This is a genomic window from Thermomonospora echinospora, assembly GCF_900108175.1.
GTDB lineage: Bacteria > Actinomycetota > Actinomycetes > Streptosporangiales > Streptosporangiaceae > Thermomonospora > Thermomonospora echinospora.
On record NZ_FNVO01000007.1, the window covers coordinates 214302 to 270874 of the forward strand.

At 73.0% G+C, this 56573-nt stretch carries 57 protein-coding genes (2 of these 57 cut by a window edge); 23 read left to right on the forward strand and 34 right to left on the reverse strand.

The window, feature by feature from the left end; all coding sequences use genetic code 11:
• The 6 genes from C4U03_RS18465 to C4U03_RS18490 all read left to right on the forward strand — a co-directional run.
• A protein-coding gene (locus tag C4U03_RS18465) for a carbohydrate ABC transporter permease (RefSeq protein WP_103939031.1) crosses the window boundary here: on the forward strand, positions 1–685 show its 3' portion. 287 nt of this gene lie to the left of the window's left edge; the window shows 685 of its 972 coding nt (coding positions 288–972); the start codon falls outside the window, past its left edge; its stop codon occupies positions 683–685.
• Positions 682–1524, forward strand: a complete 843-nt coding sequence (locus tag C4U03_RS18470) for a carbohydrate ABC transporter permease (protein WP_103939032.1) — start codon at positions 682–684, stop codon at positions 1522–1524. The genes C4U03_RS18465 and C4U03_RS18470 overlap by 4 nt, the downstream gene beginning before the upstream one ends.
• Positions 1521–2981: a glycoside hydrolase family 3 protein gene (locus tag C4U03_RS18475; RefSeq protein ID WP_200827309.1), complete on the forward strand. Its 1461-nt coding sequence runs from the start codon at positions 1521–1523 to the stop codon at positions 2979–2981. Before C4U03_RS18470 ends, C4U03_RS18475 begins: the two co-directional genes overlap by 4 nt.
• 94 nt (positions 2982–3075) lie before the next feature.
• Positions 3076–3540, forward strand: coding sequence for an RrF2 family transcriptional regulator (locus C4U03_RS18480; protein WP_103939033.1), 465 nt, complete (start codon positions 3076–3078; stop codon positions 3538–3540).
• Positions 3541–3550: 10 nt separating this feature from the next.
• On the forward strand, positions 3551–4330 hold the full coding sequence (locus C4U03_RS18485) for a DNA-formamidopyrimidine glycosylase family protein (protein WP_103939034.1): 780 nt from the start codon (positions 3551–3553) through the stop codon (positions 4328–4330).
• A gap of 177 nt (positions 4331–4507) precedes the next feature.
• Positions 4508–5392: a LysR family transcriptional regulator gene (locus C4U03_RS18490; RefSeq protein ID WP_103939035.1), complete on the forward strand. Its 885-nt coding sequence runs from the start codon at positions 4508–4510 to the stop codon at positions 5390–5392.
• A 236-nt stretch (positions 5393–5628) separates the two neighbouring features.
• Here the strand turns inward: C4U03_RS18490 and C4U03_RS18495 are convergent, their stop codons facing one another.
• The 12 genes from C4U03_RS18495 to C4U03_RS18550 form a co-directional block, all read right to left on the reverse strand.
• On the reverse strand, positions 5629–6102 hold the full coding sequence (locus tag C4U03_RS18495; RefSeq protein WP_103939036.1) for a Dps family protein: 474 nt from the start codon (positions 6100–6102) through the stop codon (positions 5629–5631).
• Between the two features lie 113 nt (positions 6103–6215).
• Positions 6216–6599, reverse strand: a complete 384-nt coding sequence (locus C4U03_RS18500) for a helix-turn-helix domain-containing protein (protein WP_103939037.1) — start codon at positions 6597–6599, stop codon at positions 6216–6218.
• A gap of 110 nt (positions 6600–6709) precedes the next feature.
• Positions 6710–8005, reverse strand: coding sequence for a CinA family nicotinamide mononucleotide deamidase-related protein (locus tag C4U03_RS18505; protein WP_103939038.1), 1296 nt, complete (start codon positions 8003–8005; stop codon positions 6710–6712).
• Positions 8006–8038: 33 nt separating this feature from the next.
• Positions 8039–8632: a CDP-diacylglycerol--glycerol-3-phosphate 3-phosphatidyltransferase gene (gene pgsA / locus C4U03_RS18510; protein WP_103939039.1), complete on the reverse strand. Its 594-nt coding sequence runs from the start codon at positions 8630–8632 to the stop codon at positions 8039–8041.
• Positions 8629–10089 carry a 30S ribosomal protein S12 methylthiotransferase RimO gene (gene rimO, locus C4U03_RS18515; protein ID WP_103939040.1) on the reverse strand — a complete coding sequence of 487 codons (1461 nt, stop codon included), beginning with the start codon at positions 10087–10089 and terminating at the stop codon, positions 8629–8631. Before rimO ends, pgsA begins: the two co-directional genes overlap by 4 nt.
• Before the next feature lie 197 nt (positions 10090–10286).
• Positions 10287–11039, reverse strand: coding sequence for a helix-turn-helix domain-containing protein (locus tag C4U03_RS18520; RefSeq protein WP_103939041.1), 753 nt, complete (start codon positions 11037–11039; stop codon positions 10287–10289).
• Between the two features lie 212 nt (positions 11040–11251).
• Entirely contained in the window at positions 11252–13906 is a 2655-nt protein-coding gene (locus C4U03_RS18525; protein ID WP_103939042.1) for a DNA translocase FtsK, read from the reverse strand.
• Positions 13907–14053: 147 nt separating this feature from the next.
• Positions 14054–15739, reverse strand: coding sequence for a ribonuclease J (locus C4U03_RS18530; RefSeq protein WP_103939043.1), 1686 nt, complete (start codon positions 15737–15739; stop codon positions 14054–14056).
• Positions 15736–16656, reverse strand: coding sequence for a 4-hydroxy-tetrahydrodipicolinate synthase (gene dapA, locus C4U03_RS18535; protein ID WP_103939044.1), 921 nt, complete (start codon positions 16654–16656; stop codon positions 15736–15738). The genes C4U03_RS18530 and dapA overlap by 4 nt, the downstream gene beginning before the upstream one ends.
• 301 nt (positions 16657–16957) lie before the next feature.
• The gene (locus C4U03_RS18540; RefSeq protein ID WP_103939045.1) at positions 16958–17155 is read right to left on the reverse strand and encodes a hypothetical protein; all 198 of its coding nucleotides are present in this window, start codon (positions 17153–17155) and stop codon (positions 16958–16960) included.
• A 182-nt stretch (positions 17156–17337) separates the two neighbouring features.
• Positions 17338–18363, reverse strand: a complete 1026-nt coding sequence (locus C4U03_RS18545; RefSeq protein ID WP_235017951.1) for a glycoside hydrolase family 18 protein — start codon at positions 18361–18363, stop codon at positions 17338–17340.
• A 71-nt stretch (positions 18364–18434) separates the two neighbouring features.
• The gene (locus tag C4U03_RS18550) at positions 18435–19388 is read right to left on the reverse strand and encodes a DMT family transporter (RefSeq protein WP_103939046.1); all 954 of its coding nucleotides are present in this window, start codon (positions 19386–19388) and stop codon (positions 18435–18437) included.
• Here C4U03_RS18550 and C4U03_RS18555 point away from each other — a divergent pair.
• The 5 genes from C4U03_RS18555 to C4U03_RS18575 all read left to right on the forward strand — a co-directional run bounded on the left by C4U03_RS18555 (position 19387) and on the right by C4U03_RS18575 (position 24741).
• Positions 19387–20790, forward strand: a complete 1404-nt coding sequence (locus tag C4U03_RS18555) for an aminotransferase-like domain-containing protein (RefSeq protein ID WP_200827310.1) — start codon at positions 19387–19389, stop codon at positions 20788–20790. The genes C4U03_RS18550 and C4U03_RS18555 overlap by 2 nt on opposite strands.
• A gap of 53 nt (positions 20791–20843) precedes the next feature.
• Positions 20844–21386 (forward strand): CGNR zinc finger domain-containing protein, encoded by a 543-nt coding sequence (locus C4U03_RS18560; RefSeq protein ID WP_235017952.1) that lies wholly within the window; start codon positions 20844–20846, stop codon positions 21384–21386.
• A 68-nt stretch (positions 21387–21454) separates the two neighbouring features.
• Complete coding sequence (locus C4U03_RS18565; protein WP_103939048.1) at positions 21455–22009, forward strand: GNAT family N-acetyltransferase; 555 nt, start codon at positions 21455–21457, stop codon at positions 22007–22009.
• A 200-nt stretch (positions 22010–22209) separates the two neighbouring features.
• Positions 22210–23871 carry an MFS transporter gene (locus tag C4U03_RS18570; protein WP_103939049.1) on the forward strand — a complete coding sequence of 554 codons (1662 nt, stop codon included), beginning with the start codon at positions 22210–22212 and terminating at the stop codon, positions 23869–23871.
• A 3-nt stretch (positions 23872–23874) separates the two neighbouring features.
• Positions 23875–24741: a 1,4-dihydroxy-2-naphthoate polyprenyltransferase gene (locus C4U03_RS18575; protein WP_103939050.1), complete on the forward strand. Its 867-nt coding sequence runs from the start codon at positions 23875–23877 to the stop codon at positions 24739–24741.
• Here C4U03_RS18575 and C4U03_RS18580 read toward each other — a convergent pair.
• Positions 24738–25739, reverse strand: coding sequence for a hypothetical protein (locus tag C4U03_RS18580; RefSeq protein ID WP_103939051.1), 1002 nt, complete (start codon positions 25737–25739; stop codon positions 24738–24740). The two genes, C4U03_RS18575 and C4U03_RS18580, sit on opposite strands and share 4 nt — an antisense overlap.
• A gap of 90 nt (positions 25740–25829) precedes the next feature.
• Positions 25830–26513 carry a uracil-DNA glycosylase gene (locus C4U03_RS18585; RefSeq protein ID WP_103939052.1) on the reverse strand — a complete coding sequence of 228 codons (684 nt, stop codon included), beginning with the start codon at positions 26511–26513 and terminating at the stop codon, positions 25830–25832.
• A 100-nt stretch (positions 26514–26613) separates the two neighbouring features.
• On the opposite strand from C4U03_RS18585, the gene modA reads away from it, so the two are divergent.
• On the forward strand, positions 26614–27369 hold the full coding sequence (gene modA, locus C4U03_RS18590; protein ID WP_103939053.1) for a molybdate ABC transporter substrate-binding protein: 756 nt from the start codon (positions 26614–26616) through the stop codon (positions 27367–27369).
• Between the two features lie 95 nt (positions 27370–27464).
• On the opposite strand, the gene C4U03_RS18600 is transcribed toward modA, so the two are convergent.
• From C4U03_RS18600 to rimP, 17 genes are all read right to left on the reverse strand, one after another.
• A complete protein-coding gene (locus C4U03_RS18600) occupies positions 27465–28307 on the reverse strand; it encodes an SCO6745 family protein (RefSeq protein WP_103939054.1) in 843 nt (280 codons plus the stop codon).
• 13 nt (positions 28308–28320) lie between these two features.
• Entirely contained in the window at positions 28321–28473 is a 153-nt protein-coding gene (locus C4U03_RS41910) for a hypothetical protein (protein WP_235017953.1), read from the reverse strand.
• Between the two features lie 11 nt (positions 28474–28484).
• Positions 28485–29081, reverse strand: coding sequence for a transglutaminase-like domain-containing protein (locus tag C4U03_RS18605; protein ID WP_103939055.1), 597 nt, complete (start codon positions 29079–29081; stop codon positions 28485–28487).
• Entirely contained in the window at positions 29078–29818 is a 741-nt protein-coding gene (gene dapB, locus C4U03_RS18610; protein WP_103939056.1) for a 4-hydroxy-tetrahydrodipicolinate reductase, read from the reverse strand. Before dapB ends, C4U03_RS18605 begins: the two co-directional genes overlap by 4 nt.
• Before the next feature lie 93 nt (positions 29819–29911).
• Positions 29912–30283 carry a phage holin family protein gene (locus C4U03_RS18615; protein ID WP_103939057.1) on the reverse strand — a complete coding sequence of 124 codons (372 nt, stop codon included), beginning with the start codon at positions 30281–30283 and terminating at the stop codon, positions 29912–29914.
• Between the two features lie 49 nt (positions 30284–30332).
• A complete protein-coding gene (locus tag C4U03_RS18620; protein ID WP_200827311.1) occupies positions 30333–31658 on the reverse strand; it encodes a M16 family metallopeptidase in 1326 nt (441 codons plus the stop codon).
• Between the two features lie 134 nt (positions 31659–31792).
• On the reverse strand, positions 31793–34123 hold the full coding sequence (locus C4U03_RS18625) for a polyribonucleotide nucleotidyltransferase (protein ID WP_407701437.1): 2331 nt from the start codon (positions 34121–34123) through the stop codon (positions 31793–31795).
• Between the two features lie 245 nt (positions 34124–34368).
• Positions 34369–34638: a 30S ribosomal protein S15 gene (rpsO, locus tag C4U03_RS18630; protein WP_103939059.1), complete on the reverse strand. Its 270-nt coding sequence runs from the start codon at positions 34636–34638 to the stop codon at positions 34369–34371.
• 228 nt (positions 34639–34866) lie between these two features.
• Complete coding sequence (locus C4U03_RS18635) at positions 34867–35808, reverse strand: bifunctional riboflavin kinase/FAD synthetase (RefSeq protein WP_103939164.1); 942 nt, start codon at positions 35806–35808, stop codon at positions 34867–34869.
• 194 nt (positions 35809–36002) lie between these two features.
• Entirely contained in the window at positions 36003–36872 is an 870-nt protein-coding gene (truB, locus tag C4U03_RS18640) for a tRNA pseudouridine(55) synthase TruB (RefSeq protein ID WP_103939060.1), read from the reverse strand.
• Positions 36869–37948 carry a DHH family phosphoesterase gene (locus C4U03_RS18645; protein WP_327373088.1) on the reverse strand — a complete coding sequence of 360 codons (1080 nt, stop codon included), beginning with the start codon at positions 37946–37948 and terminating at the stop codon, positions 36869–36871. Before C4U03_RS18645 ends, truB begins: the two co-directional genes overlap by 4 nt.
• A 127-nt stretch (positions 37949–38075) precedes the next feature.
• On the reverse strand, positions 38076–38549 hold the full coding sequence (gene rbfA, locus C4U03_RS18650) for a 30S ribosome-binding factor RbfA (protein ID WP_103939062.1): 474 nt from the start codon (positions 38547–38549) through the stop codon (positions 38076–38078).
• A gap of 59 nt (positions 38550–38608) precedes the next feature.
• Positions 38609–38905 carry a DUF503 domain-containing protein gene (locus C4U03_RS18655; protein WP_103939063.1) on the reverse strand — a complete coding sequence of 99 codons (297 nt, stop codon included), beginning with the start codon at positions 38903–38905 and terminating at the stop codon, positions 38609–38611.
• A gap of 213 nt (positions 38906–39118) precedes the next feature.
• On the reverse strand, positions 39119–42175 hold the full coding sequence (gene infB / locus C4U03_RS18660) for a translation initiation factor IF-2 (protein WP_103939064.1): 3057 nt from the start codon (positions 42173–42175) through the stop codon (positions 39119–39121).
• A gap of 110 nt (positions 42176–42285) precedes the next feature.
• Complete coding sequence (locus C4U03_RS18665) at positions 42286–42639, reverse strand: YlxR family protein (RefSeq protein ID WP_327373091.1); 354 nt, start codon at positions 42637–42639, stop codon at positions 42286–42288.
• Entirely contained in the window at positions 42605–43669 is a 1065-nt protein-coding gene (gene nusA, locus C4U03_RS18670) for a transcription termination factor NusA (RefSeq protein ID WP_103939165.1), read from the reverse strand. The genes C4U03_RS18665 and nusA overlap by 35 nt, the downstream gene beginning before the upstream one ends.
• A 24-nt stretch (positions 43670–43693) precedes the next feature.
• On the reverse strand, positions 43694–44221 hold the full coding sequence (gene rimP, locus C4U03_RS18675; protein WP_407701438.1) for a ribosome maturation factor RimP: 528 nt from the start codon (positions 44219–44221) through the stop codon (positions 43694–43696).
• Between the two features lie 330 nt (positions 44222–44551).
• Here rimP and C4U03_RS18680 point away from each other — a divergent pair, with 330 nt between their 5' ends.
• Positions 44552–45058, forward strand: coding sequence for a ferritin-like domain-containing protein (locus tag C4U03_RS18680; protein ID WP_103939067.1), 507 nt, complete (start codon positions 44552–44554; stop codon positions 45056–45058).
• Entirely contained in the window at positions 45055–45513 is a 459-nt protein-coding gene (locus tag C4U03_RS18685) for a ferritin-like domain-containing protein (RefSeq protein ID WP_103939068.1), read from the forward strand. Before C4U03_RS18680 ends, C4U03_RS18685 begins: the two co-directional genes overlap by 4 nt.
• Positions 45514–45529: 16 nt before the next feature.
• On the opposite strand, the gene add is transcribed toward C4U03_RS18685, so the two are convergent.
• Both add and C4U03_RS42535 read right to left on the reverse strand, forming a co-directional pair.
• Positions 45530–46546 carry an adenosine deaminase gene (add, locus tag C4U03_RS18690; RefSeq protein ID WP_103939069.1) on the reverse strand — a complete coding sequence of 339 codons (1017 nt, stop codon included), beginning with the start codon at positions 46544–46546 and terminating at the stop codon, positions 45530–45532.
• 70 nt (positions 46547–46616) lie between these two features.
• Positions 46617–46748: a hypothetical protein gene (locus C4U03_RS42535; RefSeq protein ID WP_268817516.1), complete on the reverse strand. Its 132-nt coding sequence runs from the start codon at positions 46746–46748 to the stop codon at positions 46617–46619.
• 107 nt (positions 46749–46855) lie between these two features.
• Between C4U03_RS42535 and C4U03_RS18695 the strand changes: the two genes are divergently transcribed.
• The 8 genes from C4U03_RS18695 (at position 46856) to C4U03_RS18730 (ending at position 55389) form a co-directional block, all read left to right on the forward strand.
• On the forward strand, positions 46856–47476 hold the full coding sequence (locus tag C4U03_RS18695) for a pentapeptide repeat-containing protein (protein ID WP_103939070.1): 621 nt from the start codon (positions 46856–46858) through the stop codon (positions 47474–47476).
• A gap of 131 nt (positions 47477–47607) precedes the next feature.
• The gene (locus C4U03_RS18700; protein WP_103939071.1) at positions 47608–48939 is read left to right on the forward strand and encodes a lysylphosphatidylglycerol synthase transmembrane domain-containing protein; all 1332 of its coding nucleotides are present in this window, start codon (positions 47608–47610) and stop codon (positions 48937–48939) included.
• A gap of 392 nt (positions 48940–49331) precedes the next feature.
• Entirely contained in the window at positions 49332–51815 is a 2484-nt protein-coding gene (locus C4U03_RS18705; RefSeq protein ID WP_103939072.1) for a nitrate- and nitrite sensing domain-containing protein, read from the forward strand.
• A complete protein-coding gene (locus tag C4U03_RS18710; RefSeq protein WP_103939073.1) occupies positions 51812–52216 on the forward strand; it encodes a roadblock/LC7 domain-containing protein in 405 nt (134 codons plus the stop codon). Before C4U03_RS18705 ends, C4U03_RS18710 begins: the two co-directional genes overlap by 4 nt.
• A gap of 6 nt (positions 52217–52222) precedes the next feature.
• Positions 52223–52609, forward strand: a complete 387-nt coding sequence (locus C4U03_RS18715; protein ID WP_103939074.1) for a DUF742 domain-containing protein — start codon at positions 52223–52225, stop codon at positions 52607–52609.
• Entirely contained in the window at positions 52590–53171 is a 582-nt protein-coding gene (locus C4U03_RS18720) for a GTP-binding protein (RefSeq protein WP_103939075.1), read from the forward strand. The genes C4U03_RS18715 and C4U03_RS18720 overlap by 20 nt, the downstream gene beginning before the upstream one ends.
• Positions 53172–53714: 543 nt before the next feature.
• Entirely contained in the window at positions 53715–54203 is a 489-nt protein-coding gene (locus C4U03_RS18725) for a flavin reductase family protein (protein ID WP_103939076.1), read from the forward strand.
• On the forward strand, positions 54196–55389 hold the full coding sequence (locus C4U03_RS18730; protein ID WP_103939077.1) for an acyl-CoA dehydrogenase family protein: 1194 nt from the start codon (positions 54196–54198) through the stop codon (positions 55387–55389). The genes C4U03_RS18725 and C4U03_RS18730 overlap by 8 nt, the downstream gene beginning before the upstream one ends.
• Before the next feature lie 87 nt (positions 55390–55476).
• Here C4U03_RS18730 and C4U03_RS18735 read toward each other — a convergent pair whose 3' ends face one another.
• Positions 55477–55773, reverse strand: coding sequence for a hypothetical protein (locus tag C4U03_RS18735; RefSeq protein WP_103939078.1), 297 nt, complete (start codon positions 55771–55773; stop codon positions 55477–55479).
• Positions 55774–56037: 264 nt separating this feature from the next.
• Between C4U03_RS18735 and C4U03_RS18740 the strand changes: the two genes are divergently transcribed.
• A protein-coding gene (locus C4U03_RS18740) for a hypothetical protein (RefSeq protein WP_103939079.1) crosses the window boundary here: on the forward strand, positions 56038–56573 show its beginning. It continues 682 nt past the right edge of the window; the window shows 536 of its 1218 coding nt (coding positions 1–536); the start codon lies at positions 56038–56040; its stop codon lies beyond the right edge, outside the window.

The following is a 56573-nucleotide window of genomic DNA, read 5'->3' on the forward strand; positions in this document are numbered from 1 at the left end:
GTTCGCGGTCGTGGCGGTCTCGCTGACCCTGCTGCTGGGCACCCTGGTCGGGCTGCTGCTGCACCGGCTGGGCCGGCGGATGTCGGCGTTCGTGGCGGCCGGGGTGATGGTCGCCTGGGCCACTCCGCCGATCACCGCGGCGATCATCTTCTACTGGCTGTTCGGCAGCACCGGCGGGGTCGTCAACTGGTTCCTGGACCTGCTGCCGGACGTCCTGGTGGGCGGGGACTGGATCGACCACAACTGGTTCGCCACCCCGTTGCGCACCTACACGGTGCTGACCGTGTGCGTGGTGTGGCAGTCGTTCCCGTTCGTGGCGGTCAGCGTGCTGGCCGGGCTCAAGAGCCTGCCCGGCGAGCTGCTGGAGGCGGCGCGGGTGGACGGGGCCTCGGCCTGGCGCTCGTTCTGGCAGATCACCTTCCCGCTGCTGCGGCCGATCTTCCTGGTGCTGCTGGTGCTGTCGATCATCTGGGACTTCAAGGTCTTCACCCAGCTGTTCATCATGTCCGGGATGGCCAACCGGGACGCCTTCAACCTGTCGCTGTACGCCTACTCCGAGGCGTTCGGCGGGATGAACGCCAAGCTCGGGATGGGCTCGGCGATCGCGACGGTGCTCACGCTGCTGCTGCTGGCGGTCACCGCCGTGTACGTGCGGATCATGGTGCGGCAGGGGGAGACCTCATGAACGGCCGGACGGTGCGGCGGTACGGGCTCAACGCGCTGGGGCTGGCGGTGTTCGCCGTGGCGGTGTTCCCGGTGGCCTGGATGATCTCCACCGCGTTCAAGCCCAACGAGGAGATCTTCAGCACCACCCCGCGCCCGCTGCCGGCCGAGCCGACCCTGGAGCACTTCGACTACGTGCTGGGCAACGGGATCGCCGAGGTCTCCTTCTGGACGTACCTGCGCAACAGCGCACTGCTGGCCCTGGCGACGGTGCTGGTGTCGGGGCTGCTGGCGGTGCTGGCCGCCACCGCGGTCGCCCGGTTCCGGTTCCGCTTCCGGACCACCTTCCTGATCATGCTGCTGGTGGTGCAGATGGTGCCGCTGGAGGCGCTGGTGATCCCACTGTTCCTGGATCTCAAACAGCTCGGCATGATCAACAGCCTGGCCGGGCTGGCGGTCGTCTACATCGGGTTCGCGCTGCCGTTCTCCATCTGGATGCTGCGCGGCTTCGTGGCCGCAGTGCCCCGCGAACTGGAGGAGGCGGCGGCCATCGACGGGGCCGGCCCGGTGCGGACCTTCCTGCGGGTGCTGCTGCCGCTGATCGCACCGGGGCTGGTGGCCACCAGCATCTTCTCCTTCATCACCGCCTGGAACGAGTTCATCTTCGCCTTCACGTTCCTCGACGACCAGGACAAGTACACCCTGCCGGTGATGATGCAGTACTTCTTCGGCAACGCCAGCAACGAGTGGGGCCCGATCATGGCCGCCTCCACCCTGCTGACCCTGCCGGTGATCGCCTTCTTCCTGATCGTGCAGCGCCGGATGGTCTCCGGCCTGACCACCGGAGCCGTCAAAGGATGATCGACAACACTCTCGCCCGGCTGGCCCGGGCGGCACTGCTGCCCGGCTTCACCGGGGCCACCGCACCGCACTGGCTGCTGACCGAGCTGGAGCGGGGGCTGGGCGGCGTCACGCTGTTCGCCCTGAACGGCAACGTGCCCGAGACCGGGGCGCTGGCCCGGCTGACCGCCGCGCTGCGCGAGGCCGGGGACCCGATCGTCACCATCGACGAGGAGGGCGGCGACGTCACCCGGCTCGGCGGCCACCGCACCGCCAGCCCCTATCCGGGCAACGCCGCGCTGGGCGTCGTCGACGACGTGGAGCTGACCCGCCGGGTCTACCGCTCGCTGGCCGCCGAGCTGGCCGCGGTGGGGGTGAATCTCAACTTCGCCCCCTCGGTGGACGTCAACACCGCCGACGACAACCCGATCATCGGCGTCCGGGCGTTCGGCTCGGACCCGGAGCTGGTGGCGCGGCACGCCGCCGCCTCGGTCACCGGGACACAGGAGGCCGGGGTGGCGGCCTGCGCCAAGCACTTCCCCGGCCACGGCGCCACGGTCGAGGACTCCCATCTGGGGGTGCCGCTGGTGGAGGCCGACCTGGACCTGCTGGAGCGCCGGGAGCTGGTGCCGTTCCGGGCGGCGCTCAAGGCCGACGTGCGGGCGGTGATGACCGGGCACCTCAACCTGCCGACGATCACCGGCGGCGAGCCGGCCACGCTGTCGCAGGCCGCGATCACCGGGCTGCTGCGCGGCCGGCTGGGGTTCGAGGGCGCCATCGTCACCGACGCCCTCGACATGGACGGCGCCAGCGGCGCCATCGGCGTCCCCGAGGCCGCGGTGCGGGCCCTGTACGCGGGCGCGGACCTGCTGTGCCTGGGCCACCGGGAGCACGGCGACAGCGTGCAGGCGATTGTGACGGCCATCGCCACCGCCGTCCGGGAGGGACGGCTCTCCGGCGAGCGCCTGGAGGACGCGGCCGAACGCGGCCGTGCCCTCCGAGCGTGGCTGACGGGCGCGGGGACCGCCTCGGTGGACCGGACGGCCGCCATGGAGGCGGCCCGCCGCGCGCTGGCGTTCTCCGGCGAGCTGCCCGACCTGGGCGTCCCGCTGGTGGTGGAGCTGGAGGCGCCCGGCAACATCGCGGTCGGCCCGACCCCTTGGGGGCTGGGGCCGTGGGCGTCCGATCTGGTGCGGGTGGAGGGGGCGACGGCTGAGGCCGGTCCGCTGCTGGAGCGCGCCGCGGGCCGGGGACTGGTCGTCGTGCTGCGCGATGCGCACCGGCACGCCGGGCAGCGCTCCCTGGCGACCGCGCTGCTGGCCGCACGGCCGGACGCGGTGGTGGTGGAGATGGGCCTGCCGGTGTGGCGGCCAGGCTGCGGAGCGTATCTGGCCACGTTCGGGGCGACCCGCGCCAACGGCCGGGCAGCGGCCGAGATGCTCGGGTTGACGGAACGGGATTCCACCGGTCAACACTGAGTTCCCGCAGGTGGGGCGGCCCTTGGCGGGAACCGGAGCGCAGCGGCGGGATCCGGCAACCCAACCACACAGATCGACAAGGGATACTAGAGTCATGCGATTGTCCGCCCGGGTCGACTACGCGCTGCGTGCCGCCGCGGAGCTGGCGGTGGCCGGGAGCAGCCCGGTGACCGCGGTTCAGCTCGCCGAGGCCCAGCAGATCCCCCCCAAGTTCCTGGAGAACATCCTGGGGCAGCTCCGCCGTTCCGGGCTGGTGCGCAGCCAGCGCGGCCCCGACGGCGGCTACTGGCTGGCCAAGCCCGCCGGCGAGATCTCGCTGGCCGACATCATCCGGGCCATCGACGGCCCGCTGCTCGGCGTGCGGGGCGAGCGTCCCGAGCACGTCGGCTACCAGGGCCCGGCCCGCTCCCTGCAGGAGGTCTGGATCGCGCTGCGGGCCAGCGAGCGCGGCATCCTGGAGTCGGTCACCCTCGGGCACATCGCGGCCGGCGAGCTGCCCGAGCCGGTGGCCGAGCTCACCAAGGACCCGGCGGCCTGGCAGAGCCCCTCGCTGATCTGAGGCGGCCACCGTGCCGGAGGGCGACACCGTCTGGCTGGCCGCCGCCCGGCTGCACGAGGCGCTGGCGGGGCGGGTGCTGACCGTCAGCGACTTCCGCGTCCCCCGGCTGGCCACGGCCGACCTGCGCGGCCGCACCGTGCACGAGGCGGCCGCCCGCGGCAAGCACCTGCTGATCAGGGTGGACGGCGGGCTGACCGTGCACACCCACCTGATGATGGACGGCGCCTGGCGGATCCGCCCCGCCGGCCACCCGCCCCGCGACCACCGCATCCGGCTGGCACTGGGCAACGAGCGGTGGCTGGCGTTGGGCTACTCGCTCGGCGTGGTGGAACTGCTGCGCACGGACGAGGAGGACCGCGCCGTCGGCCGGCTGGGCCCGGACCTGCTGGGCGCCGACTGGGATCCGGAAGAGGCCGTACGCCGCCTGTGCGAGTGGCCCGAACGCGCCGTCGGCGAGGCCGTGATGGACCAGAGCCGGCTGGCGGGCATCGGCAACGTCTACAAGAGCGAGCTGTGCTTCCTGCGCGGCGTGCACCCGTGGCGGCCCGTCGGCGACGCCGGGGACCTGCGGGCACTGGTCGACCTGGCGCAACGCCTGCTGGAGGCCAACAAGCGACGGCACGGCCACATCACCACCGGCGACCTGCGCCCCGGGCGGGAGCACTGGGTGTACGGGCGGGCGGGCCGTCCCTGCCGCCGCTGCGGCACGCGGATCGAACGCGCCGACCAGGGGCCCGAGGCGCGGGAGCGTGTCACGTTCTGGTGTCCCCGCTGCCAGCCCGCCCCCTGACTTCGGGTCCGTGGTCGGCACCCGCCCCGGGGCCGACCGGCCTGCGCCGTCCCGGAGGCGGGTTGCCGCCGTGGCGGGTCGCTGGATCCCGCGCCCGTACCGTGATCCTCCGGTGACGGCCGGCCCAAGTCAATTCTCGGATTTACTTGCCAAAGGCCAAGACCTAGCTTGGGTGTCATGACGCTGGACGATCTGCGGGTGTTCGTCGCCGTGTGCGAGGCCGGAAATCTCAGCGCGGTCGCGCGCGACCTGTCGTGCAGTCAGCCGGCGGTCAGCCAGCACGTCAAGCGCCTGGAACGGGAGACCGGCCTGGTGCTGCTGGAGCGGCGGCCGCGCGGCGTCGTCCCGACCCAGGCGGGCCGGATCCTCTACCGGGCCGCCGCCGAGGGCATCGCCGGGCTCGGCACCGCTCTGCGGGCGCTGGACGACCTGCGCCGGGGCACCAGCGGCACCGTGCGGATCAGCACCGGGGCGACCACCGTGCGGCACTTCATGAGCGCCGGGGTGGCCGCGTTCCGCGCCCGCCATCCGGACGTGACGCTGGAGTTCCAGACCGCGGGTTCCAGCCGCCGCTGCCTGGAGGCGGTGCAGTCGCACCAGGCGGATCTGGCCTGGGTCACCATCGGCCGCCCGGTGCGGGGGGTGGAGCAGCGGCCCTCCACGAGCCTGCCGTGGGCGCTGGCGGTGCGGGTGGACGACCCGCTGGCGCACCGCGGCTCACTGAGGCCCGGCGAGCTGGCCGGCATCCGGCACATCCGCCTGCCCGAGGAGTCGACCTCCGGCGCCCATCTAGCGGCCCACCTGGCCGGACACGGGATCCGGCTGGAGTCGACCACCAGCGTGGCCGACTGGGACACCGCGCTGCTGCTGGCCGAACTCGGCCTCGGCCATGCGATCCTGCCGTCGCTGCCCGGCTGGAGCCACGGCCCCGGCTCGGTCGTCCGGCTGGTCCCGATCCCGGACCTGCCCCCGCTCACCGCCGGCTGGGCGGCCCGCCGGTGGGACGCGCTCAGCCCACTGGCCCTGGAATTCGCCGACACCGTCGTGGCCAGCCTCGTTTGATCCGCTCCCCCGCAGTCGGCCTCGCCTGATCCACTCCCCGCAGTCGGCATCGCCTGGCCCGCCCCCACGGACGGCCTCGCCTGATCCGCTCTCCCGCGGCAGGCCTCCGGCCTCGCCTGGCCCGCTACCCGGAGACTCCGCGACCGCCGTCCCCGCGGCGGCGAGGTGGGCCCGGACGACGCGAAGCCCCGGTCCGGTGACCGGACCAGGGCCTTCGACGTCCGCGCCCGCGAGGGTTACTGGGTCTGCACCTCGAACATCCAGTGCTGCTTCTCCAGCCCCGCGGTGAGGGTGATGAACAGGTCCTGGGTGACCGGGTCGGTCTCCTCGGTGGCCTCGATCCGCTCCCGGAACCGGGCGATGATCTGCGCCAGCGTGTCCGTCAGCGTGGCGACGACCTTGTCGTCGGAGATGTAGCCGCTGTCCGGCTGGCGGATCTTGGTGTTGTCGGCGACCGTGCGCACGCGGCCGTCGGGGTTCACGCCGATGGCCACCGCCCGTTCGGCGATCTGGTCCATATACTCGCGGGCCAGCGCGACCACCTCGTCGAGCTGCAGGTGCACCGACCGGAAGCGGGGTCCGATCAGGTTCCAATGGGCCTGCTTGGCCACCAGGGAGAGGTCGATGAGATCCACCAGGCCGCCCTGCAGGGCGTCACCCGTGGTCCGCAGGGCGGACTCGTCCTTGATAGGGCTCTTGACCGCCGACATATCGGCTCCTTCCGCGTCGAACGCCGTCGTTACACCTTCGCCATCCCCGCAGAGAGGCAAGGTAATCGCGGCGTACGTCACGGCAATGCCGCAGCGGCCGGATCAGACGGCGGTCAGGCGGCCACCATGTCGGCGCGGAACTCGCCGGTGATCTCCTCCGGCGTGGCCGGAATGGCGTCGGCCGAGATCGCCTCCTGGTCGAGGCCCTCCCCGAGCCGCTCGTGCGCCGGCGGCGCGCCGGCCATCACCGGCTCCTGCTGGAGCTCGGCGAGCGCGAGCTGGTCGGCGACCTCGCGCAGCACGTGCGACAGCGGCACTCCCAGGGCCTTGCAGATCGACGAAAGCAGCTCGGAGGATGCCTCCTTCTGCCCTCGCTCGACCTCAGACAGATAACCCAGTGACACTCTTGCCGCCGCCGACACCTCGCGAAGGGTGCGACCCTGGCGCAGCCGCAGCCGCCGCAGTACGTCACCGAGCAGCTGGCGAAGCAGTACCATCGCTCGCTCCCTCCCCGAATTTCGGACCTTCGACGTCTCCACCGTACCTGTCTACCAGGCGACCATGGCAGACCGAGGATTTCGTGTTCGCTGGGAACGTAACGCTGTAATCAGCCCCGATCTTCCCGATCTTGCCTTCCGGTGTCCGTCCCGGCCTCGATCTCCACCCCTTGCAGTACGCGTCGCAGCAGGTCAAGAGCGTGCACCACGGTCATCCGGCGGATCGGCGCACGGACCCGCCCGCCCGTGCCGGGCACCGGAAGCCGCGGTGCCGTCACCACCGGGTCGCTGCCGGGTCCGGCCACCGCGACGAAAACCGTGCCCACCGGACGCCCGCCCTGGGGCTCCGGACCCGCCACCCCGGTCACCGCCAGGCCGTAGTCGGCGCCCAGCCGGTCCCGCACCCCGGCGGCCATCGCGGCGGCGACGCCGGGGTGCACGGCGCCCTCGGCCGCCAGCAGGTCCGCCGGGACGCCCAGCAGCTCGTGCTTCAGGCGGGTGGCGTAGGCGATCACACCGCCCGCGTAGGTGGCCGACGAGCCGGGCATCGCGGTCAGCTCCGCCCCCAGCAGCCCACCGGTCAGCGACTCGGCCACCGCCACCGTCGCCGCGCGCTCGGCCAGCAGCCGGTGGACGACCCGGTCCAGGCTCTCCTCGCCCTGCCCGTAGACCGCGGGGCCGAGCAGCTCACGGGCCAGCTCGCCGGCGTGCTCCAGCAGCGCCTCGGCGTCCGGGCCGGTCGCGGTGATGCGGACCCTCACCTCGGCCGGGTCGGGCAGGTACGCCAGCCGTACCCCCTCCAGCGCCTCGACCGGGGCCAGCCGTTCGGCCAGCACCGACTCCCAGATCCCGGCGGTGCGCAACGTCCGCCGCGCGGCCCGCACGCCCGTGCGGCCCGCGGCCAGCTCCGGCAGCACCGTATCGGTCATGATCGTGCGCATCTCGTGCGGCACCCCGGGCAGCGCGTACACCACACCGCCGGGCAGCTCCACGCGCAGCCCTGCCGCGCTGCCCGCCGGGTTGGGCAGCACGCCCGCGCCCTTGGGCACCTCGGCCATTCGCAGCGCCATCGGCACCAGCTCCCGCCCCGATCTGGCCGCCTGCGCCCGCAGCCGGTCCTCCAGCTCCGGGTCGCGGACCAGCGGGACGCCCGCCGCCTCGGCCAGCGCGTCACGGGTCAGGTCGTCGTAGGTGGGGCCGAGCCCGCCGGTGATGACCACCGCGTCGGCCCGCTCCAGCGCCGCCCGCACGGCCTCGATGATCACATCCAGCTCGTCGCCGACCACCACGCTGCGGGTGACCTCGGCTCCGATCTCGGCCAGCCGCTGTCCCAGCCAGGCGGCGTTCCCGTTGACGGTGTCACCGAGCAGCAGCTCGTCCCCCACCGTCACCAGCTCGACCCGCATGCCGTTCCTTCCTCCCGTCCCGGTGGCCCGGGCTCAGGCCAGTGCGGCGCGGCGCAGGCGCCAGGCCTGCACCACGTAGTCGACACCCGTGACGACGGTGACGGCCACGGCGGCCGCCATCGTCGCCCAGCGCAGCGGGTCCAGCGGGCCGGGCAGCAGGAACAGCCCGATCGCGACCACCTGCAGCAGGGTCTTGAGCTTGCCACCCTTGCTGGCCGGGATCACCCCATAGCGGATCACCACCAGGCGCAGCAGGGTGATGCCGATTTCCCGGGCCAGGATCACCGCGGTGACCCACCACCACAGCTCGCCCAGCACCGACAGGCCGATCAGCGCCGCCCCGGTCAGCGCCTTGTCGGCGATCGGGTCGGCGATCTTGCCGAAGTCGGTGACCAAGTCGTACTTGCGGGCCAGATCCCCGTCGATCTTGTCGGTGACGGAGGCGACCGCGAACACCACGAACGCCGCGACCCGCCAGCCGGTACCGTCCACGAACAGCAGCCACACGAAGACGGGGACCAGCAGGATGCGTACCAGCGTCAGCAGGTTGGCGACGTTGTAGACGCTGGGCGGGGCCGCGGGCTCCGGGCCCGGCACGGCGGCCGGCTCGGGCCCGACCGTGCTCACGGGGCGTCCGCCGGCACGTCCGCCGCCAGGCCCACCCCGACATCCGCCACGACATCCGCCACGAGGTCGACGCCGTCGCCGTCGACCACCGTCGCGGTGACGAACTCGCCCACGACCAGGCCCTCACCCCGTACCAGCACCGTGCCGTCCACCTCGGGCGCCTGGTGCGCGGCGCGGCCCTCGAAGACGCCCGGCTCCACCTGCTCCTCCAGTAGCACCTCCACGGCCGAGCCGATCCGCTCTTCGGCGCGCTGCGCGGTCAGCTCCTCGGCCAGCGCCGACACCTCGGCGACCCGCCGGGCGACCTCGTCGTCGTCCAGCTTGCCGTCCAGCGTCGCCGCCTCGGTGCCCTCCTCGTTGGAGTAGCCGAAGACGCCGATCGCGTCCAGCCGGGCCTCGCTCAGGAAGGCGACCAGCTCCGCCAGGTCGTCCTCGCTCTCGCCGGGGAAGCCCACGATGAAGTTGGAGCGCACGCCCGCCTCCGGAGCCTTGTCGCGGATGCGGGCCAGCAGCTCCAGGAACGCCTCCCGGTCGCCGAAGCGCCGCATCCGGCGCAGCACCGGTCCGCTGGCGTGCTGGAACGACAGGTCGAAGTACGGCGCCACGCCGGGCGTGCCGCACAACACGTCGATCAGTCCGGGCCGCAGCTCGGCGGGCTGCAGGTAGCTCAGTCGCACCCGCCCGACGCCCTCGACGGCCGCCAGCCGCGGCAGCAGCCCCTCCAGGGCCCGCAGATCGCCCAGGTCCTTGCCGTAGGAGGTGGAGTTCTCGCTGACCAGCACCAGCTCCCGCACCCCGTGCCCGGCCAGCCAGCCGGCCTCCGCCAGCACCTCGGCCGGGTCGCGCGAGACATAGGCGCCGCGGAAGGCGGGGATGGCGCAGAACGTGCAGCGCCGGTCGCAGCCGGAGGCCAGCTTGAGCGGCGCGACCGGGCCGCCGCCCAGCCGCCGCCGCAGCACGCGCGGGCCGGACGCGGGCGCCACGCCCTCGGGCAGTTCCTCGCCGTGCCCGGGGATGGCGACCTGCCGGGCCGACTCCTTGCGCTCGACCGGCGTGATCGGCAACAGGGCGCGCCGGTCCCGGGGAGTGTGCGCCGGGCGGCGGACCCCGGCCAGCACGTCGTCGAGCCGGTCGCCGATGTCGGCGTAGTCGTCGAAGCCCAGCACAGCGTCGGCCTCGGGCAACGAGGAGGCCAGCTCGGCTCCGTACCGCTCGGCCAGGCAGCCGGCCGCCACCACCTTGGCGCCGGAGTCGTGCGCGGCCAGCAGCGTGTCGATGGAGTCCTTCTTGGCCGCGTCGATGAAGCCGCAAGTGTTGACCACCACCACACCGGCCTGGTCGGCGTCGTCGACCAGATCCCAGCCGGCGCCCTCCAGCCGGGCGGCGAGTTCTTCGGAGTCGACCTCGTTGCGCGCGCAACCGAGGGTGACCAAAGAGACAGTGCGGCGAGCAGACATGCTCTAACCGTAGTGGGCACCGCGTGTCCGGCGGACCAGGTGGTCACCTTCCACACCGGTATGTGCCGTCACCAGATGCTCTTACGTCCGTGTGCCGTCACCAGGTGCTCTTACGCCCGCATCCCGTCACCAGGTGGTCCGGTGTCCCTGTCCCGTCACCAGGTGGTCCTGCGTTCCCGTCCCGACGGCGCAGGTGGTCAGGCGCCCTCGGGGTCGCCGGGGCCGAAGCTGAGCCGCAGCACCTGGCCGTCGGTGCCGGGCGAGCCCAGGTCCTTGCCGTTGACGGTGAGCTTGACCCCGCCGCCGTTGCCGATCAGCACCTCGATGCGCTTCTTGGCGGTCCACTCCATGGACCTGCCGGCCGCCAGCAGCCCGCTGAACAGCTGCCGGCCCTTCTCGTCGCGGACGTTGAGCCAGCTGGACCGTTCGGCTTTGACCTTCAGCTCGACGTTCTTGCGGGGCACCGCCGCCACCGCGTCCTCGCGGGGACGGACGGTCGGCGAGGCGGCCGCGGGCGGCTTGGACCGCCCCTCGGAGGGCTGGGCGACCGGCCGGGCGTTCTGCTGGTCGCCGATGCCGCCCACCACCCGGACGATCCCGTACACCAGCACCAACACCAGGGCCACCGCCATGGCGGCGCTCCAGTTGGGCGCACGGCGCTCGCCGATCTTCACCGGCATCTCCGGCTCGAAGGCCGCCACGGCCGACACCGGCTCCAGCGGCCCGTGCAGCCGGTCGTACTCCTGGATCAGCGGCTCGGGGTCGATCCCGACCGCCTTGGCGATGCTGCGGATATGGCCGCGGGCGTAGAAGTCGCCCCCGCAGGAGGCGAAGTCGTCGCCCTCGATGCCGCGCACCACGGTCGCCCGGATCCGGGTGCGCTCGCTCACCTGATCAACGGTGAGACCGGCTGTCTGACGGGCGGATGCCAAGGTCTCACCGATGCTCACGCCGAGCCTCCTGGAATTTGAAGATCGGCCCGACGGCGGCCGACCACGGCGAACAAGAGAGCTTCATCGCCTACCGCTCCCGCGAAGTCCAGTCTAGAAACCGGCATGCCCGTTGGGCGATGCGCAACGCGCTCGAAACAGGGCAAGATTTCGCATCATTCAGGGAACATCCAGGAAATCCTCAGATCGTCCCCAGAGCCGGTGAGCGAGTCTCACTCCCCGCCACGCAGCTTAGCCAGCACCTCCGCCAGATCATCGGGTTTGACCAGCACATCGCGTGCCTTGGAGCCCTCGCTGGGGCCGACGATGCCGCGGCTCTCCATCAGGTCCATCAGCCGGCCCGCCTTGGCGAATCCCACCCGCAGTTTGCGCTGCAGCATCGAGGTGGACCCGAACTGCGTGGTGACGACCAGTTCGATCGCCTGCACCAGCAGGTCCAGATCGTCGCCGATGTCCTCGTCGATCTCCTTCTTGGGCCCGGCGGACTCGGTGACGTCTTCGCGGTAGGCGGGCTGCATCTGGGTCTTGCAGTGCTCCACCACGCCCTGGATCTCCTTTTCGGAGACGTAGGCGTTCTGCAGCCGCATCGGCTTGCTGGCACCCATCGGCAGGAACAGCGCGTCGCCCTGCCCGACCAGCTTCTCGGCGCCCGGCTGGTCGAGAATGACCCGGCTGTCGGCCAGCGAGGAGGTGGCGAACGCCAGCCGGGACGGTACGTTCGCCTTGATCAGCCCGGTGACCACGTCCACGCTCGGCCGCTGGGTGGCCAGCACCAGGTGGATGCCGGCGGCGCGGGCCAGCTGGGTGATGCGGACGACGGAGTCCTCCACGTCGCGGGGGGCCACCATCATCAGGTCGGCCAGCTCGTCCACGATCACCAGCATGTACGGGTAGGGCTGGTAGACCCGCTCGCTGCCAGGCGGGGGCTGCAGGTGCCCGGCCCGCACCGCCTTGTTGAAGTCGTCGATGTGCCGGAACCCCGAGGCGGCCAGGTCGTCGTAGCGGCGGTCCATCTCCCCCACCACCCACTGCAGCGCCTCGGCGGCCTTCTTGGGGTTGGTGATGATCGGGGTGATCAGGTGCGGGATCCCCTGGTACATGGTCAGCTCGACCCGCTTGGGGTCCACCAGCACCATCCGCACCTCGTCGGGGGTGGCGCGCATCAGCACCGAGGTGATCAACCCGTTGATGCAGGTGGACTTGCCCGCCCCGGTGGCGCCGGCGATCAGGATGTGCGGCATCTTGGCCAGGTTGGCCACCACGGTGCGGCCCTCGACATCCTTGCCCAGCCCCACCACCATCGGATGCTGCTCCTTGGTGGCTGCCGGGGAGCGCAGCACGTCACCCAGGCTGACGATGTCCTTGTCGACGTTGGGGATCTCCACCCCGATCGCGGACTTGCCCGGGATCGGGGAGATGATCCGCACATCGGCGCTCTTGACCGCGTACGCGATGTTCTTGGTCAGCGCGGTGACCTTCTCGACCTTGACCGCCGGGCCCAGCTCGATCTCGTAGCGGGTGATCGTCGGGCCCCGGGTGAACCCGGTGACCTGCGCGTCGATGTCGAACTGCTCCAGCACCCCGGTCAGCGCGGCCACCACGACGTCGTTGGCCTTGGTGCGCGGCTTGGCCACGCTGCCCGGGCGCAGCACCGACGGGTCGGGCAGCTCGTAGATCTCCCCCGACGACGACAGCGGCAGTTGCTCGGCGCGGCGCGGCGCCGGGGTCGGGTCGGGCACCTGCGGCTCGGCGGGCGGCGGCGGCGCGGGCGGCTCCAGGAACGGCTCGGGCTCCGGCTCGAAGATGTCGTCGGCCAGGTCCCGCGCCGGCGGCTCGTCCTGCGGCCGGTCCTCCAGGACCGGGGTGTCGTACGGCTTGGTGTGCTCGCCGATCTCCAGGCCGTCCTCGGCGGCCTCCTCGTCCTTGGCGGCCGGCTTGCCGGACTTCTTCCTGCGCTTGGGCTTGGGGGCCTCCTCGGGCTCCCCCTCGTCGCTCTCCAGGAACTCGCGGACCGAGCCGCGCTCGCGCAGCGTCAGCACGTCCCACAGGTCGCCGAGCCGTTCCGGGACGCGGTGCACCGGGGTCGCCGTGACGACCAGTAGGCCGAAGCCGCCGAGCAGCAGCAGCAACGGCACCGCAACCCAGGCGCTGAGCGCCGCCTCCAGCGGGGCCGACACCAGCCAGCCGACGACGCCGCCCGCCCGGCGGACCGGGGCCATGCCCTCCCCCGGGTACGGGGTGCCCGCGCCGAGGTGGATCAGGCCCAGCACGGCGGCGGCCAGTGCACTGGCGCCGATGATCACCCGTCCGGTGTCCCCGTTGCGCTCTGGATGCCGCAGCGTCCGCCAGGCAAGGGCGGCGACCATGACCGGCAGCAGCATGGCGAGCTTGCCGAGGGCGCCCCGCACGACCTGCTCCAGGGCGACGGTGACAGCGCCCTCGGGCCGGAACCAGGTGACCGAGGCCAGCACGATCGAGGCGCCGAGCAGCGCCAGCCCGAGCCCGTCGCGGCGGTGCTCGGCGTCCAGTTCGCGTGCGCCCTGGCCATAGGCGCGGAAGACCCAGCCCACGCCGCCCGCCAGCGCCCGGTAGAGCCCGAACAGCAGGCGGAAGCAGCCGAGGATCAGCCGGCCGATCGGATCGGGCCGGCGCGGCCGGGACCCGCCCTTGGCCGGGCGGCCGGATCCCTTGCGGGCGGGGGGCCTGCTCCCGCCGGCGGGGCGTTTGCGCGGCGCCGGGCCACCCGCGCCCGGCTTACTCGGCTTGCCCTGCTTGCTCGGCTTGCTCGGCTTGCTCGCGGGCTTGCGCGCCGCGCTCCCGCGCGTACGCGAGGAACCGCCGGCTCCTCCAGACGCACGTGTGGCCATGCTGACGAGGGTAACGAGCACCCCAAGGGAATACCCGGCATCACACGTCCCGCGTGTCGCCCCGGCGCGGCGGACGGATGGCCCGCCGCGCGCCGGGACGCCGCCGGGGCGCCCGGCCCGCGCTCGGCGGTGCCGAGCGGGGCGGGCTCAGACCTCGACGACCACCGGGACGATCATGGGACGGCGGCGGTAGTTCTCGTTGACCCAGCGGCCGACGGTGCGGCGGATCAGCTGGCCGAGCTGGGCCGGCTCGTTGACGCCGTCGGCGGCGGCCTCCCGCAGCACCGTCTCGATCCGGTTCATGACCTCGTCGAAGTCCTCGTCGGGGATGCCCGCGCCGCGGGCGTGGATCTCCGGGCCGGCCACCAGCTTGCCTGATGCGGCGTCGACCCCGACGACGATGGACACGAAGCCCTCCTCGCCGAGGATCCGCCGGTCCTTCAGGGAGGTCTCGGTGATCTCGCCGACCGACAGCCCGTCCACGTACACGTAGCCGGCCTGGACCGCGCCGACGATGGACGCCTGCCCGCCGACCAGGTCCACCACCAGGCCGTCCTCGGCGAGGACGATGTTCTCGGCGGGCACTCCGGTCAGCTCGGCCAGCCTGGCGTTGGCCTTCAGGTGCCGCCACTCGCCGTGGATGGGCATGTAGTTGCTCGGCCTGGTCAGGTTGAGCACGTACAGCAGCTCGCCGGCCGCCGCGTGCCCGGACACGTGCACCAGCGCGTTGCCCTTGTGCACGACGCGGGCGCCCCACCGGGTCAGGCCGTTGATGACGCGGTTGACGGCGGTCTCGTTGCCGGGGATCAGCGAGGAGGCCAGCATCACGGTGTCGCGGTCGGTGATGCGGATCTGGTGGTCGCGGTTGGCCATCCGCGACAGCGCCGACATCGGCTCGCCCTGCGAGCCGGTGCACACCAGCACCAGCCGGTCCGGCGGGAGGTCGTCGATCTGCCGCTGCTCGATCAGGATGCCCTCGGGCACCTTCAGGTAGCCCAGCTCCCTGGCCACGCCCATGTTGCGCACCATCGAGCGGCCGACGAAGCAGACCTTGCGCCCGCTGTCATTGGCCGCGTCCAGGACCTGCTGGACACGGTGGATGTGGGAGGCGAAGCAGGCCACGATGATCCGCCCGTCCGCGGTGCGGAACACCTCGTCGATGACCGGGCCGATCTCGCGTTCGCTGGTAACGAAGCCGGGCACCTCGGCGTTGGTGGAGTCGGCCATCAGCAGGTCGATGCCCTCGGCGCCGAGCCGGGCGAAGCCGCCCAGGTCGGTCAGCCGCCCGTCCAGCGGCAGCTGGTCCATCTTGAAGTCGCCGGTGTGCAGCACCAGCCCGGCCGGGGTGCGCACGGCGACCGCCAGCGCGTCCGGGATGGAGTGGTTGACCGACAGGAACTCCAGGTCGAACGGGCCGAACGGGCGCCGGTCCCCCTCGGCCACACCGATGGTGACCGGCCTGATGCGGTGCTCGGTGAGCTTGGCCTCGATCAGCGCCAGGGTGAGCCGGGAGCCCACCAGCGGGATGTCGGGGCGTTCACGCAGCAGGAAGGGCACCCCGCCGATGTGGTCCTCGTGGCCGTGGGTGAGGACCACGGCCTCCACGTCGTCGAGCCGGTCCCTGATGTAGTCGAAGTCCGGCAGGATCAGGTCGATCCCGGGCTGCTCCTCCTCGGGGAACAGCACCCCGCAGTCGACGATCAGCAGCCGCCCGCCGAACTCGAACACCGTCATGTTACGGCCGATCTCCCCGAGACCGCCGAGCGCGACGACGCGCAGTCCGTCCTGCGGCAGGGCCGGCGGGCTGGAAAGCTCGGGGTGAGGATGGGTCACGTATCAACCTCCGGCACCTTGATTCCCCCTTGTGCTAGGTCTTCGCGCAGTTGCGCCGTGAACTCCGGCGTCGCCGGCACCAGCGGCGGTCGCAGTGGGCCGCCCGGCTGGCCCAGCAGGCCGAGTGCCGCCTTGACGGCGATGGCGCCCTGCGTACGGGTCATGATCGCGGCGACGACGGGCAGCAGCCGGCGGTGGATCGCCAGCGCCCGGCCGGTGTCGCCGGCACGGTATGCCTCGATCATCTCATGCAGGTCGGCTCCGGCGACATGTCCGATCACGCTGACGAACCCGGCGGCCCCCACCGACAGCCACGGCAGGTTCAGGTTGTCGTCGCCGGAGTAGAAGGCCAGGCCGCCGCCCGCCATCACCTGGGAGCCGGCGAACAGGTCGCCCTTGGCGTCCTTGACCGCCGTGATCCGGGGGTGCTCGGCCAGGCGCAGCAGCGTCTCAGTGTGGATCGCCACACCCGCGCGGCCCGGGATGTCGTAGAGCATGTTGGGCAGCCCGGTGGCATCGGCGACCGCGGTGAAGTGGGCCAGCAGGCCCTCCTGGGGCGGCTTGTTGTAGTAGGGCGTGACAACCAGCAGCCCGTGCGCCCCGGCCCGCTCGGCGTGCCGGGCCAGTTCCACCGTGTGGGCGGTGTCATTGGTGCCCACGCCGGCCACGACCGTGGCGCGGTCGCCCACCGCCTCGATCACCGCGCGCAGCAGCCGGTCCTTCTCCTCGTCGCTGGTCGTCGGGGACTCCCCTGTCGTGCCGCTGACGACCAGGCCGTCGTTGCGCTGCTCGTCGACCAGATACGCGGCCAGCCGGGCGGCGCCGTCGTAGTCCACGGCTCCGTCGGCGGCCATCGGAGTGACCATCGCGGTCAGCATCCGCCCGAACGGAGCGTCACTTGTAGTGCTGGGTGCCATGACCTGAACGCTACCGGTCCGACCGGTTACGGCGCTCCCGCAGGTCCGCATGTCACTGGGGGGAAAGGGAGCCGTGCCCTCGGCCGGCCTGCGCTGGGGCCCGGCGGGGGCTGCGGGCATGGAGAGACGCTGCGGCTGTGCGCTCGGGGGTACGTACAGCCGCAGCGTCTACCCCGACATCGTGACACGCAAAAGCCTCGTTACGGCGGGAATCCGGAGCACTTTTCCGGACTCGATTGAGTAACACGGGCATCCGCCGCCCCACGCCCCCACCGGGACGGCGGGCGCGGGCGGCCCTGGGTCAGCCCTGGCCCGGGGCGCCGGAGGAGGTCAGCTCGTGCAGACGGGCGCGCAACTCGTCGACGTTGCGGGTGCGCACCAGCTCGTTGCCGCGCACGGCCCACCAGTGCCCGGAGCCGCCCCGGCCTATCCGCCATCCGGAGAACTCCGCCGACAGCTCACCGAGCCGATGGGTCACCTGGGCGGTGGTGCTGTCCATCTGTCTCCACCTCACTCCCGCAGCCGTTGACTGCGCCCTCTGTCCGACCGGCCGCCGACCCCCATCGACCGCTGATCCGCCCGGGGGTCTACCCCGCTGCGGACCCGACCATGACACTGCTTTGACCTGGGGGAACGTACGTTTGGGAACGTTACAAGCATGGTAACGGCTCAGCCAAGGTTTTATTCCCCGGCGGTCAGCCAATCGGCGCGGTAACGCAGCCACTCCCGCTCGTCGGTGGTCCACTCGGCGTAGATCCCCACCCCGTGGGGCCTGGCGGGGGGCCGGTCGAGGGCGTCCAGGCCCTGCCGTACGCCGCGCAGCGCGACCGGCAGGTCCTCGGCCCAGCCCATCAGCGGCCGGTAGGTGGGCACCCCGATGAACACCGTGGTGCGGTCCCCGATGAGCCGCAACGTCCGTTCGGTGTGCCCGGCGAAGTACCGCCCCACCAGGGACCTGGTCGGCAGCGACACGTCGTAGGTCATGATGGCGACCTGGTCGGACAGGTCGGCGATCCGCCGCAGGTACTCCTCGGTGGGCCGTGGCGGGTAGTGCACCGTCCCGTTCCAGCCGCGGGGCAGCACCGCCCGGTAGACCGGCTGCATGAAGTCGGCCAGGGTGAGCTGCTCGATGGCCACCGACAGCAGCCGGCCCCGGGAGCGGGTCAGCTCCCGGGTGCGCCGGAGCAGGTCCAGGAACGCCTCGTCGTCGGGGTAGATCGGCTCGAAGTCGTAGTGGACGCCGTCGAATCCCAGGTCCAGGAAGATCCGGTCGGTCTGCAGGACCCGGTCCCGCACCGCCGGGTCGTCCAGGTCGATGATCCCGTGGCCCTCGACCTCGCGGATCTGCCCGAGATAGGCCTGGGCCCGGACGCCGGGGGCGTGCTCGCGCATCGCCCGGATCAGCGCCGCCGCGTTGGCGTACTTGGCGGGCGGGACACCGCCGTCGGCCTCGAACGGGCCGGCGTGGAAGAACACGTCGGTGATCCGGTTGCGCCTCAGCAGGTCTCCCAGCGCCCGGTACTCGGCCTCGGTGTGCGGCTCCCCCACCCACTGGTGGCGGGCCCACAGCGCGTTGGCGGACGTCCCCGCGGAGCGGGGCTCGTGCTGCCAGTACAGCCAGATCTGCGCGAGGAAGACACCCAGCAGCCCCAGCGCGTAGAGCGCGGCCCAGCCCGCCGCCCGCGCCAACCGGCGTACCCACCGCATGTCAGGCGCACCCCCCAGCTCGGCCTTCGATCTTGGGACGCGCGGCGGCGCCGTTCAGTTCACGTGCGGAGTCAGCGGGAGGCCACGTCTACCGGGCGGGCGGGAACAGCGGGCGCGGTCCGCACGCGGGCCCGCTGCGTCCAGGCGACACAGGCCACCACGATGATCGCGGCCGGCCAGGTGGCGCCGCCGAGCCGCTCGCCCAGCAGCCAGGTCGACCAGGCCAGCGTGAGGATCGGCTGGGCGAGCTGAAACTGGCCCGCCTTGGCCACCCCGATTCGGGCCATCCCCGCGTACCAGGCGAAGAAGCCCAGGAACATCGAGAAGGCGGACACATAGCCGAACCCGATCACCGACCTGGCCGTCCACTCCTGCTCGGTGGTGGCCAGCAGCACGGCGGTCACCGGGACCGAGACCGGCGCCGCCAGCACCAGCGCCCAGGAGATCACCCGCCAGCCTGGCATCTCGCGGGCCAGTCGCCCGCCCTCGGCGTAGCCGTAGGCCGCGGTGACCAGCGCGCCCACCAGCAGCAGGTCGGCCACGGTGGCGGTGCCGCCGCCCTCGGCCAGGGTGAAGGCGGTGATGGTCAGTGCGCCCACCGCGGCGGCGGCCCAGAACGCCGGGGAGGGGCGCTCGCGGGTGCGCAGCACCGCGAAGATCGCGGTGGCAGCGGGCAGCAACCCGATCAGCACGGCGCCGTGCGCGGCCGAGGCGCCGTGGTCGAGGGCGAGCGTGGACAGCACCGGAAAGCCGAAGACGACGCCGAACCCGACCGCCAGCAGTCCCGGCCAGTACCGCAGGGCCGGGGGGCGGGCCCGGACGGCGGCCAGCGCGACGGCGCCCAGCAGCGCGGCCACGACGGCGCGGCCCACGCCGATGAGGTACGGGTCGAGACCGTCGAGCGCGTAGACCGTGGCGGGCAGCGAGAAGGAGAAGACCAGTACACCGAGCGCGGCCTGCCCAGCCCCGCCGAGCCCGCCGAGCGCTATCGGCCGAGACTCAGTAGCGCTATCCTCATTTTTCATGATTCAGGATAGCAGTATCGCCACTCTTGCCGATCTGCTGCGCGGTGAGGTAGCCCGGCTGCGTCCCGGCCAGCGGCTGCCCTCCAGCCGGGCGATCGTGGAGCGGCACCGGGTCAGCCCGGTCACGGTGTCCCGGGCGCTGGCCCGGCTGGCGGCCGAGGGACTGGTGGTCACCCGGCCCGGCAGCGGCACGTTCGTCGCCGAGCGCCCCCGCCCGGCGCGGGCCCCGCGGCCGGCCGACCACGGCTGGCAGGCCGTCGCGCTGGGCGACCGGACGGTGGACCCGGCGGGCCTGACCGGGCTGCTCACCGCACCGCCCGAGGGCATCATCCCGCTGGGCTGCGGCTACCTGCTGGCGTCCCTGCAGCCCCTGCAGGCCCTGGCGACGGCGGCGGCCCGGGCAGCACGGCGGCCGGACGCCTGGGAACGGCCGCCGCTGGCCGGGATCGACGGGTTGCGCACCTGGTTCGCCCGCGCGATCGGCGGCCAGATCACCCCCGCGGACGTGCTGATCACCGACGGCGGGCAGCACGCCATCACGATCGCGCTGCGCGCGTTGCTGCCGCCGGGTGCCCCGCTGCTGGTGGAGTCGCCCACCTACCAGGGGGCGCTGGCGGTGGCGCGGGCGGCCGGGCTGCACACGGTGCCGGTGCCGGTGGACGACGAGGGGGTACGGCCCGACCTGCTCGCGGACGCATTCGCGATGACGGGCGCACGGGTGTTCTACTGCCAGCCCACGTTCCAGAACCCGACCGGGGCGGTGCTGACGGGCGAGCGGCGCCGCCAGGTGCTGGCGGTGGCCCGGGCCGCCGGGGCGTTCGTCGTCGAGGACGACTTCGCGCGGCACCTCGGCGTCGAGCCCGCTCCCGCCCCGCTGGCCGCCGACGACCCGGACGGCCGGGTGGTGCACATCGCCTCGCTGACCAAGGCGAGTGCGCCGAGCCTGCGGATCGCGGCGCTGACGGCCCGCGGGCCGGTGGCCGAGCGGCTGCGCGCCGTCCAGGTGGTGGACTCCTTCTTCCCGTCCCGTCATCTCCAGGAGACGGCGCTGGAGCTGGTCAGCTCACCGGCGTGGGAGCGCCATCGGCGGACGGTGCGCACCGCGCTGCGCGACCGGCGGGACGCGCTCGCCGCCGCACTGGCCCGTGAGCTGCCGGAGCTGCGGTTCGAGCCGCCCGGCGGCGGGATGTACCTGTGGGTCCGGCTGCCAGACGGGGTGGACGAGACGACGCTGGTGGAGGCGGCATGGCGGGAAGGGGTCCTGGTGAACCCGGGACGCCCCTGCTTCCCGGCCGAGCCCGACGGCCCCCATCTGCGGATCAGCTTCGGGATGGCCGCCTCGGAGGCCGAGTTGGCCGAAGGGGTCCGGCGGCTGGCCCGGGCGCTGGCCACGATGACGTAGCGCTCGACCGCATAACCGGTGATCGCGATATGCCGTGTCATTACGATGGAGGGGTGACCGGCTCGGACGCCGCCCTGCTCCTGCGGGACTTCGTCAACACGCTCGATATGGACAGCTCCACCGATGCGCTCGCCGCCCCGGACGGGCTCGGCCGGTGGCTGGCCGAGCACGGCCTGCCCGCGTCCGGCTCCCCGGCCCCCGGCGAGGAGGAGTTGGCCATCGCCGTCGCGCTGCGCGAGGGGCTGCGCGCCGCGATGCTCGGCCACCACGGGTCCGGTGCGGAGGACGTCCCCGCGCAACTGCAGGACGTGCTGGCCCTGCTGCCGCTGCGGGTGGCGCTGACCCCCGCCGGGCCGGCGCTCGTCCCCGCCTGCGGCGGAGCACTGGGCGCGCTGGCCGGGCTGGCGGCGGCGATCACGGACGCGGCGGCGGACGGAAGCTGGCGGCGGCTGAAGGTCTGCCCGCAGGACACCTGCCGATGGGCGTTCCTGGACACTTCCAAGAACCGCTCCCGCACCTGGTGCTCGATGCGGGTGTGCGGCAACCGCACCAAGACCCGGGCGTACCGGGCCCGCCGCCGCTCCGGAACGCCCTGACGGCGCGTTCCGGAGCATCCGCTATAGCCTGGCTCCGCCACCCACGACGATCAACGGAGAGGACGGTCATGGCCGACGTCGGCGTACGGCCCGCCCGCCGGGCGGATGCGGCGGCGGTCGCCGACATCCAGGTGCGGGCCTGGCGGGAGGGTTACCGGGATCTGCTGCCGGCCGCCGTGCTCGCCGAGGTGACCGGCCCGCAGGCCGTGGCGGTGTGGCGGGACCGCTGGACCGAGGCCGCCACCGCCCCGCCCGGACCGCGGCACCGGCTGCTGGTCGCCGTCTCCGCCGACCTGGTGGTCGGCTTCGCCGCGCACGCCCCCGCCACGGACCCCGACCTGGACCCGGCCGTCACCGCCGAACTGGTGACGCTGCTGGTCGACCCGCTGCACGGCCGCGCCGGGCACGGCAGCCGACTGCTGGCCGCCACCGCCGACCTGCTGCGCGAGGACGGCTTCGGCACCGTGGTCGCCTGGGTCTTCGAGGGGGACACCGCGATGCGCCGCTTCCTGGGCTCGGCGGGCTGGGCGCCCGACGGGGCCCGGCGCACCCTGGACATGGGCGAACCCGTCGTGATGATCCGGCTGCACACCGATATATCCGCCGGTGGCGGCCGGGACTGATTCCTGGGCGCCTGTGCACGGCTCCTCCGCCGCCGCCCCGGGCACGCCGCCGGGCCGCCCGGCCCGGGGTCCTTGCGGAGGGGCCGGAGCAGACCCTTCGGCCCTGGCGGTTATGTTGGAGACGTACCTTCCGTCCGTGCGTCCACCAGTACGTTCCCCTCGCACGTTCCCACCGCACGTTCCCGAGCCAGGATGATCGATTGAGCGCGCCCGCGACCGCCACCTCCACCTCACCCGACGCGGAGCGTTCCAGCCGACGCCGACGCCGGCTGGCCCTGGTGATCATGAGCCTGGGCGTCTCGCTGATCGTGGTGGACGCCACCATCGTCAACGTCCTGATCCCGCAGATGGTCGACGGGCTGGGGCTGACCACCGACGACGCCCAGTGGGTCACCTCCAGCTATCCGATGGTCTTCGCGGCGCTGCTGATCCCGCTCGGGCGGGCCGGCGACCTGGTCGGGCGGCGCCGGATGTTCCTGCTGGGGGTGGCGGTGTTCATGGCTGCCAGCCTGCTGGCGGCGGCGGCACCGGGTGGCACCTCGCTGGTGGCCGCCCGGGCGCTGCAGGGCGTCGGCGCCTCGATGATCATGCCGGCCACGCTGTCCACGGTGAACGCGATGTTCACCGGGCGGGAGCGGGCCGTCGCCTTCGGGATCTGGGGATCGCTGATCGGCGGGATGGCCGCGCTGGGCCCGCTGCTGGGCGGCGCGATCGCAACCTCGCTGAGCTGGCGCTGGGCGTTCGGGATCAACCTGCCGCTGGGGCTGGCGCTGATCGCCGGGGCGCTGGCGTTCATGCCCGAGACCCGGCAGCCGCAGGTGCGCGGCGTCGACTGGGCCGGCGGGGCGCTGGCCATGCTGGGCATGGGCGCGCTGGTCTGCGGGATCATCGAGGGCCCCTGGTACGGCTGGTGGACGCCGCTGCGGCCGTTCGGCCTCGGGCCGTTCGACTGGCCGCTGGGCGGGCTCTCGCCGGTGCCGGTGGCGCTGTTCCTCGGAGTCGTGCTGCTCGCCGCCCTGGCCGTGGTCGAACGGGCGCGCAGCGCGGCCGGGCGGCCGGTGATGCTGGATCCGGCGCTGCTGCGGATCGCGTCCTTCCGCCAGGGGAACCTGACCGCCGGGCTGGTCAGCGTGGGCGAGCTGGGACTGCTGTTCGTGCTGCCGCTGTTCCTGGTGGGGGTGCACGGCGACTCGCCCCTGCAGATCAGTGTGGCCATCCTGCCGCTGGCCGTGGGCGCGTTCCTGGCCGGGCCGTTCGCGGGACGGCTGGCCGCCCGGCGGGGCGCCCACCAGGTGGTGCGGCTGGGCCTGGCGCTGGAGGTCGTCGCGGTGCTGGCGATCGGGCTGACCCTGACGGCCACCACCGGCGGCTGGGGGCTGGCCCCGTGGATGCTGACCTACGGGGTCGGGCTAGGCCTGGCCTCCGCGCAGCTGACCAGCGTGTGCCTGGCCGACGTCCCGCCCGCCCACGCCGGGCAGGCCTCCGGCACCCAGTCGACGTCGCGCCAGCTCGGCGCGGCGCTGGGCATCGCGCTCATCGGCACCGTGTTCGCCACCGGCCTCGGCCGCCAGATGGCCGACCGGCTGGAGCGGACGGCGCTGCCCGCCGACCGGCAGGCCGCCGTCGTCCACGAGCTGCGCAAGAGCGCCGGCACGTACGCCCGCGACCTGCACCGCACGCCGGGGGCGCGGATCGAGGCTCAGGCCGCCGGTGAGAGCTTGGCCGCCGCCACCCGGGACGCCATGCTGGCCACCTCCGCCGTCCTCACGCTGGGCCTGGCGATGAGCCTGCGGCTGCGCCCGGACGGCGCGCCGCATCGGGAAGAATCAGACCCCATGACAACGCACGAGATCGGAGCGTGATCGGTGGCCACGCTTGCGCAGTGGATCGCCGGATCCCGTCCCCGCACCCTGCCCGCCTCCCTGGTCCCGGTCATCGCCGGCACCGGTGTCGCCGTCGGCGCGGGCCACGCCGTGTGGTGGCGCGCCGGGCTGGCCGGGATCGTCGCCCTGGCGCTGCAGGTCGGGGTCAACTACTCCAACGACTACAGCGACGGCATCCGCGGCACTGACGACGCGCGGGTTGGCCCGCTGCGGCTGGTCGGCTCCGGGGCGGCCCGGCCCCGCAGCGTGCTGGCCGCCGCGCTGGGCTGCTTCCTGGTCGCCGCCGTCGCCGGGCTGGTGCTGGCCGCGGTGACGACCTGGTGGCTGCTGCTGGTCGGCGCCGCCGCCATCGTTGCCGCCTGGTTCTACACCGGCGGCAAGAACCCCTACGGCTATCGGGCGCTGGGCGAGGTCTCGGTGTTCGTCTTCTTCGGGCTGGTGGCCGTGGTGGGCACCGTCTACGTGCAGCTCGAGCGGGTGCCGTGGGAGGCGTGGGCGGCGGCGGTGCCGATCGGGCTGCTGGCGTGCGCGCTGCTGGTGGCCAACAACCTGCGCGACGTCCCCACCGACACCGAGTCCGGCAAGCGGACCCTGGCCGTCCTGCTCGGCGGGCCGCGCACCCGGATCCTGTACGCCGCGTGCACGGCCCTGCCGTTCCCCATCGCCCTGGCCATGGCCGCCCCGCGCCCGTGGGTGCTGCTGGCGCTGCTGGCCACGCCGCTGTCGCTGCCGCCCACGCAGAAGGTGATGCAGGGAGCCAAGGGCGCCGCGCTGATCCCGGTGCTGGGCGAGACGGGACGCCTGCAGGTCGCCTACGGCACCCTGCTGGCCGTCGGCCTGGCGCTCTAGGGGCGCCGCCCGGTCTCCTCCCGGTCGGTCAGCAGGACGGCCCCGGTCAGGCCCATCAACAGCCCGGCGAGCAGGCCGAACAGCAGTGTGTAGTCGTTCAGCACGGTGCTCTGCTCGCCCAGGCCGCCCGGCTGCCCCAAGACGACCACCAGCCCGTACAGCGACCAAGCGAAGACGGATCCGGAGCCGACCCAGGCGGCGGCCAGCGGGCGCCACAGCGGGCCGCTCCCCCGGCGGTACACCAGCGTCAGCAGGCCGCCGGCACCCGCCAGTGCCATGACCGCCCACACTCCGTTGACCAGGGAGGCCGTCGCCGTCCGGACCGCGGCGGACTCCTCGGCGATCCCGGCCGTGCCACCGAACGCCCAGTACAGCTGGACGGCGGCGTAGCCGGCGACCAGGACGGCGGCGGCAACGGCCAGCACGGCTTGCAGCGGCCTGGTCCTCCCCTGGGCCAGCTCGGCGGTCCCCAGCCGAAACAGGTCCGCCCAGCGGTCCCGGGCGTACAGCGTGAACGCCGCCGCCAACCCGGCGGCCTGGAGGGTGAAGCCGCCGTAGACCATGGCGTACACCCAGCCCTCCAGCCCCGCTTCGGAGCCTCCCACGCCCGCCGGGCCGGTGAGGGACTCGATCACCACGACCGGCATGGCGCTCAGCGCGATCGGGGCCAGCAGCCCGACCCCCACCCAGATCGGCGTGAGCACCAGCCACGCCGGGACGTGCCGCCCCCAGCGATAGGTGAACGTCAGCGCCACCACGGCGGCCAGCGCGTCCATGCCCAGCGTGATCGCGTTGGCCACGTACAGCGCGGAGCCCTCGGCCTCCGCCGGGTCCTTCCACCCGACGGTGCCGCCGCCCAGCCAGGCGATCTTGAGGGTCAGGTAGGGGACACAGGCGGCGATGGTCAGGTAGCAGGCGGCCAGCCGTGCGGTCCGAATCCGTCGCCGGTCACGGGGCGCGGCGGGCGCCTGCGGTACGGCATGTGTCGTGGTGGTCATGCCACCAGCCTGCACGCCCGTACCCGCGTGGGCCTCCCGCCACAGGACCGATGGGCTCCCCCGTCCGGGGGAGCCCATCGGCCGCGACGGTCACGCCGGCAGTGCCCAGTCGATCTCGGGCAGGCCCGCGTCGGTCAGCGCCTTGTTGACGGCGCTGAACGGGCGGGTGCCGAAGAACTTCTTGGCGCTCAACGGGCTGGGGTGCGCCGACTCGATCACCACGTGGGCGGGGTTGGTCACCAGCCGGGCCTTCTTGCGCGCGTAGGCCCCCCACAGCACGAACACCACCCGCTCGTCCTTGGCGTTCAGGGCGGTGATGGCGGCGTCGGTGAACTCCTCCCAGCCCTTGCCCGCGTGGGAGCCCGCCTCGCCCGCCCGGACCGTCAGCACCGCGTTGAGCAGCAGCACGCCCTGCGCCGCCCAGGGCGTCAGGTCGCCGCTCTTGGCGACCGGCACCTCCAGGTCCGCCGCCAGCTCCTTGTAGATGTTGCGCAGCGACGGCGGCAGCCTGACGCCCTCACGCACGCTGAAGCTGAGCCCGTGCGCCTGGCCGGGGCCGTGGTAGGGGTCCTGGCCGAGGATCAACACGCGGGCGTCGTCGTAGCGGCACCGCCGGAAGGCGTTGAACAGGTCCTCCCGCGCCGGATAGACCGTATGCCGCTCGTACTCGGCCTCGACGAACGCGCCGAGCGCGGCCGTGGCCAGGGGGTCGAGCAGCGGGTCGAGCCGCTCGCGCCAGTCGGCGGGCAGCAGCTCCATCAGGTCGAGGGACATCGTCGGGCCTCCGGGGGAAGTCATCGGACACCCAGGACCCTATGACGGGCCACCGACAACGCACCGGCGAAACACGACCTCGGCCCTATGATCACCACATATGCCTCTTCGCCCTCTGCTGCGCCGTCTCGCCGCGTGCGCCGGCGTCCTACTGCTCGCCCCGGCCGTCGCGGGATGCGGCGAATCCTCCGCGCCGGTGACGCTGACCGTGTTCGCCCCGCCCTCCCTGACGGAGGTGTTCACCGAGCTGGGCGCGGTGTACGGGCGCTCCCACGGGGTCAAGGTGCGGCTGGTCTTCGGCGGCTCGCCCGAGCTGGTCGAGCGCCTGCGGGAGCGGCAGCGCGCCGACGTGCTGGTGACCGGCGACGAGACCGCCATGCAGACGGCGGCCAAGTACGTAGGCGCCCGACGGATCGTCGCGCGCAACTCGATGACGATCGCGGTCGCCCCCGGCAATCCCCGGGAGATCCACGGCGTCACCGACCTGATCCGCCCCGGCTTGCGGGTCGTCCTCGGCTCGTCGACGACGCCCGTGGGCCGGTACGCGCGCCAGATCACGGCCAAGGAGGGCCTGACCGTGCGGGCGTCCTCCGAGGAGATCAGCGCCCGCGCGGTGCTCACCCGGGTCCGCACCGGCGAGGCGGACGCGGGGATCGTCTACATCACCGACATGCGCTCGGCCGGCGCCGCGGCCAGCAGCGTCCCCATCCCCGCCGACCAGAACGTGACCGTCGCCTACCCGGCCGCCCCCGTCCTCAACAGCGACCATCCCGAGGCCGCCCGGACCCTGTTCACCTGGCTGACCTCCGCCCAGGCCCGGCCCGTCCTGCACCGCCACGGCTTCGTCCCGCCCTGACCGCCGCCCAGGCCGCCGCCCAGGCCGCCGCCCAGGCCGCGCCGCCCAGGCCGCCGCCCAGGCCGCGCCGCCCAGGCCGCCGCTCAGGCCGCCGCTCAGGCCGGACGCGGCAGGCCCATGGGGTTGGGGAAGCCGATGGCCGGGGCGACGTCACGGGCCAGCGCGCCCAGCAGGGCGACCAGCCCGTCCGGATCGGGCACCACCCGGTAGGGGTCCACGGCCAGCTCGTCGGTGCGGGCCTCGATGCTCGCGCGCAGCGCCCGCCCGGCCTCGGTGACGGCGCCCTCGGCGGTCACCAGACCGCGTTCGGCCAGCCGGGTGACCGCCGCCGCCCAGTCCTCGGCCGACCAGGCCCGGGTCCGCTGCAGCAGTTCGGCGGGGACGCCCTCCGCCGCCGACAGCAGGACGTGGACCGCGCAACCGTCCAGGCCCTCGGCAGCCAGCAGGGCGACGTGCCCGTCCCCGCGATGCTCGCGCAGCGTCGTGGCAGCCTGCCAGAGCGCCTGCACGGGGTCCTCGGGCATGGGCAGGTCGCGGTTGGCGCCGAACAGGGGACGGCCCGGCGTGTCGGCGGCCTCGATCGCCGCGGCCAGGCCCGGGTTGAGCGCCGCGGCGGCCTCGTCCACGCCGGGGGCGAGCCGGCGCAGCGCCTTGGCGGCGGCCTCGGCGCGGGCCTGCAGGATCGCGGCGGGCTCGGCGAAGCCCCAGGCGTCCGGGATCGCCCGGCGCACCATCGCCGGGTGGAAGTTGTAGAAGGTCGCCTCGACCACACCGGCCGGGACGGGACCGAGCGGGGCCGCACGCGAGCCGAAATAGCCCATCCAGTAGCCGCGCAGGCCCACCGCACGGTTGGCCTCGACGCACTCGTCGGCGAAGTAGGTGACGGCGTGCACGGGCTCCATGACCCGCCACACGGCGCGGGCGAACGATGGTTCCATCGGCGAGTTCTCCTCAACGTCGGATACGGCCCCGGAGGGTGAGGACGGCCAGGCTCGGCAGGACGGGGCCGAGGAGGCGCAGCGCGAGTCCGATCCACTCGCCCGCCGTCAGCCCCTGGTCCCAGCCTCGCAGCAGTGAGGTGGACGCGCCGGGCGACCGAGGCAAGAGCGGTGCGCTCAGCCGTCCAGCGAAGCCGGCAGGCCGCCCTGCTCGCACATCGCGAGGCAGTCGTCATGCGTCCGCAGGGCTCTCAGCACGGCGGGGACAGGGGTGGCGTAGACGGTCAGGTGGTCGATCTCGCCGAGTTCGGGGCGCGCCGTGTAGGCGAGACGATCCTCGGTGGCGGAGAACTCCACGTCGATGCCCGGCTTGTTGCCGCGCGGGTCGAGGCGGACCCAGTGGTCCTCCAGCAGGACGGCCGCCAGGCCGTGCAGGAAGAACGACGAGCCGTCGGTCAGGCGCTGGTAACACAGCCCCGCCTCCACTCCCCCCGCCCGCAGCAGCGCCACGTACAGGTGCGCCTTGGCGTAGCACAGGCCGGTGCGTTCGCGCAGCACGTCGGAGGCGCGCCAGGTGACGCGGCGGTCCCCGGCGTCCAGGGAGTGGGCGACCTCGTCGCGGACGAGTTCGAAGGCAGCCCGCGCGAAGGCGACGTCGTCGCCGGTGCGCAGGGTCGCGGCGGCCGAGACGATCAGCTCGTGCTCGACGTCGATCGCCTCGTCCGCGCCGAGGTACTCCCAGGGCTCGGCGGCCAGGCTCAGCGGCGGTCTCACAGGCCCAGCAGCGACTCGATGCCGACGGTGAGGCGGTCGGGCAGACCGGCCACCCGGCGGACGGCCAGCAATACGCCGGGCATGAACGACTCGCGGTTCATCGAGTCGTGCCGGAGGGTGAAGACCTCCCCGTGGCCGCCCAGCAGCACCTCCTGGTGGGCGATCAGGCCGGCCAGCCGGACGGCGTGCACCCGCACGCCCTCGACATCGGCGCCGCGGGCCCCGTCGAGCTCGGAGGTGGTGGCGTCCGGAGAGGGGCCGGCGCCGGCCGCGGCGCGGGCCTCGGCGATCAGCTCGGCGGTGCGGTGGGCGGTGCCGCTGGGGGCGTCGGCCTTGTTCGGGTGGTGCAGCTCGACAATCTCGACGGACTCGAAGAACGGCGCGGCGCGGCGGGCGAAGTCCATCATCAGCACGGCACCGATGCCGAAGTTGGGGCCGATGAGCACGTTGCCGCCGGGGTGGGCCTCCTGCCAGGAACGCACCTCGGCCACCCGCTCGGGGCCGAACCCGCTGGTGCCGACGACGGTGTGCAGGCCCTGCTCGACGCACCAGCGCAGGTTGTCCATGACCACGCCGGGGTGGGTGAAGTCCACGACGACCTCGGCGGCGGTCAGCGCCTCCCGCGCGTCGCCCTGGTCGACGGCGGCGACCAGCTCCAGGTCGTCGGCGCCCTCCACGGCCCGGCACACCTCGGCCCCCATCCGGCCCCGCGCGCCCAGCACCCCAACCTTGATCACGATCGTCCCTCCGCTTCCTCGGCCCTGCCCGAAAAGGGGTCGGTCGAGCCTATCGCGGCAGGTGGAGCCGGTGCGGGCGGTCCGGCGGCGGGGTCAGTCGTCGGTGAGTACCAGGTTCAACAGCCAGCTCACCACGCCGACGATGATCGCGCCCCAGAACGCCGGCCAGAACCACTCGACGCGGAACGGCAGGTCCAGCTCCCCGGCCGCCCAGCCGGCCAGCGCCAGCAGCGCGGCATTGACCACCAGCGCGAACAGTCCCAGCGTCAGCACGTAGAACGCGCAGCCCAGGGTCTTGATCACCGGCTTGATGAACGCGTTCACCAGGCCGAAGATCACCGCCACCACCAGCAGCGTGCCGGCCTGCTCGGCCGTGCCGCCGGCCGTCACGTCCACCCCGCTCACCAGCACGGTCGCCACCCACAGCGCCACGGCGGTGGTCAGCACCCGGATCAGCACGTTCATGGACGAAGCGTACCCGGGCCCGCCAAGGCCTCCCTCGGTCCAGGAGGTCTCACAGCACGAAGTCGCGGTCCCCGAAGGGCCCGATCACGGTGAGGGTGTCGAGCTGCGCCAGCACCTGACGGCCGACCTCGCGGACGTCGTCGAGGGTGACCGCCTCGACGCGGGCGAGCACCTCGTCCACCGGCATCAGCCGCTCGTAGACCAGCTCGCTCTTGCCGAGCCGGCTCATCCGAGAGCCGGTGTCCTCCAGCCCCAGCACCATCGATCCGCGCAGCTGGCCCTTGCCCCGCTCCAGCTCTTCCTCGTCGAGCCCGCCGTCGGCCAGCCTGGCCACCTCGTCCCGACAGATCGACAGCACCTCATCGACCTTGCCGGGCTGGCAGCCGGCGTACACCCCGAACGTGCCGGTGTCGGCGTACTGCGCGGTGTAGCTGTAGACCGAGTACGCCAGCCCGCGCTTCTCGCGGACCTCCTGGAACAGCCGGGACGACATCCCGCCGCCGAGGGCCGCGTTCAGCACGCCGAGCGCGAACCGGCGTTCGTCGGTGCGTGACACCCCGAGCCCACCGAGCACCAGGTTGGCCTGCTCGGTGTCCTTGTCGATCACCCGTACGCCCGGCCGGACCGGCGCGGGCCCGCCGCCGAGGCGGGGCGGGGCGGGGCGGTCGTCGCCGGCCGGCCGGCCGGCGAACGCCTCGGCGACCCGCCGCACCACGTCGTCGTGGTCGATGTTGCCGGCCACCGCGACCACCAGGTTGGGGGTCAGGTAGTGCTCGCGGTAGTAGCGGTCGATGACGTCCCGGGACAGCGCGTTGATCGTCTCGACCGTGCCCAGGATCGGCCGGCCCAGCGGGACGTCCCCGTACAGCGCGAGGGCGAACTCGTCGTGCACCAGGTCCCCGGGGTCGTCGTCGCGCATGGCGATCTCCTCCAGGATCACCCCGCGCTCGGCCTCCACGTCCTCGGCCCGGTTCAGTGACCCGATGACCATGTCGGACACCACGTCCACCGCCAGCGGCAGGTCGGTGTCCAGCACCCGCGCGTAGTAGCAGGTGTACTCCTTGGCGGTGAAGGCGTTCAGGTCGCCGCCGACCGCGTCCAGCGCCGCGGAGATCTCCAGCGCCGAGCGCCGCCGGGTGCCCTTGAACAGGGTGTGCTCCAGGTAGTGGGAGGCGCCCGCGTCCTGGGCCGCCTCGTCCCGAGAGCCGACCCCGGCCCAGATCCCGAACGCCGCCGAGCGCACCGTCGGCATCGTCTCGGTGATGACGCGCAGCCCCCCGGGCAGCACGGTGCGCCGGACAGCGCCCGCCCCGTCCACGCCGGGGTGGATCGTGTGTGTGGTGCCGGGCTCCTGTGCCCTCGCCGACAGCGTCACGCCGTGCTCGCCTTCATTGGTCCGTACCTCTTCCGTACGACGGCCGGCCGACGTGACCCACAGGTCCGCCGGCCGGCCGCCGCATGTCTCGTCACGGGCGGACCGGAGGGCGTCCCTCCGGTCCGCCGCCGGGCTCAGGAGTTGCGCTGGCCGCCCTCGCGGCTGCGGGTGCGGCGCCGGCGCGGCCGGTCGGCGGCCTGGCGCTCGCCGCCCTCGCCGTCGGCCGGCTCCTCCCCACCATCGCCGGCGGCCTCGGTGCGCTCGGTGCGCTCGGTTGCCTCGCGCTCGACCACCTCGACCGGGACCAGCGACAGCTTGCCGCGCTGGTCGATCTCGGTGACCTCGACCTGGATCTTGTCGCCGACCTTGACGTAGTCCTCCACGTTCTCGATCCGCACCCCGCCGTGCAGCTTGCGGATCTGCGAGACGTGCAGCAGGCCGTCCTTGCCGGGCAGCAGCGACACGAACGCGCCGAACGTGGTGGTCTTGACGACCGTGCCCAGGTAGCGCTCGCCGATCTCCGGCATGTGCGGGTTGGCGATCGCGTTGATCGCCTGCCGCGCCGCCTCCGCGGACGGGCCGTCGACCGCGCCCACGTAGATGGTGCCGTCGTCCTCGATGGTGATGTCGGCGCCGGTGTCGTCCTGGATCGAGTTGATCATCTTGCCCTTGGGGCCGATCACCTCGCCGATCTTGTCGACCGGGACCTTGATGGTGATGATCCGCGGCGCGTACGGGCTCATCTCCGCGGGCCCGGAGATGGCCTCGCCCATCACGTCCAGGATCGCCAGCCGGGCCGCCTTGGCCTGCTTGAGCGCGGCGGCCAGCACCGAGGCGGGGATGCCGTCCAGCTTGGTGTCCAGCTGCAGCGCGGTGATCAGCTCGCGGGTGCCGGCGACCTTGAAGTCCATGTCGCCGAAGGCGTCCTCGGCGCCGAGGATGTCGGTCAGCGTGACGTACTGGCCGCCCTCGTGGATGAGGCCCATCGCGATGCCGGCCACCATCCCCTTCAGCGGCACGCCCGCGTCCAGCAGCGACATCGTGGACGCGCAGACCGAGCCCATCGAGGTCGAGCCGTTGGAGCCGAGCGCCTCCGACACCTGCCGGATGGCGTACGGGAACTCCTCGCGCGAGGGCAGCACCGGGATCAGCGCCCGCTCGGCGAGCGCGCCGTGCCCGATCTCACGCCGCTTGGGCGAGCCGACCCGGCCGGTCTCCCCGGTGGAGTACGGCGGGAAGTTGTAGTTGTGCATGTAGCGCTTGGTGCGCTCGGGGTTGAGCGTGTCGATCATCTGCTCCATGCGGAGCATGTTCAGCGTGGTCACGCCCATGATCTGGGTCTCGCCCCGCTCGAACAGCGCCGAGCCGTGCACCCGCGGGACCACGTGCACCTCGGCCGACAGCTGCCGGATGTCCTTGACGCCCCGACCGTCGATGCGCACCCCGTCGCGGGTGATCCGCTCGCGGATCAGCTTCTTGGTGACCGCCCGGAACGCCGCCGCCAGCTCCTTGTCGCGGCCCTCGAACTCCGGCAGCAGCTTCTCGATCGTGGCGGCCCGCAGCTCCTCGAGCCTGATCTCGCGCTCCTGCTTGCCGGCGATCGTCAGCGCCTGGGTCAGGTCCGCCGACACGGTGCCGGTGACCGCCTCCAGCACGTCGTCGGTGTAGTCCAGGAAGACCGGGAACTCGGTGGTCTCCTTACCGGCCGCGGCGGCCAGCTCGCGCTGCGCCTCGCACAGCACCCGGATGAACGGCTTGGCCGCCTCCAGGCCCTCGGCGACGCTCTCCTCGGTCGGCGCAGCGGCACCCTCGGCGACCAGCTTGAGGGTGTCGCGGGTGGACTCGGCCTCCACCATCATGATGGCGACGTCGCCGTCCTCCAGCGTGCGGCCGGCCACCACCATGTCGAAGGTGGCGCGCTCCAGCTCGCCGTGGGTCGGGAAGGCCACCCACTGGCCCTCGATCAGGGCGACGCGCACCCCGCCGATCGGGCCGGAGAACGGGATGCCCGACAGCTGGGTGGACATCGAGGCGGCGTTGATGGCGACCACGTCGTACAGGTGGTCGGGGTGCAGCGACAGGATCGTCTCGATGACCTGGATCTCGTTGCGCAGGCCCTTGGCGAAGGACGGGCGCAGCGGCCGGTCGATGAGCCGGCAGGTGAGGATGGCGTCCTCGGAGGGACGACCCTCACGGCGGAAGAACGAGCCGGGGATCCGCCCGGCGGCGTACATCCGCTCCTCCACGTCCACGGTCAGCGGGAAGAAGTCCAGGTTCTCCTTGGGCTTCTTGGAGGCGGTCGTGGACGACAGCACCATGGTCTCGTCATCGAGGTAGACGACGGCCGAGCCGCCCGCCTGCCGGGCCAGCCGGCCCGTCTCGAAGCGCAGGGTGCGGGTGCCGAACGCACCATTGTCGATCACGGCTTCGACGGTCTGTGCTCCGTCGATACGCACGGGTTCCACAGGGATACTCCTTCGTTGCGTGTCCATCCCGCGAACGAGCCCTGTGGTTTCGCTGGTGCCGGTCTTCGATCGAAGCCCACGGATCGGAGCCGATCCGGAGGCCACTACCGAGGACCGGCCGCGCCACACGCCGGCTTCCGGGGTCGCGGGTTGTCCTCTTCTTCAGTTGTCAGGGCGGTACATACCCGATGCGGCCGCCATATGCGAGAGGGAGTGGCCCTTGGGCGGGCCACCCCCTCACCGGCCTAGCGGCGCAGACCGAGACGCTCGATCAGCTGCCGGTAGCGGTTGATGTCCTTGTCGGCAAGGTACTTCAGCAACCGGCGGCGACGGCCGACCAGCAGCAGCAGGCCGCGCCGGCTGTGGTGGTCGTGCTTGTGCACCTTGAGGTGCTCGGTCAGGTCGTTGATCCGGCGGGTCAGCAGCGCGACCTGGACCTCCGGGGATCCGGTGTCACCCTCACTGGTCGCGTACTCGGCGATGATCTGGTTCTTGGTGGCGGTGTCGAGCGACACAGGGCTCCTTCTGATGGTCGTCACCCGCAGATCCCGGCGTCACAGAGTCCGCGCACGGGTCCGCATGGTGCGTTTGGGAAGCGTCCCGCCGCATGAGGGTGCAGCGGAACAGGGCCGGGCCCACCCCGGCGATTCTTCACGGTACCACGCCGGAACGCCCGTGCCGTCACAACCGGGAACGCTCCGTGGCGGCCGGAGCCCCGGCACCGGCGGCCGCGGCGGCGCGCGTCAGGCGGTCAGCTCACGGGCGCGGGCCACGTCGCGGTGCATCTCCTCGACCAGCGCCTCGACCGAGTCGAACTTGAGGGTGTCGCGGATACGCTCGGTGAAGTCCACCGCCACGTGCTCGCCGTACAGGTCGAGGTCGTCACGGTCCAGCGCGTACGCCTCGACAGTGCGCTCGCCGGGCCCCTCGAACGTGGGGTTGGTGCCGATGGAGATCGCCGCCGGCCAGCGGCAGGCCGGGTAGCGGTCGGAGTCGCACACCAGGAAGCCCGCGTACACGCCGTCGGCCGGAATGGCCACATGCGGCATGGTCTCCAGGTTGGCGGTGGGGAAGCCGAGCGCCCGTCCCCGCTGGTGACCGCGCACCACCACGCCCTCCACCCGGTGCGGGCGGCCCAGTGCCGTGGCGGCGGCCGTCACGTCCCCGGCGGCGAGCCGGCCCCTGATGTAGGTGGAGGAGATCGTGTCCCCGTCGGCCACCAGCGGCATCCCCTCGGCGGTGAAGTCGTACTTGTCGCCCAGCTCGCGCAGCAGCGCCACGTCACCCTTGGCCTTGTGGCCGAAGCGGAAGTCCTCCCCGACGATCACGTGCGCCGCGTGCAGCCGGTCCACCAGCACCGACTGGACGAACTCGTCGGGGCTCATCCGCGACAGCTCCAGGGTGAACGGCAGCAGGATCACCACGTCGGTGCCCAGCTCCTCCAGCAGTTCGGCCCGGCGCCGGGTGGACGACAGCAGCGGCGGGTGGGTACCCGGCCGCACCACCTCGTCGGGGTGCGGGTCGAAGGTGATGACCACCGACCGCAGCCCCCGCTCGCGGGCCAGTCGGGCGGCCGTCCCGACGATCCGTTGGTGCCCCCGGTGGACACCGTCGAAGACGCCGATGGTGACCACCGATCTGCCCCAGTCGGCGGGAACCTCGTCGAGGCCGTGCCAGCGCCGCACCATGCTCTCCCTGCGTAGGACCGTCAGCCGTCCGGGGGCGTGGCCGCCCCCGCTTCGCTGTCACAAGACTGCCACGTCGTCACGGGGTCCTCCGACCGCGGGGGCGTGTTTTCGGCCTCTTCCCGCCCCGCGGGAAGGGGTTGCGGCGGATGTCCCGCCTCGTCCCCGGCCGCCGGGCGGGACGTGCCCCGCGGTCAACCGGTGAAGACGGCCAGCGGCTTGGCCACCTTGCCCTGTTCCTCGACCAGGGCGAGCAGGGCGCCGTCGGGGGCGAAGACGCCGACCGGGCCCGGCCCCAGCCCGGCGGCCGGCAGCCGCCCGCCGTGCGCGACGGTCCTGGCCTGCTCGGCGGTCACGTCCCGGCGCGGGAACGCGGCGGCGACCGCGTCGCCGATGGGCAGCACCTCGCAGCGTTCGGCGAGCTGGTCCAAGGTACGGGCCAGGTCCAGCCCGTACGGGCCGACCCGGGTGCGGCGCAGCGCGGTCAGGTGCCCGCCGGTGCCGAGCGCGGCGCCCAGGTCCCGGGCCAGCGCGCGGATGTAGGTGCCCGACGAGCAGGTGATCGTGGCGTCCACGTCGATCAGGTCGCCGGCGCGGCGGACCGCGGTCACCATGAACTCCGACACGGTCACCGGCCGGGCCGCCAGCTCAACCTCCTCGCCCTTGCGGGCCATCTTGTAGGCCCGCTGGCCGTTCACCTTGATCGCGCTGACCTGCGGCGGCACCTGCAGGATCTCGCCGGTCAGCGCCTTGATCGCGGTGGTCAGCTCGGCGTCGGTCACCGCGCCGGCCGGCGCGGCGGCGGTGATCTCGCCCTCGGCATCGTCGGTGTTGGTGGACTGGCCCAGCCGGATGGTGGCCTCGTAGACCTTCTCGGTGAGCGCCAGGTGCCCCAGCAGCCGGGTCGCCTTGTCGATCCCGACCACCAGCACGCCGGTGGCCATGGGGTCCAGGGTGCCGGCGTGCCCCACCCGGCGGGTGCCCGCCAGGCGGCGCAGCCGGGCGACCACGTCGTGCGAGGTCCACTCGGCCGGCTTGTCCACGATGACCAGGCCCGATGTCATGAGGTCTCCCTTGCGGCGGGGGTGCCGGCACAGTCGCCGACCGGACTGGTCAGCAGCTCGCGCAGCCGGTCGATGGCCGCCGCCGGCGTGCAGTCGCAGGTGTAGGCGGCGGCCAGCCGGTGCCCGCCGCCGCCGAGCTCGACGCACACCCGGCCGACGTCCACCCGCCCCTTGGAACGGGTGGACACGTACCAGCGGCCGTCGTCGGTCTCCTTGCAGACCACCGCGACCTCGGCCTCGTCGGCCCGACGCAGCTGGTCGATCACGCCCTCCAGCTGGTCGTAGCGGACGTCGCGGGCGGCCCGGTCGGCCCGGCTGATCGTGGTCCACACCAGGCCCAGCCCGCCGACCGCCTCCGGCTCGAACCGGGCCCGGCCCAGCGCCCCGCCGAGCACCTGCAGGTAGCCGAACGGGGCGCGGTCCCACAGCTCGCGGCCGACCGTGTCGGGCCGGACCCCGGCGGCCAGCAGCCGCCCGGCCATGCCGTGCACCTCCGGCGTGGTGGAGCCGTACTTGAACGAGCCGGTGTCGCTGGCCAGCCCGGCGTACAGGCCACAGGCGATGTCCCGGGTCAGCGGGACGCCGAGCCGCTCGATGAGCCGCTCGGTGAGCACCGCAGTGGCCGCGGCGGCGGGGTCGACCAGCCGCACCGTGCCGAACCCGGTGTTGGAGGCGTGGTGGTCGATGACGATCAGCTCCCGGGCCCGGCCGGCGGGCCCGGCCAGCGAGCCGAGCCGCTCCAGCGACGCCGCGTCGAACGTGATCATCAGCTCCGGGGCCGCGGGCACCCGGCCGGGCTCGGCCAGCAGTTCCTGGCCGGGCAGGAAGCCCAGGCTGGCCGGCACCGTGAACGGCTCGCCGAAGGAGGCGGCGCAGCGCCTGCCCAGCGTCCGCAGCGCCTGCCCGAAGGCCAGCATCGACCCCAGTGCGTCGCCGTCCGGTGACACGTGGCAGGCCAGCCAGACCTCCCCGGCGGCCTCGATCAGCCGCACCGCCCGCTCCCACCGGTCCTGCTCGGACGCCCCGTCACGGGCGTGTCCGGCGGCGGTGGGCACGGGCATCGTCCTGTCGCTCACGTTCCCGCCCTCGGCTCGCCTGCCGCACGGCCGTCCGGTGCCGCAGACGGCCGGACCGCCCGCGGACGGTCCGGCCCGTTGCCGTGCCCGCTTCCGGCCGACGGCGCCGTGTGCGCCACCGGCCCGCTCACGGTGAAGAGTGTCCCTTGCCGCCGTCGGCGTCGACGTCGCTTTCGGCATCCTCCTCACCGACGCGATAGGGATTGGCCTCCCCCGCGGGGCTGGCCCCCTCGGCCGCCTTGGCCACCTGCTCGTCGTGGGCCCGGGCCCGGGCCAGCAGGTCGTCGATCTGCCGGGCGTTGTCCATCACCGCGTCGAACTCGAAGGTCAGCGTGGGAGTGTGCCGGATCCCGGTCCGCCGGCCGACCTCGGAGCGGATGATCCCCTTGGCGCTCTCCAGCGCCGCCGCGGTGTCGGCCCGCTCGCCCTCCGAGCCGTACACCGTGTAGTAGACCGTGGCGTCCCGCAGGTCGCCGGTGACCTTGGCGTCGGTCACCGTGACGAACCCGAGCCGGGGATCCTTGATACGGCGTTCCAGCATCTCGGCCACGATCTGCTGGATCCGGTCGGCGAGCTTGCGCGCCCGAGCCGCGTCCACCATGTCTGTCCGTCCTCGTCTTGTCTTGTGGGGGATCTGGGAGATCCCCCTACCCCGAACGGCTAGTCGTCCTCGCCGTACAACCGCCGCCGTGCCGAGAGCATCTCGACCTCGGGGCGGCCGGCCACCAGCCGTTCGCAGGCGTCCAGGACCTCGGTGCAGTTGCCGGCGGTGGCCGACACCACCGCCACGCCGATCTCCGCCCGCCGGTGCAGGTCGTTGGCGCCGGTCTCGGCGACCGCGACGGCGGGGAACCTCCTGCGCACCTCGGCCACGATCGGCCGCACGACCGACCGCTTCTGCTTCAGCGACCGCACGTCGCCGAGCAGCAGGTCGAACGTCAACGCACCCACATACACCTAACCCATCACCCCGGGTGTCGAGTCCCGCCGAACGTCAGGCCCGCAAACCCCCCACGCTCCATGGGCCGGAGACCGACGCCAGGGGGCGTGGGGGGTGGGGCTTCCCCACATCGGGGGCCCGGGGGTCACCCCCCGGGTCGGCACAGCGGGCGGGGCCACCGGCGAAGTCGGCCGTCAGGCCGACGAGCACGGTGACCCCGCCCCGCCTGCTCAGTCGCGCGGCTTCTCCCGCATCTCGAAGCACTCGATGACATCGTCGAGCTTGACGTCCTGGTACCCGATGCCGATACCGCACTCGAAGCCCTCGCGGACCTCGGTCACATCGTCCTTCTCGCGGCGCAGCGAGGAGACGGTGAGGTTGTCGGCGACCACGGTCCCCTGGCGCACCAGGCGGGCCTTGGCACCGCGCTGGATGACGCCCGACTGGACCATGCAGCCGGCCACGTTGCCGATCCGCGGCACCTTGAAGATCGCGCGGATCTCCGCGGTACCGAGCTGGACCTCCTCGAACTCCGGCTTGAGCATGCCCTTGAGGGCCGCCTCCACCTCTTCGATCGCCTGGTAGATGATCGAGTAGAAGCGGATGTCCACGCCCTCGCGGTCGGCCGCCTCCTGCGCGTTGCGCTCCGGCCGGACGTTGAAGCCGATGATCACCGCGCCGTCGGAGGCCACCGCCAGGTTGACGTCGTCCTGCGTGATCGCGCCGACGCCGCGGCGGATGACCCGCAGGTTGACCTCCTCGCCCACGTCGATCTTCAGCAGCGAGTCCTCCAGCGCCTCCACCGAGCCGGACACGTCGCCCTTGAGGATGAGCAGCAGTTCCTGCCGCTCGCCCTTCTTGAGGCGCTCCATGATCTCCTCCAGCGACCCGGAGGGCCGGGCGCGCAGGAGTTCGGCGTTGCGCTTGCGTGCAGTGCGCTTGTCGGCGATCTGACGGGCCACCCGGTCGTCCTCGACGACCAGGAAGTTGTCGCCCGCGCTGGGCACCGCGGTCAGGCCGAGCACCTGCACCGGTCGCGACGGCCCGGCCTCCTCGACGGGCTTGTAGTTCTCGTCGAGCATCGCCCGCACCCGGCCGTGCGCCACACCGCAGACGATCGAGTCGCCGACCCGCAGGGTGCCGCGCTGCACCAGCACGGTCGCCACCGCGCCCCGGCCGCGGTCCAGGTGCGCCTCGATGGCGACGCCCTGGGCGTCCATGTCCGGGTTGGCCTTCAGGTCCAGTTCGGCGTCGGCGGTCAGGACGATCGCCTCAAGCAGTCCGTCGAGGTTGATGCCCTGCTTGGCGGACACGTCCACGAACAGGGTCTGACCGCCGTACTCCTCGGCGACCAGGCCGTACTCGGTGAGCTGGGCCCGCACCCGCTGCGGGTCGGCGCCCTCCTTGTCGATCTTGTTGACCGCCACCACGATCGGCACCCCGGCCGCCGTGGCGTGGTCGATCGCCTCGGTGGTCTGCGGCTTGACCCCGTCGTCGGCGGCGACCACCAGCACCACCAGGTCGGTGGTGTCGGCACCGCGGGCACGCATGGCGGTGAACGCCTCGTGACCCGGGGTGTCGATGAAGGTGATCTTGCGGTCCTCGCCGTCGACCTCGGTCTGCACCTGGTAGGCGCCGATGTGCTGGGTGATGCCGCCGGCCTCGCCGGCCACCACGTTGGCGTTGCGGATCGCGTCCAGCAGCTTGGTCTTACCGTGGTCGACGTGACCCATGACGGTCACCACCGGCGGCCGGACCGCCAGCTCCTCCTCGCCACCGCTGTCCTCGCCGAACTCGATGTCGAACGACTCCAGCAGCTCGCGGTCCTCGTCCTCGGGCGAGACCACCTGGACGTCGAAGTCCAGCTCGGCGCCGAGCAGCTTGAGGGTGTCCTCGCTGACCGACTGAGTCGCGGTGACCATCTCGCCGAGGTGCAGCATGATCTGCACCAGCGACGCCGGGTTGGCGCCGATCTTCTCGGCGAAGTCGGTCAGCGAGGCGCCCTGCGGCAGCTTGATGGCCTTGCCGCCGCCGCGCGGAGCCTGGACGCCGCCGATGGCGGGCGCCTGCATGTTGTCGAACTCTTGACGCCGCTGCTTCTTGGACTTGCGGCCACGTGCCGGGCGACCACCTGGACGCCCGAAGGCACCCGCCGTACCGCCACGGCCACGGCCGCCGCCACCGGGACGCGGACCGCCGAAGCCGCCACCGCCACCGGGACGACCACCGCCGCCACCACCGGGACGCGGACCGCCGAAGCCGCCGCCACCACCGGGACGACCCGCACCGGCCGGACGACCGCCACCGGGACGACCACCACCGGGACGACCGCCGCCGCCACCACCGGGACCGCGCCCACCGCCCGGTCCCCCGGTGCTGGGCCGCGAGGGCATGTTCATCGGGCTCGGCCGCGGACCGCCCGGACGCGGCGGCATACCGCCGCCACCGCCGGGACGCGGACCGCCGGCCCCAGGACCGGGACGCGGCGCGGCCGGACGCGGACCACCGGGCCGGTCGCCGCCGCGCGGGCCGCGGTCGCCCTGGCGCTCACCGGGGGGCGGGCCGGGACGCGGACCGGGCTTGGGCGTGGTCCCCATGCCGGTGTTGGTCGAGCTGAACGGGTTGTTGCCCGGACGCGGGGCGCCCGGACGTCCGCCACCCTGGCGCGGGCCGGGACGGGGGCCCGGCTTGGGCGCGCGAGGACCCGGCTTGGGCACCGCGGGACCGCCATGGCCGCCGTGGCCGCCCTGACCGGCGGCGGGACCGCCGGGCACGGGCGGAGCCTTGGGGCCCGCCTGCGCGGCGGGCGCCTGCGGCCGGGGACGGCCGCCGCCCGGGGCGCTCGGCGCACTCGGCACCTGCTGCACGGGGGCCTGCGGAACGGGACCCGGACGCGGCGCCGTACGGCCCGCGCCGCCACCGCCGGGCCGGGGACCCTCGGGACGAGGACCCTCGGGCCGGGGACCCTGGGGACCGGGCCGCGGGCCCGGCTTAGGCGCGGGGCCCGGCCTGGGCACCGCGGGGCGGGCGCCGCCGTCGGCGCCCACGGGCGGCCTGGGGGCCGCCTGCTCGGGCCGCCGGCCGGGAGCCTGCGGCCTGCGGCCGCCGCCCTTGCCGGAGCCCTGAGAAGAATTGGAGAAAGCTTCGGTAAGCCTTCGAACGACCGGCGCCTCGATCGTGGAGGACGCCGACCGTACGAACTCGCCCATTTCCTGGAGCTTGGCCATGACGACCTTGCTCTCGACACCGAACTCCTTGGCGAGTTCGTAAACCCGGACCTTCGCCACTGCACTCCCTACTCGACCCGGGAGGTAGCGGCCTCCGGGCCGTCGCTAACTTGCCGTACTCATCGCGGCGTGCTCATCGAGCGCTCATAGCAATCTCGACCTGCTTCCGACTAGACGTCGCTTACCGTTCGGCCGTCCTCCTGCCGCCTGGCCTGTGCCTCGAGGCGTTCCCGCAGCATGCTCGGATCGAGCGGCCCCGCCAGGCGAAAGGCCCGGGGGAACGCCCGACGACGCTCTGCAAGCTCGAGACATCCCAGGTCGGGGTGTATGGAGGCACCCCTTCCCGGCAGCCGCCCGCGGGGGTCGGGGACGATCACGCCCTCGACCGCCACCAGGCGCAGCAGGTCGGACTTGGCCGTGCGAACCCGGCAGCCCACGCAGGTACGGCATGGGCCATCACCCTGAGCGGCCGGGCCACGTCTCATGAGTCTACCGCGCCGACGCGTCGGCGGGACCTGTCGCATGCTCCGTACTTGATCCGGACGTGTCGGACCCGGCCCGACCCGTCCCGGTGGCCTGGCCCGGACCGGGCGGGGCCGGCTGCTCGGTGTCGGGCCGGATGTCGATCCGCCAGCCGGTCAGCCGAGCCGCCAGCCGGGCGTTCTGCCCCTCTTTGCCGATGGCCAGCGACAGCTGGTAGTCGGGCACGATCACCCGAGCCACCCGGCCGCCCTCGTCGACCACCTGCACGCCGCTCACCCGGGCGGGCGAGAGCGCGTTGCCGACGAACTCGGCCGGATCCTCCGACCAGTCGATGATGTCGATCTTCTCTCCGTGCAGCTCGTGCATCACGTTGCGGACCCGGCTGCCCATCGGGCCGATGCACGCCCCCTTGGCGTTCACCCCGGCCTTGCGGGACCGTACCGCGATCTTGGTACGGTGCCCGGCCTCCCGGGCGATGGCCGCGATCTCCACGGTGCCGTCGGCGATCTCGGGCACCTCCAGCGCGAACAGCTTGCGGACCAGGTTGGGGTGGGTCCGCGACAGCTGCACCGACGGGCCCCGGTGGCCCTTGCGCACCTGCACCACGTAGGCCCGCAGCCGGTCGCCGTGCTCATAGGACTCGCCCGGCACCTGCTCCTGCGGGGGCAGCACCGCCTCGATCCGGCCCAGGTCCACCAGCACGTTGCGTGGGTCCTTGCCCTGCTGGATCACGCCGGAGACGATGTCGCCCTCGCGGCCGGCATACTCCCCGAACGTCAGCTCGTCCTCGGCGTCGCGCAGCTTCTGCAGGATGACCTGCTTGGCCGTGGTCGCCGCGATACGGCTGAAACCCTCGGGGGTGTCGTCATATTCCCGGAGGGTGTTGCCCTCCTCGTCGATCTCCGCCGCCCACACCGTCACGTGCCCGCTTCTGCGGTCCAGCTCCACCCGCGCCTTCGGCGCCGCCCCCTCCGTGCGGTGGTAGGCGATCAGCATGGCGTCTTCGATGGCCTTGACGACCAGATCGAGCGAGATGTCCTTCTCGCTCTCGAGGCTGCGCAGCGCAGCCATGTCGATGTCCACGTAAGCTCCCCCTCAGTTCCCGGCCTCGTCGGTTCCCGGGTCGGCGGGCTCGTCGTCGTCATCGCCGGACCCGGCCCGCCCCTCGACCCGCTCCTCCGGACGGCGGAACTCCACCTGCACCCTGCCGCGGCCCAGCTCGCCGTGGCCGAACCGGCGCCGCCGGCCGGCGATCTCCAGGACCACCGCGTCGTCGTCGGCGGCGACCACCCGCCCCTCGACCTGGCCGCCGTCGGCCAGCGCCGTGCGCACCAGCCGGCCGGTCGCGCGCCGCCAGTGCCGCGGCTCGGTCAGCGGCCGGTCCACGCCGGGCGAGGTGACCTCCAGGACGTACGGGGCGTTGCCCATCACGTCGGTGTCGTCGAGCGCGCTGGACACCGTCTGGTTCAGGCTCGCCACGTCGTCCAGGCTCACGCCGCCGTCGGCGTCCACCACGACGCGCACCAGCCGACGCCGCCCGGCGGGCTTGACGTCCAGCTCCTCCAGGTCCAGGCCCTGCTCGGCGACCAGTGGCCCCACCAGCCGGGTGAGCTCGGCCTGCAGCTGCGCCCGCGACGGGCCACCCCCGGAGGTGGGTCGCCCCTCCCGGTGGCCGGTGGGCCGCCCGTCCCGGTGGGGAGCCCGCCGAGCGCGGCCACGGTCGGATTCGACGCTCATGGGGGACCTCCTCCTGGTACGGACGCCGCAGTTTACGTATTCAAGCCTATCGACAGGCGGGCTCAGCAGCGTTCTTTCGGTCGGGCACCCGGCGCGGCGGTGACGCGGCGGAACACCCGTGTGCGCTGTGGAATACTGCCTGACCGCGTCACTTCACGCCACGGGCGTCACGTGCCGACACGACGGTCACATCACGACACGGGCCAGGAGAACGGCTTGCGACCAGCCAGGACACCGGCGGGACCGGCCGTGTCGCGGCGGACGCTGCTGGGCGGCGCCGTGTCGGCCGCAGCGCTCGGCGGGTGCGCCGAGAAGGGGCCGCGGGTGCCCGCGCCCCTGCCGGACGTCGCCGTCCTGACCGCCGCGATCGCCGCCGAGCAGCGCCTGGTCGCGCTGTACGAGGCGGCGCTGCGGGCTCATCCGGGCCTCGGCAAGCGGCTAAACCCCGTGCTCGCGCATCACCGCGAACACCTGGGGGCCTTGCGACGCCATTACATCCCTGGGACCGAAAAGGTCACCGCCACCGCGTCGCCGGCGGCACCGCCCGAGGTCCCCGGCAAGGAGTCACAGGTGCTGGGGCTGCTGCGCCGTGTCGAGGGCGAGGCGGCCGGGGCCCGGGTAAACGATGTGCAGCGGGTGACGCCAGAGATGGCCCAGTTGCTGGCCAGCATCGGCGCCTGCGAGGCCGGGCACGCAGCGATGCTGACCGAGGACGAGGGATGAGCCGCACCGTCGAGGCGCTGCAGGCGGCGCTGGCCGCCGAGCACGCCGCCGTCTACGGGTACGGGGTGGTGGGCGCCGGGTTGAGCGGCGCCGGGCAGGAGACGGCCCGCCTGGTCATGAACGCGCACCGGACCCGCCGCGACCAGCTCACGGCGCACCTGGTGCAGCGGCGGGCGCGGCCGGTGGCCGCCGCTGCCGCCTACCGGCTGCCGGTCCGGGTGACCTCGGCGAAGACGGCCGCCGAACTCGCCGCCGTCCTGGAGGACCGGGCGCTGGCCGCCCATCTGGCCCTGGCCGGCGCCGAGGAGGCGGACCTGCGCCGGTACGCGGCGCTCGCCATGCAGGAGGCCATGAGCCGGTCGGTCGGCTGGCGCCGGAGTGCGGGGGGTCGGGCCGTCCCGCCGGCGTTCCCCGGGCTGCCGCAGGGCGCGCCGGCGCCCCGGTCCCGCCGATGACGCTCGACCGCTGACCTCAGCCGCTGACGGTGTCGATCTCGGTGAGGATCTCCGCCTGCCCCACCGCGTCGAGAAAAGACGCGCGCACGGCGTTGCGGGCCAGGTCGGCCAGGTCCCCCGGGCCCAGGCCGAACACGTCGGCGGCCACCCTGTACTCGCCGGTCAGAGAGGTGCCGAACATGGGCGGGTCGTCGCTGTTGAGCGTGACGTATAGGCCCTCCTCCAGCATCCGCGGCAGGGGGTGCGCGGCGTGCTCGGCCACCTGCCCGGTGCGGACGTTGGAGGTCGGGCAGACCTCCAACGGCAGGCGGGTCTCTCGCAGGTGGTCAATCAGCCGCCGGTCGTCCAGGCAGCTGATGCCGTGCCCGATGCGCTCGGCGCCCAGCCCGTCGATCGCCTCCCAGATGGTCTCGGGCCCCGTCATCTCCCCTGCGTGCGGAAGGCTGTGCAGTCCCGCAGCGACGGCCGCTCGGAAGGCGTCGCGGAAGGCGTCCGCGTGGGCGGCCCTCACCTGCTCAACGCCGCCGAGTCCGAGGCCGACCAGCCGTTCGGGCGGGTGGTGCAGGGCGTGATCGACGGTGGCGCGGGCCCCCGCGCCACCGTGCTGGCCCGCGATGTCGAAGATGTAGGCGACGCGGATGCCGTGGCGTTCGCTCGCCTGGCGGGCCGCCACATCCAGCGCCTCGGTGACGGCCGGCATGCTCATCCCGGCGAGCACGTGGGTGTAGGGGGTCACGGTGAGCTCGACGTATCGGACGCGTTGCGCCGCCAGGTCGCGGGCGGCGCCCAACACGAGCGTGGCGATGTCCTCCGGCCGCCGGACGACGTCGCTGACCGCCTGATACACCTCGGCGAAGTGCCGGAAGTCGCGGAACTTGTAGAAGCCGCGCAGGCCCTCGGGAGTGCGTGGAAGGCGGCTATCGGGGTGACCGGCGGCCAGTTCCAGCACAGTCTGCACCGAGGCGGAACCTACCAAGTGAACGTGAAGTTCCACCTTGGGCAGTAGGTCGATGAAGTCGTAGATCCAAGTCATGTCAGGAAAGTAACAATCGACCGACCGATGGGGCACCAGCTACCAAGAGAACTTGACACAAAGTCGTCAGTTATCCCGGATCGGGCGTCGCGAGCCCGTTCAGCAGTACGTCGAGCGCCTTGCGGCGGCGTTCAGGAGGAACGACGGCATCGGCCATCCGCATGAACGCGGCGACGTCCTCGACCGTCACGTCCTCGTGCAACCGGGCGACGGTTGCGGGGCAAGGCTGTGCTCACCGTGGAATGACAGAGGGGGTCGGTAGCGTCGGCGCAATGCGCACCCGACCCGGTCCCATGACCGCCTACGAGCATGGCTGACCGCAAGCACGGGCGGCCCGTGCCGCCCACCGACATCACGATCCGTTCGGAGGACTGGGACGGCCGGGACCTGTCCGGCCATGAGCATGCCAACGTGGCCTTCGTGGACGTGGATATGACCGAGGCGTCCGGGCGGGGGGCGGTATTCAGCGAGTGCGTCTTCCGGGGGGTGCGGTTCAACGCCTCCACGCACACGGACGCCGCGTTCGTGAACTGCACGTTCGTGCGGTGCTCGTTCTTCGACACCGCCTTCACCGGGTGCAAGCTCGTCGGGAGCATGTTCGACGGCTGCACGTACGGGCTGCTGAAGGCGGAGGGCGGCGACTGGTCATTCGCCGGGCTGCCCGGGGCCGATCTGCGCGGCTCGTCGTTCACCGGGGTGCGGATGCGGGAGGCGGACCTGACCGGGGCACGCTGCGCGGGGGCGTCCTTCCGCGACGTCGACCTGTCCGGCGCCTGGCTGCACAAGGCCGACCTGTCCGGCTGCGACCTGCGCGGCAGCAACCTGTCGTCGCTGGATCCGCGCACCGCCGCGCTGGCCGGCGCGGTGATCGACCCCGTTCAGGCGATCGTGCTCGCCGGGGCGCTGGGGCTGGAGGTCAGGGACCCGTGAGCGGCCAGGCCGCCGATCCCATGCGGCGCCGGGTCGGCCGGGGGACGTGTGACGCGGCTCACTTCCAAGGTTTCGTCACGTCTCTCGGGGAACAGCTTTACCGGCAGCACCGTTGCGCAAGATGATCAAGCTTGCGAGGTGAACCGGTGGACGGCGAGGGCGTGTTCGGCACAGGCGAGCCGGTCGCGCGGGAGCGCCGTGGCCGGTGGTGGCTCACCCGCGCCGCCCTGCTGCTCCTGGCCGCCGCCTCCCTCGTGGTCCTGGCCGACGAGCTGCCCGACTTGGGGCAGGTGTGGGCGACGGCGACCCGCGCCGAGCCCGTCTGGCTGGCCGTCCTGGTCGTGACAGCCGCGCTGTCCATGGGGGCCTTCGCCCGGCTGCAGCACCGGCTGCTGCGCCGCGGCGGCCTGCGGATCTCGCTGCGCCGCACGTTCGCGGTGACGTACGCGGGCAATGCGCTGTCCACCACGCTGCCCGCCGGGCCTGCGGTGAGCGTCGTCTACACCTTCCGGCAGTTCCGGCGCAGCGGCGCCACCGCCCAGCTGGCCACGGCGGTGATCGTGATCGGCGGGGTGATCACCACCACCGCCTACAGCCTGGTCGCGCTGCTGGCGCTGCTGGCCGAGCCGCATTCCCGGATCCCGGCCGCCCTGGCGCTGGCGGGGCTGGCGGTGCCGGCCGCCCTGGCGGTGCTGCTGTGGTCGGCCTCGCGGCGCGCGTCCTGGCCCGCCCGGCTGACGGCCCCGGCCCGCCGTGCCGTCCGCGCCTGCCTGGAACGCCCGCAGATCGCACCGCATGTGAGGCAGTTCCGCGAGGTGGTGCGCTCCCTGGCGGCGCCGAATCCGGACACCGCCCGGCCGGACACCGGGCACGCCGCGAATACGACACAGACGGCCGACACGGTACAGACGGCGGACGCGACGCAGACGGCCGACTCGACGCAGACAGCGGGCGCGGCGGGGGGTTGGGGGCGCGGGCCGTTGCGGCTGTCGGCGGGTGACTGGGGGACATTGGCGGTCTTCGCCCTGCTCAACTGGCTGTTCGACATCCTGGCGCTGGTGGCGGCGACCCGCTCAGTGGGCATCGAGGTCTCCCCGTACGGGGTGGCGCTGGCGTACTTCGCCGCCCAGGCGGCGGGCAGCCTGCTGCCGGTGCTGCCGGGCGGGCTCGGAGCGATCGAGAGCGCGATGGCGGGGGCGCTGGTGGCGCTGGGCTCCGGGTTGGCGTCGGCGGGCGCCGCCGTCGGGCTCTACCGGCTGGTCTCCTACTGGGGCATCGTCACGGTGGGCTGGCTGGCCTGGCTGGCACTGCGCGAGCGTCCCCGGCGGGCGCCCGGACTCACCCGCAGGCGGGTGCTGACGTGGGTCGAGGCACTGGGCACCGGTTTTGCCGCCACGGCCGGAATGACCGTCTGCCGGACGCTTCCGGCCGTGCGCTCGGCCGACACGCACCGCCCCGGCTGACCGCACTGTTCCGTCGCCCCTTTTCCGGCACCCGGTCCACGGCCGCAGGGGAACACTCCTCACCGACTCGACCGGGTTCCGCCGGGCGATCGCAGTTGACATGGCATTCGCCGATGTCAACGGCACGGCCGGCGATTCACGACCGCCCTCCGAAACCATGTCCAGTCTGCCCCGAATTGTCCATAAATGATGGCCATACCAGGCCTGTTCATCGATGAGACCAGGCCACAGGTCTTGCGCCCGCGAGGCGCGACGGGGAGCATATGTCGCTCGTAGGCTGAACAAACCGCAGGAAAACGGGGTGTCCGCGGGTGTCTCGAGTGTTCCCGCGCCTTCGCGGACGCGCATCGCGGCCCCATCGGCGCCCGTCCCGCTTGAGGAGGGCGGCCAGGATGGTTGTCGCCGAGAACGGACCCGCGGCCGCGGTACGGCCGAGACGCCGCCGCTCGATCCGGCTGCGCATCGCCGGGCTGCTGGTCATCCCGATGGTCTCCCTGATCGCCCTGTGGGGCTTTGCCGCCAACGTCACCCTCGGCGCGGCCCTCGACCGGTACGCGATCTCCCACTCCTACGACGCGATCGTCCAGCCGGCCACCGTCGCCACCGCGCACATCCAGCGGGAGCGCACGCTGTCCTCGGTGTTCATCAGCACCGACGGCGTCCAGGGACGGGCCGACCTGGACGCGCAGCGGGCCAGGACCGACGCCGCCGTGGCCGCGCTGCGCAAGGCGGCCGGCGACGGCATCGACGACACGCTGGGCCGGCGCGCCCGAGACCTGCTGACCGAGCTGCTCGGCACGCTGGACGGGCTGGGCGCAGTGCGCTCGGCGGTCGACTCGGGTCGGATGAACGTGGTCGAGGTCATCGAGGCCTACGGCGACATGAACGAGACCGCCTTCCGGATGTACCGCAGCCAGCGGGTCGACGACCTGGACGTCTTCCAGCAGGGCCACGGGGTGATCTCGGTGACCTGGTCCCGGGAGTACCTGGTCCGCGAGGACGCGCTGATCACCGCGATCCAGGCGTCCGGTGGCCGGATGACCACCGCCGAGCGGACCGCGCTGGTGGAGTGGGCCGCCAAGCGGCGGCAGCAGCTTGAGCTGGGCCTGACGGAGCTGGACGGCCCCTTGCTGACCACCATCGAGGAGTACCTCGAGCAGCCGGACTACCAGCGTTTCCAGGCGATGGAGGATGCGGTCCTGGCCTCCCGCGGATCACGGCTGCCGGCCGCCACCGACTCCTGGGCGCAGACCGTCCCGGCGGTGCTGGCCACGCTGGACGAGGCTGTCACCGAGACCGGTCTGGCGCTGGAGCGCGAGAACGAGGTGGTCGGCGACCGTATCGTGCTGCGGCTGGTGACGGTCGGCGGGTTCGGCCTGCTGGCGGTGATCGTCTCGCTCGTGCTGACGGCCCTGTTCGCCCGGGGTCTGGTCCGCGAGCTGCTCGGGTTGCAGCGGGCCGCCGACGAGTTGGCCGACGACCGGCTGCCCGACGTGGTCGGCCGGCTGCGCCGCGGCGAGGACGTGGACGTGGACGCCGCCATGAACACCGCGTCGCTGGAGGGCGGCCGGACCACCGAGGTCGCCGGGGTCGCCACCGCCTTCACCAAGGTGCAGCGCACCGCGATCGAGACCGCGGTCAGCGAGGCGCACCTGCGCAAGGGCATCAGCCGTGTCTTCCTCAACCTGGCCTGGCGCAGCCAGTCGCTGCTGCACCGGCAGCTGCGCATGCTGGACGCCATGGAGCGCCGGGTCGCCGACCCCGACGTCTTGGAGGACCTGTTCCGCATCGACCACCTGACCACCCGGATGCGGCGGCACGCCGAGGGCCTGATCATCCTGTCCGGCGCGGCGCCGGGCCGGGGCTGGAGCCGGCCGGTGCCGATCGAGGACGTGCTGCGCTCGGCGGCCGCCGAGGTGGAGGACTTCACCCGGGTGGAGGTGGTCGCCGGCACCCCGGCCGCGCTGGCGGGCGCGGCGGTCGCCGACATCGTCCACCTGCTGGCCGAGCTGGTGGAGAACGCCACCCAGTACTCGCCGCCGCCCACCGAGGTGCTGGTGCGCGGCGAGTTGGTGGCCAACGGCTACGCGATTGAGGTGATCGACCGGGGCATCGGCATCGACGCGCGCGAGCGGGCGGACCTGAACCAGCGGCTGGCCGAGCCGCCGGAGTTCGACCTGGCCGACACCGACCGGCTGGGGCTGTTCGTGGTCGCCCGGCTGGCTGCCCGGCACGGCGTCAAGGTGGCGTTGCAGGAGTCGGTGTACGGCGGGACCACCGCCGTGGTGCTGCTCCCGCCCGATCTGGTCGCCGACACGGCGCTGCCTCCGGGCGACGCCGAGCCCGAGGTGCTCAACGCGCTCGACGTTCCCCGGCAGAGCACCGGACCGCAGCTGCCGGCCGGCCCGCAGGGGACCGCCGGGGAGCCGGGTCGGATCGAGGTGCCCGCCGCGCGCTCCTGGTTCGAGCCCCAGCAGGCCACCACAGACCGCACGCCCCCGGCCGGTGGCCGGGCGGACGGGCCGTACCTGGTGACCGGACCACAGCCGGTGACGGGACCGCAGCCGGTGAGCGGGCGGCACACGGCGACGGAGCCGGCCGGGGCGGACGTCCCGGGCCGGGAGTCGGCCGACGGACGTCCCGCGCCGCTGCCGCGCCGGGTCCGGCAGGCCAACCTGGTGCCGCAACTGCGCGCGGTCGGCCCGGTCGGCTCCACCGACGAGGACGGGTCCGCGGAGCCGGAGGGCCTGCCCCGCGACCGCTCCGCCGAGCAGAGCCGTGACCTGCTCGCCTCGCTGCAAGGCGGATGGCTGCGCGGCCGTGCCGACGATGAGGACGGCTCCGGCGACGGAGCCGCTGATGGAGGTAAGTCATGACCGAGTCCGGTGTCGCCGGCGAGCTGGGCTGGCTGCTCGACGATCTCGTCGACAGGGTCGGCCAGATACGCAAGGTGATCGTGTTGTCCCGGGACGGTCTGGTGATGGGGGCCTCGCGCGGGGTGGCGCGCGAGGACGCCGAGTACCTGGCCGCGCTGGCAGCCGGTTTCCACAGCCTGGCGGTGGGGGCCAAGCCGCACCTGGCCAGCGGGGAGGTCCGGCAGACCATCGTGGAGATGGAAGACGGGCTGTTCTTCGTGGTCCCCGCCGGCAGCGGCAGTTGCCTGGCGCTGCTCAGCGAGGCCGGAGCCAACGCCGGCCTGGTCGCCTACGAGATGACCATGCTGGTCAAGCGGGTGCGCAAACAACTGTCCACAGGGATCAGACGACCGGCGGAGTGAGCCGCCATGCAGTCATGGACAGATCCGCCCGGTGAACGCTGGATCGACGAGGCCGCGGGGCCACTGGTACGCCCGTACGCGCTGACCGGAGGGCGGGCCAGACCGCGCGGTGAGCCGCTGGACATCGTGGCGATCCTGATCGGGTCGGGCCGGCCGGTGCCCGGGCACGTTCGGCTCACCCGCGAGCAGCAGCGGCTGCTGGCGCTGTGCCGGCGGCCGTACACGGTCGCCGACCTGGCCTCGGAGCTGGACCTGCCGCTGGGCGTGGTCGTGGTGCTGGTGGACGAGCTGTTGGAGCAGGGGCTGATCGAGGTGGCCCGGCCGGCCGCCCCGGCCGCGCGCCCCGATCCGCGGCTGCTGAGGAGGGTGATCGATGAGCTTCGCGCGCTCTGACGACGGGCCACGGATCGCGCTGAAGATCCTGGTCGCCGGGGGTTTCGGGGTCGGCAAGACGACCCTGGTGGGCAGTGTCAGCGAGATCCGGCCGCTGCGTACCGAGGAGTTCCTCACCGACGCCAGTGTCGGGGTGGACGACACCCGCGGGGTGGAGGCCAAGACCACCACCACCGTGGCGATGGACTTCGGCCGGATCACGATGCGCGACGGGGTGGTCCTCTACCTGTTCGGCACGCCCGGACAGGACCGGTTCTGGTTCATGTGGAACGAGCTGGCCCGGGGGGCGCTGGGTGCGGTGGTGCTGGCCGACACCCGCCGGCTGACCGCCAGCTTCGCCTCCATCGACTACTTCGAGCAGCGCGACATTCCGTTCGTCGTCGCGGTCAACTGCTTCGAGGGCGCCCACCGGTACAGCTTGGAGGAGATCCGCGACGCCCTGGACGTGGACCCGCAGGTGCCGGTGGTCACCTGCGACGCCCGCGACCGCGAGTCGGCCAAGCACGTCCTGATCTCCCTGATCGAGCACGCCGTCCAGCACTCCGTCCCGGCTCCCGGCTAGCCGGCCTGAGGCGAGCCGGCCCGCGCGTACTGCCGCCCCGGGACTCCGGCCGCGGCCCGGCGAAGGCGAGTGGTCACCGCACCGGCCCGCGGGCCGGTGCGCCCGGGTCCGGCCGGAGCGCCGTCCCGGTCACCGGGCGGACGCCCGACGCCGTTCGGCGGTGATGCCGCAGGCCGCCGGTTCCGGAGGCCGGGAGTGGACCGGCGGTCCTAGGACTCCGCTCGGACCTTGGACCGATATCACCGCTGAGCGGGACAGGACGTGCCGGAACGGGCGGGCGGGGCCGTTGAATGGGATGCGGGACAGGGCACGTCCGCGCGGGTCGGCACCCGAGCGGAGCCGTCCTGCCCGCAAACAGGCACTTGGCCAGCAGACGGATCCCGGGAGCCGCCGGGACCCGTCGGGCGGAAGGGACCGGCTTCGATGGGCGAACGGGCATACGCGGCTTGTGGTGCCGGCTGCGCACCTGCCGACCGGTTTTCCGAGCGGCAGGCGGGACGGCGCGGGCCCGGGTCGCCGAACGGCCCGTCGGGGACGGCGGCCATGTCCGTGACGGACATCGACGGCGCGCGGTTCCGTTCCGTGCTCGGCCGGTTCGCCACCGGAGTGGTCGCCGTCACCGCGATCGGTCCCGGCGGACGGCCGGCGGGGCTGGCGGCCAACTCCTTCACCTCGGTGTCACTGGACCCGCCCCTGGTGTCGTTCTGCGTGGCGCACACCAGCACCAGCTGGCCGCGGCTGCGCGAGGCCGAACGGTTGTGCGTCAACATCCTGAGCCGCTCCCAGGAGGAGGTCTGCCGCCGGCTCGCCGCCAAGGGCGGCGACAAGTTCGCCGGGCTGGAGTGGACGCTCTCGCCCGGCGGCGGGCCGGTGCTGGAGGGCGCGCTGGCCTGGATCGAGTGCGCGGTGGAAGCGGAGATCCCGGCCGGCGACCACCGGATCGTCGTGGCCCGGGTGCATCACCTGGACAAGCACCATGACGGCGACCCGCTGCTGTTCTACCGGGGCGCCTACGGGAGGTTCGATGGCTGAGTCGGACGGCGGCGAGGACCTGGAGGCGTTCCGCCGGGAGGTGCGCGGCTGGCTGGAGGACAGCCTGACCGGCGATTTCGCCGCCGCCCGCGGGCTGGGCGGGCCCGGCCGCGAGCACGAGGGCCACGAGATCCGGCACGCCTGGGAACGGCATCTGGGCAGGGCCGGCTGGACGTGCCTGGGCTGGCCGGCCGAGCACGGCGGGCGCGACGCCACGCTGGAGCAGCAGGTCGTCTTCTTCGAGGAGTACGCGCGGGCCGGGGCGCCGCACCGGGTGGGGCACATCGGCGAGGGGCTGATCGGCCCGACCATCATCGACTTCGGCACCGAGGCCCACAAGCGCCGGTTCCTGCCCGCGATCCGGCGCGGCGACGAGCTGTGGTGCCAGGGCTACTCCGAGCCGGACGCCGGGTCGGACCTGGCCAACGTGCAGACCCGCGCCGAGCTGGTGGGCGACGAGTGGGTGATCCACGGCCAGAAGGTGTGGACGTCGCTGGCGCACGTGGCCGACTGGTGCTTCGTGGTCTGCCGTACCGAGCCGGGCAGCACCCGGCACCGGGGCCTGTCCTACCTGCTGGTCCCGATGCGGCAGCCGGGCGTGGAGGTGCGCCCGATCATCCAGGCCACCGGTACCGGCGAGTTCAACGAGGTGTTCTTCGACGGCGCGCGGACGGCGCGGGAGAACATCCTGGGCGCCCCCGGCGACGGCTGGCGGGTGGCGATGGCGACGCTCGGGTACGAGCGGGGCGCCTCGACGCTGGGACAGCAACTGCTGTTCCGCCGCGAGCTGGAGGCGGTCATCGAGGTCGCCCGGCGCAACGGGGCCGGCCGCGACCCGGCGCTGCGCGACCGGCTGTCACGGGCGTGGATCGAGCTGGAGATCATGCGCTTCAACGCGCTGCGCACCATGCGGTCCCTGGCCGCCGGCGAGCCGGGCCCGGAGGTGTCCATCGCCAAGCTCTACTGGTCGGAGTGGCACCGGCGGCTCGGCGAACTGGCCGTGGACGTGCACGGCGCGGCCGGGATGCTCACCGAGCCGGCGCCGCCGGACCGCTACGAGCCGACCGACGCGCAGCGGCTGTTCCTGTTCAGCCGTGCCGACACCATCTACGCCGGATCCAGCGAGATCCAGCGCAACATCATCGCCGAACGCACCCTGGGTCTGCCCCGCGAGCCACGTCCCTGACCGCGTATCCTGCCGCACGCCTGACCGGGCCGGGATGGCCCGGCAGGCGCGTTCCCGCGATCCGGCGGTCGTGCCCGGACCGACGGATCAATGGACGGCCAGGACGCGGGCGACCCGGTCGGCGGCGGTGGCGACGTCGTCGGCCGCGGCGATGCGCTCGGCCCACGACCACCAGAACCACCAGCCGTCGGAGCCCTGCTCGGCGAGAATGTTCTCGGTGAGCGCGGTCGCCTCCGGATTCATCACATGCAGGCTGGCCGGCCGTTCCAGGGGCGCGCTCAGGCGCACCTGGAAACCCCGGTGGACCAGCGCGTCCCCCAGCCTTTCCAGATATTCCAACCGGGTGTCGTACGGTGTGGCGGTTTCAGTGCTGTCAGGCGTCACTTCGGACCTCCCCGTGATCATCATGCGGCCCGATATACGGGAAAGCATCGCGCGCCCGCAACTCGATCCGCAAGCCGCATTGCGAAATTTACCCGCGGAACAAGCGGAATATAGAATGACCCGCAACACGTCAAAATATGCACCATTCGGTGCAAGGTGCGCCAATAGGTCCGCACCGGGGCGGGGCGACGGCACGCCGCCGGGGCCCCGAACCGGCTATCTTTCGCATAACGACCGGGGGCTTTGCAGGGGAGGATGGCGGTAGTGACGGACCAACCACCGGACGACGACCGGACCCGGGAGATCGCGATACCGGAGCGGGTCTCCCCGGACGCCCTCGACCAGACCCGCCAGGACGAGCCGGCCGGCGCGGCGGCCACCGCGCCCCAGCCGCTGCCGGCCGAGCCCGAGCGGGCATCCCGGCCCGAGCGGGCATCCCAGGACGAGCGGGCATCCCGGCCCGAGCAGGCGTCCGAGGCGCAGCCCGGGCCGCCTCCGCCGGGACCGGCAAAGGCCACCGCCCCGCAGGTCGTTCCCCCGGAGCCGCCGGCCTCCCCACCCGCGCCGCAGCCCACGTTGCAGCAACCCCTACCGCAGCAGTCCGCGCCGCAACAGCCGCAGCCGCAGCCGCAGCCGGTGCAGGTGACGCCTCCGCCACCCCCGCAGCCGATGCAGGCGCCGTCCGTTCCACCGCCGCTGCCGGATCTGCCGGGGCAGCAGCCGCGGCGGGTGACCTTCCACCGGTTCCACTACCCGATCGGCATCTTCATGGTGGCCTACGGGGTCAGCACCCTGCTGCT

What these genes read in the sequence shown, in the direction of transcription:
- C4U03_RS18705 (WP_103939072.1), top strand. Translation starts at nt 49,332, where the DNA reads ATGGTTGTCGCCGAGAACGGACCCGCGGCCGCGGTACGGCCGAGACGC.
- rbfA (WP_103939062.1), bottom strand. Translation starts at nt 38,549, where the DNA reads ATGGTGGACGCGGCTCGGGCGCGCAAGCTCGCCGACCGGATCCAGCAG.
- C4U03_RS18720 (WP_103939075.1), top strand. Translation starts at nt 52,590, where the DNA reads ATGAGCTTCGCGCGCTCTGACGACGGGCCACGGATCGCGCTGAAGATC.
- C4U03_RS18730 (WP_103939077.1), top strand. Translation starts at nt 54,196, where the DNA reads ATGGCTGAGTCGGACGGCGGCGAGGACCTGGAGGCGTTCCGCCGGGAG.
- C4U03_RS18490 (WP_103939035.1), top strand. Translation starts at nt 4,508, where the DNA reads ATGACGCTGGACGATCTGCGGGTGTTCGTCGCCGTGTGCGAGGCCGGA.
- nusA (WP_103939165.1), bottom strand. Translation starts at nt 43,669, where the DNA reads ATGGCTGCGCTGCGCAGCCTCGAGAGCGAGAAGGACATCTCGCTCGAT.
- C4U03_RS18470 (WP_103939032.1), top strand. Translation starts at nt 682, where the DNA reads ATGAACGGCCGGACGGTGCGGCGGTACGGGCTCAACGCGCTGGGGCTG.
- C4U03_RS18710 (WP_103939073.1), top strand. Translation starts at nt 51,812, where the DNA reads ATGACCGAGTCCGGTGTCGCCGGCGAGCTGGGCTGGCTGCTCGACGAT.
- C4U03_RS18600 (WP_103939054.1), bottom strand. Translation starts at nt 28,307, where the DNA reads ATGGAACCATCGTTCGCCCGCGCCGTGTGGCGGGTCATGGAGCCCGTG.
- C4U03_RS18505 (WP_103939038.1), bottom strand. Translation starts at nt 8,005, where the DNA reads ATGCGGGTCGAGCTGGTGACGGTGGGGGACGAGCTGCTGCTCGGTGAC.
- modA (WP_103939053.1), top strand. Translation starts at nt 26,614, where the DNA reads ATGCCTCTTCGCCCTCTGCTGCGCCGTCTCGCCGCGTGCGCCGGCGTC.
- C4U03_RS18615 (WP_103939057.1), bottom strand. Translation starts at nt 30,283, where the DNA reads ATGAACGTGCTGATCCGGGTGCTGACCACCGCCGTGGCGCTGTGGGTG.
- C4U03_RS18480 (WP_103939033.1), top strand. Translation starts at nt 3,076, where the DNA reads ATGCGATTGTCCGCCCGGGTCGACTACGCGCTGCGTGCCGCCGCGGAG.
- C4U03_RS18540 (WP_103939045.1), bottom strand. Translation starts at nt 17,155, where the DNA reads ATGGACAGCACCACCGCCCAGGTGACCCATCGGCTCGGTGAGCTGTCG.
- C4U03_RS18550 (WP_103939046.1), bottom strand. Translation starts at nt 19,388, where the DNA reads ATGAAAAATGAGGATAGCGCTACTGAGTCTCGGCCGATAGCGCTCGGC.
- C4U03_RS18500 (WP_103939037.1), bottom strand. Translation starts at nt 6,599, where the DNA reads ATGGTACTGCTTCGCCAGCTGCTCGGTGACGTACTGCGGCGGCTGCGG.
- C4U03_RS18585 (WP_103939052.1), bottom strand. Translation starts at nt 26,513, where the DNA reads ATGTCCCTCGACCTGATGGAGCTGCTGCCCGCCGACTGGCGCGAGCGG.
- C4U03_RS18495 (WP_103939036.1), bottom strand. Translation starts at nt 6,102, where the DNA reads ATGTCGGCGGTCAAGAGCCCTATCAAGGACGAGTCCGCCCTGCGGACC.
- C4U03_RS18715 (WP_103939074.1), top strand. Translation starts at nt 52,223, where the DNA reads ATGCAGTCATGGACAGATCCGCCCGGTGAACGCTGGATCGACGAGGCC.
- C4U03_RS18545 (WP_235017951.1), bottom strand. Translation starts at nt 18,363, where the DNA reads ATGCGGTGGGTACGCCGGTTGGCGCGGGCGGCGGGCTGGGCCGCGCTC.
- C4U03_RS18475 (WP_200827309.1), top strand. Translation starts at nt 1,521, where the DNA reads ATGATCGACAACACTCTCGCCCGGCTGGCCCGGGCGGCACTGCTGCCC.
- rimO (WP_103939040.1), bottom strand. Translation starts at nt 10,089, where the DNA reads ATGTCTGCTCGCCGCACTGTCTCTTTGGTCACCCTCGGTTGCGCGCGC.
- dapA (WP_103939044.1), bottom strand. Translation starts at nt 16,656, where the DNA reads ATGGCACCCAGCACTACAAGTGACGCTCCGTTCGGGCGGATGCTGACC.
- add (WP_103939069.1), bottom strand. Translation starts at nt 46,546, where the DNA reads ATGACTTGGATCTACGACTTCATCGACCTACTGCCCAAGGTGGAACTT.
- C4U03_RS18665 (WP_327373091.1), bottom strand. Translation starts at nt 42,639, where the DNA reads ATGCGACAGGTCCCGCCGACGCGTCGGCGCGGTAGACTCATGAGACGT.
- C4U03_RS18555 (WP_200827310.1), top strand. Translation starts at nt 19,387, where the DNA reads ATGATTCAGGATAGCAGTATCGCCACTCTTGCCGATCTGCTGCGCGGT.
- C4U03_RS18525 (WP_103939042.1), bottom strand. Translation starts at nt 13,906, where the DNA reads ATGGCCACACGTGCGTCTGGAGGAGCCGGCGGTTCCTCGCGTACGCGC.
- C4U03_RS18695 (WP_103939070.1), top strand. Translation starts at nt 46,856, where the DNA reads ATGGCTGACCGCAAGCACGGGCGGCCCGTGCCGCCCACCGACATCACG.
- C4U03_RS18565 (WP_103939048.1), top strand. Translation starts at nt 21,455, where the DNA reads ATGGCCGACGTCGGCGTACGGCCCGCCCGCCGGGCGGATGCGGCGGCG.
- truB (WP_103939060.1), bottom strand. Translation starts at nt 36,872, where the DNA reads ATGACATCGGGCCTGGTCATCGTGGACAAGCCGGCCGAGTGGACCTCG.
- C4U03_RS18725 (WP_103939076.1), top strand. Translation starts at nt 53,715, where the DNA reads ATGTCCGTGACGGACATCGACGGCGCGCGGTTCCGTTCCGTGCTCGGC.
- C4U03_RS18580 (WP_103939051.1), bottom strand. Translation starts at nt 25,739, where the DNA reads ATGACCACCACGACACATGCCGTACCGCAGGCGCCCGCCGCGCCCCGT.
- C4U03_RS18685 (WP_103939068.1), top strand. Translation starts at nt 45,055, where the DNA reads ATGAGCCGCACCGTCGAGGCGCTGCAGGCGGCGCTGGCCGCCGAGCAC.